Origin of the sequence: Blautia sp. 2227st1_G12_2227SCRN_220401, from assembly GCF_039062885.1 — a bacterium.
Taxonomy (GTDB): domain Bacteria; phylum Bacillota; class Clostridia; order Lachnospirales; family Lachnospiraceae; genus Blautia_A; species Blautia_A fusiformis.
In genome coordinates, this window is record NZ_JBCLNI010000022.1 from 1 (window position 1) to 54,940 (window position 54,940).

Genomic DNA, 54,940 nt, shown 5'->3' on the forward strand with positions numbered 1-54,940 from the left:
GACCTATCCTCACAGAATAATGATACGTCCGCATGGTGCGGTTCTGCCCACAAGAATGGGAATAGTTGAGATACTAATGGAGCTTTCCAAAGCCGTCTGCCTGCTTGTAAAAAACGACACACAGTAAAGGGGGGTGCATAGATTATGAACAATACTGATGTGCCTATTTGGGAAAAATATACGCTGACGGTTGAAGAAGCGTCCAAATACTTCCGCATTGGCGAAAAGAAATTGCGTAAATTAGCCGAAGAAAATCTTGACGCTGGCTGGGTTATCGTGAACGGCAACCGTATTCAGATTAAGCGAAAACAATTTGAAAAAATCATAGATACATTGGACGAAATCTAATGTCATTGAGCCGTAGATATGGTATAATAAATATAGCGTATCACGGCTCGTTCCATGACGGAAAGGAGCTTTACACTATGTCTAATGTAAAACGAAAAGACAGTAAAAATCGCAATTTGCGTAATGGAGAGAGCCAGCGAAAAGACGGAAGATACGTTTATAAATATACCGATATATACGGAAAGCCACAATTTATCTATTCTTGGAAACTTGTACCGACAGACAAGACACCTGCTGGAAAGCGTGATGATATATCGTTGAGGGAAAAAGAAACACAGATTAAAAAAGACCTTAACGACGGTATCGATACAGCAGGCGGTAAAATGACAGTCTGCCAGCTCTACGACAAGAAGAACAGCCAAAGAAAGAACATCAAGAGGGCTACTGAAAAAGGACGACAGTATCTTATGAACGCTCTGAAAAATGACCCATTGGGTATGAGGGCGATTGATACTGTTAAGCAGTCGGACGCTAAAGAATGGGCTATCAGAATGAGCGAAAAAGGATACGCCTATAAAACGATTGATAACTACAAGCGTTCCTTGAAAGCGTCATTTTACATGGCGATACAAGACGACTGTATCAGAAAGAACCCGTTTGAATTTAAGCTAAGTGATGTTCTGGAAGATGATACGGAGCAGAAAGTTATCCTTACACCAGAGCAGGAAGAACGCCTGCTTGCCTTTATGGAAAAGGATAAGATTTACAGCAAGTATTATGATGAGGTTGTGCTTCTGCTGGAAACGGGACTTCGTATTTCTGAATTTTGCGGACTAACGACGCATATTGATATGCAGAACAGAATACTCAATATAGACCACCAGTTATTGAAAGACAGCGAAATCGGCTACTATATTGAAACGCCAAAGACCAAAAACGGAAAACGAGAACTTCCATTGACAGAACGGGCTTATCAAGCAATCCAAAGAATACTAAAGAACAGAGGAAAGGCACAACCGTTGATTGTAGGTGGTTATAGCAATTTCCTATTCTTGAACCGTGAGGGCTTACCTAAAGTTGCAGGAAACTATGAGGGCATGGTGCGAGGACTAATTAAGAAGTATAACAAGTATCACACGGACAAGTTACCGAACATCACACCACATTCATTCCGACATACTTACTGTACGAATATGGCAAACAGAGGAATGAACCCAAACACCCTGCAATATCTTATGGGACACGCTAACATAACCATGACACTTGGCTATTATGCACACGGTACATTTCAATCTGCAAAAGCAGAACTGGAAAGACTGGCTTGTTAATATCGGAGCTTATATTTACTACTCATTTACTACTTTTGGTTGCATTTTCATGCTGGTAAATGCCAGCTTATGCAAGGTATCTTCCAAAAAGAAAATACCGATAAAGCCCTAAAATACGGGATATATCGGCATTTACCAACTTATGAAAAGATAATCAGAAATTTAGTAAGTTTTTCATTATAAAATCCATAAAAAAGTCTTTCTAATGTAATAAGCTGCCATCCCTCAGGCAAAAAATTTTCACTTTTACATCCCAGATATTTTCTTCTCTTATAACTAATCTCTTCTGTTTTATATAAAACATACTCTTCCTGTTTCAGTGAAGATTTTTCCAACAAACGTGAAACAACATATTCCACCAATCCCTCATATCCCATATAATCAGCTTTATACCATACATTGTTCCTGCACCATTTCAATTGGTTTCCTTTTGACGATTGTCTGTCATTTGTTTTGATATCCTGTTCAAAAAGCTGTACCATCTTTACCTCTCAATCCTGATCCAGAAATCATCCTCTGCCATTCTTCCTTCGGTCTTTTCTATGATCATAAACGGATCATAAAATGGCAGATTCAAATCTTCTAATACCAATTTTATTTTGTCTCGTTGTCTCGGGAAACAACGAGATTCCAGAAATTCCTCGTATTCTTCAAAGGTTGGTTTTTCATTTCGGCCAAATGCTTTTTTAATAAAATTGTTTGTATAATTATATATTTTTACTTTTCTGCCTCTCTCATCCACATCAATAATCGTACATATTTCACTCTTAAACATGTACCATAAGCGTATCGGATATTCTTTTTCCGGCACGCGGAGGTTTTCCTCTATCTGAGGATACTCGTTTAAAATATGAACTAATGTCGTAACCGGTCCTGTAATATCCCGATTTTCACTTTCCCATCTTTCTATTGTTTTCTGAGATACATTTACTAACTTTGCAAAATCTTTTTGTGTAAGCTTCAATTTCTTCCTTAAAATTCGTATATCTTCTGCCCGTATCGAATGTTTCACAGCATATCCTGTCATTTTAGATTCCCCCTTTTTTATTAATATACCCTTATTTTAAGGGTATAACAAGCTATTTTATTCCTTATTTTAAGGGTTTTCTATATTTATAAAAAACCCGGCAGCTGCACATGTGAAAACTCTCCATGTTTCATCTGCCGGGCTTCTGTTTTTATTTTCTTTTGTATTCTTTCACTGTTATGGCGATTTTACGTACGCCTGCTTCATCGTTACTTCACCGTTATCTTACAGTTCAGTTTTTTCGCTCCGCTCTGCACGGTGATCAAGGCCGTCCCTTTTCGGATTCCCTTTACAACACCTTTGGAATTTACCGTAGCGATCCTGCGATCCGAGGAACGGAAAAGAATCTTTTCGTCGCTGTAATACGGCACGGTCACTGCCTGGATCGTGTATGTTTTTCCACGAAGTATGGTTTTTGTTTTGGGCACGCCGGTCATCTTTGCAGTCCTTACTGCGGCAGTATTGTTCAAAAAACGGAACCCATTTTTCTTTGCGTAAGTCTGCGCAGTAGAACCCTTTTTTCCGGCAATGACAAAAGTTTTATTTTTTCCACTATTGAAATTATAGCCGATCGCTTCTTTTTCTATCACTGTTTTACTGTTGAGGATCGTAATCTTTTTCATTGCCAAGCAATCATAAAAAGCATGGCTTCTGATCTTTTTCACACTGGCAGGTACTGTAATATTCCCCAGTTTTCGACAATTACTGAATACACCGTTCCCGATCTCTGTAAGCTTCTTCGGCAACGACACCTTTCTGAGATCTGTACAAAAAGAAAACGCACCTTCCCCAATAACCGTAACACTGTCCGGAAAGCTTACTCCTGTCAAACCGCAATGCCGAAAGGCCGCTCTTTCTATCCTGGAAACGCCCTGTCCAAGCGCAACCTTTTTCAGTTTCATATCTGCCTCAAATAACGATTCCGGTAATATTTTCACACTTCCCGGAATGCTGACAGATTCCAGACTGTTACAGTAACTGAAAGCATATTCATCAATTTTTGTTACAGTTTTCGGTACATCCAGGCTCATAAGCTTACTCTGGTAAAAAGCATATGCACCAATGCTTTTCAGTCCATCAGGAAGCTTGATCCTGGTGATCGCAGTATCTCCAAATGCTCTTACTCCAATACTCCGCAGAGTTCCCGGCAACGAAATCCTCTTCATATTTCTGCAGTCTGAAAAGGTTCTGTCACCGATTCCCGTGATCCCAGATGCAACGGTTACTGTTTTTATCATTGCTGATCTGTATGAAAAATCATCGGTAACCTTAACCTCCCCTTTTCCCTGTATCTGCAGGTTTCCATTGGAGTACAACCGGTAAACAGCTTTGCTTCCACAGGAGCCCTTCGCAACAAGCTTTGCAGTGCTCTGCACACCTGCTGCCGATGCTTCCTGCGCATATTCAGCCGCATAACCAGTCTGTGCATGTACAGCCACAGAAGATACACAGGACCCTGTCAGGATCATTGCCGTTGATAACAGTATTGCGATTTTTTTCCCAAACATAAAAGCTCCCTCCCTGAGAATCGATCGGATATCCACGATCTTCTCCCATGCAGCAACAAAAGGACCGACATACATCCGGTTCTCCTGTTCATCATTTAGAATCTGTTGGTTAATCCAACCACATACATATCTTCTTTATATTCCGGGATCTTCACAAGAAGTCCTTCTGCAGTATCTTCAGTTTCTACCTTCACTGCCGGATCAAATGGTCTCAGCGCTCCGTGATAGCCCTTGATCAGGAATTCATTGGCACCTTCCTTCAGATGATCTGCAAACACATTCAGATTTCCGTCTTTCTGTGTATAATGGAGCTCGATTCCACTCTCAAGCAGCTCAGATTCACGGTCACTGCAGCGTGTTCCGTAAATACCGTCATGGTTTACCTTCAGCCATGCACCCAGGATCTTCAGTCTTCTTACCTGCTCCTCCGGGATAGTTCCATCTGCCTTCGGGCCGATGTTCAGGAGAAGATTTCCGTTATTTGCCACTGTTCCCACAAGAAGTGAGATCAGATCCGGAACAGAGATCAGCTTGTCATCGCCTTCGTTGGCATTATAACCGAAGGATAAGCCCATTCCACGGCACATCTCCCATTTCTCATTTCTGTTTACAGAACCGGATTTATATTCCTTAGTAAGGAAATCGTGATAACGTCCGTTGAAACGGTCATTTACCACACCCTCCGGAACCTTATTGTAATAATGTGCTAAGAAATACGGCATCATCTCTTCACTCTGTGTCGGCCATCCGATATCATTCCAGAACACACTCGGTGCATAATCATCTACAAGCTCTTTCATCTGATTATAGGAATAATCTGCATATGCAAATGTCGGGCTAGCTGTTCCAAACAGATCATCATCCTCAAAAATAGGATCATTTGCATACTGCCAGTCAATCAGTCCTGAATAATACAGCCCCATACGGATACCTGCATCCCGGACAGCCTCTGTCAGCTCACCGGTGATATTTCTCTTCGGTCCCATTTCCACAGAGTTAAAGTGTGTATACTTACTCGGGAACAGGCAGAATCCATCATGATGCTTGGTTGTCAGAACAACATACTCTGCACCTGCTTCTTTAAAAATCTCTGCCCACTGTTTCGGATCCCAGTTTTCAGCTTTCCACATAGGAATAAAATCTTCATATTTGAAATCTTTTCCGTATTTTTCCATATGATGCTCATATGTCGGGCCTTTTCCTATGTTCAGAGAATTATAATACCACTCTGCGTAAGGATTATCCGCAAACCACTCTTTGGAATCAACTTCTCCCAGTTCCCATGTATGTGGCGCAAAAGCCGGTACAGAATAAATTCCCCAGTGAATAAAAATTCCGAATTTACAGTCCTCATACCATTTTGGAACGGTATGTGTATTTACAGAGTTCCAGTTTCCTGTGTATCTTTTGTTTCCCATAGTGTAATCCCCATAACCTTTCTGTTATACATAAGTTTTTGCTGATTTTCCTGTATTTTTCTGCCGGAACAGTTCCGACAGTATCCCCCGTTTATTCTCCGATAATTTACTCTATCGTGATCTTCAGTACCACCGGCATATCCCCTGCATCAACCGCTCCTCTTCCGCAGGAAATATCCAGTTCTTTGTTTCTTGCATATGACGGATGCAGATCTGTTCCAAGAATCTCAATATCCCTGATCGTAGATTTCAAAAGTTTCATATCATTTCCAAGAGATTTGATATGGATCTCTCCGTCTTCCGGCCAGTGAAGTACCGTTGCGTAAATATGGTTGCTCTTGCTTGTGAAACGGATATCCTCAGAAGTAAAATGCTTGTCATAAGTATCTGTGAAATGGCCTTCCGGAACCACCGTCGGACCCTCTCCAAATACTTTCCAGTATCTGGTTCCGTAAATTGCCTCTCCGTTTACTTTCAGCCATTTTCCCATTTCTCTCAGGATATGTGCATCTTCTTCCGGAATCGTGCCATCCGGCTTCGGTCCGATATTGAGAAGAAGTGCGCCATTTTTGCTGACTACATCGATCAGATCCAGAACTACATCTGAAGGTTTCTTGTAATCATTTCCGATGGTATAGCCCCAGGAATTCTTCGCTACAGAAGTATCGTTCTGCCAGAGATCCGGTGTGATATGGTCTAACTGACCTCTCTCCAGATCATTGACCGCACTGCCGTAAACATATGCGTCAAATTTTGCATCAATAGCAGTTTCTTTTCCCCACTGAGCAGAACGGTTGTAATAATATGCTGCAAATTTACGAAGATGCGGTTTCCATGCATACTGCTGGATCCACCAGTCAAAATACACGATGGATGGCTGATATTTATCCACGATCTCGCAGGTGCGGACAAGCCAGTCCTGCATATGCTCCTCTGTCGGAGGATTGTCATAAATATCACTCATATCTCTGGTGATTCCTGCTGCCGGCCCATAAAGATCCGCATATTCCGGATCATTGACATCAGCCTCCGGGATCTGACGACCTCCATTAAAGAACCAGTAATGCTCTGCTCTGTGAGAAGAAGCACCGAGAACCATTCCCTCTTTCTCAACCTCTGTCTTCAGCTCTCCGAGAATATCTCTTTTCGGTCCCATCTCAGCAGCATTCCAGCGACAAAGGTCACTGGCATACATCTGAAATCCATCGTGATGCTCCGCTACCGGAACTACGAATTTCGCCCCCGCCTCTTTAAATAAGGCCGCCCATTCCTTCGGATCAAACTTCTCAGCCTTAAACTGAGGAATAAAATCCTTGTAGCCGAATTTATCCAGAGTTCCGTATTTCTCTGTATGATGCAGGTTCTCCTTAGAGCCTTTCACATACATATTTCTGGGATACCATTCGTTTCCGAAAGCCGGAACACTGTAAACACCCCAGTGGATAAAAATTCCGAATTTATCTCTCGCATACCACTTCGGCGTAGGATGCTCACAGAGAGAATCCCAGGTATCCGTGTACGGTCCCCGTGCGATCACCTCATCGATCCGAGAAAGGTATTCTTCTTTTTTCATCTGTTCGTCCTCTTTACATCTTTTTATTTATATTGTATGGATGTCTCTATGTTATCATCAAATCTTTTGGTTGTATATGTCCAACAATTCACAAATAAAACGTTTCGTTTTTATACAAAACATACAACAAAAAAAAAGACCTTGATGATGTTTTTGTTCCAACTTCATCAAAGTCTTTTCTTTTTTACATAATATTCTCTTCGATCACCTTTTCGATCCGTCTCTTCACTTCTTCTGCGAGCTCTGTGGTATGCATATCTTTGTATTCCTCATAATACATCGGAGGAAGGATATGCACCTGTACGGTGATCCTCTCTGTAGAGCCGGTATCAAAAGCCTTAAAGGAATCGATCAGTGCAACCGGAACGATCGGGCATTTCGTCTTGGTGGCAGTCTTGAAGCTGCCGCCCTTGAACGGCCCCGGATGATTTCCGTTTTTACTTCTGGTTCCCTCCGGAAAGATCAGATAATTACGACCAGCCTTCACTTCCCGTATTACATTGACAATGACCTGCATGGACTGCTTCAGGTCTTCCCTGTCAATGATAAAGGCCTTCATACAGGCAAAAACCTGCTTCAGAAAAGGAATCTCTCCAACTTCCTTCTTGGCAACTACCGAAAAAGGAACCGGGCATGCCCGGATGATCGCCAACACATCAAACAGTCCCTGGTGATTCGGAAAAAACATAAACCCCTTTTCTTTTGGGATATTTTCAGCTCCATGCACATCAATATGGATATTTCCGCCTTCAATGGCATGCTCATCTACCAGTCTCAGGAATGCGTATTTCTTCTCTTCCGGATAATCATCTGTATGTGCTGCATACCAGCAAAGCTTGATCCACCAGTAAGGAACAAAGACTATATTTCTGAGCACCATCAGCAAAATCCTCTTCATTCTTACATCCTCCCGCCTCTGCTTTATCCGTTCAGTTTCCCTGCGATCTTATCCTCGTATCCCGGATTCTTTTTCAGAAAAACCTCATAAGCTTTTGTATAATCTGTATAGGTTTTCGTAGTCATAAATTTCTGATAATCCTTGGCAGCCTGCTGGCTGATCTTATCTGAAATCTCAGAAGGCGCATACAGATAATACTTTTTGTCCTGGATCTTTACAAGATAGGTACTGATACATGGATATTCCTGCTCGTTCTCCAGAACAAGATTATAGCGGATATAAACATAAGAATAATTTTTGTTTTCAGAAATGGAGCCACAGCTGTCGATATTTACATCCTTTACTCCATGGGCCTGAAAATATTTTATCGTGGAGGAAATCTCTGTTTTCGCCTCATCCGATAACTTATCCGCACTGTAACAGCTCTGCATCTTTTTATTCTTGCCTGCTGCTGCCGCTTTGATGTAGCCTTCCACAACCCCCTCCGGAGTTCTGTGGCTGATCTTTCCGCAACCCCTGGCCGCCAGAACGATCACCAGCAGGATCAGAATGATCCCCGCCAGTGTCGCAATGTGGACAAAATTCAGTTTTTTATTAGAGTATTTCAGCTTCTTTACTGATTTTTTTCTGCGTTTTTTCTTTGTCGTCGTCATGACTTATCCTCGACCTTATTCCTCTTCACTGCCTGTGACAGCTTCCTCTGCAGAGCCTTCTTCGTTATCGCCGGTTTCTCCGTCAGCTTTTTCGGTAGTTGTATCTGCTTCCGGATCTTTATCTCTTACCTTGGCGATACTTGCAACGGTTACGCCTTCTGTAAGATTGATCATCTTCACACCGGAGGTGATCCTTCCAAGAACAGAGATATCTGCACACTGCAGACGGATAATGATACCCTCTGTAGTAATCATCATGATCTCGTTCTCTTCGTTGACAGCCTTGGCGCCGACAACATTTCCGGTCTTCTCGGTGATCTTGTAGCACTTCACACCCTTACCGCCACGGTTCTGGACAACGAACTCACTCATAGCTGTACGTTTGCCCATTCCGTTCTCGGAAACTACAAGCAGATAATCTCCCTGAGTGTTCAGCTGCATGGCAACAACTTCATCACCGTCAGTAAGATTCATACCTCTTACTCCCATGGACGCACGGCCTGTGCTGCGGACATCCGTTTCCTTAAAGCGGATACACTGTCCGTCCCTGGTCACAAGAATAATATCTTTGTTATTATCAGTAGCCTTAACCTCGATCAGCTCGTCATCATCACGGAGAACGATTGCTGTAAGACCTGTCTTACGGACATTCTCGTAATCCTTGATCGGAGTTTTCTTCACAAGGCCTTTCTTGGTGGCCATCATCAGATAATGACCCTCTTCATATTTACGAAGCGGGATCACAGCTGTGATCTTTTCTCCCGGTGCAAGCTGCAGAAGATTGATGATCGCAGTTCCTCTGGCTGTACGACCGGCCTCCGGGATCTCATATGCCTTCAGTCTGTATACACGTCCTGTATTAGTAAAGAACATGAGATAATGGTGCGTTGTCGTCATCAGAAGCTCTTCGATATAGTCATCCTCAATCGTCTGCATACCCTTGATTCCTCTGCCGCCACGGTTCTGGCTGCGGAAGTTGTCAACGGTCATACGCTTGATATAACCAAGCTTTGTCATTGCGATCACTGTATTTTCTCTCGGGATCAGATCCTCTGTAGAGATATCATATACATCGTATCCGATGGAAGTCTTTCTGTCATCGCCGTATTTCTCTGCAATGGCAAGGATCTCCTCACGGATCACTCGGAGAAGGAGCTTGCGGTCAGCAAGGATTGCCTGGAACTTGCGGATCTTCTCCATAAGCTCTGCATACTCAGCCTCCAACTTCTCTCTTTCCAGACCTGTCAGTGCACGGAGACGCATATCCACGATCGCCTGTGCCTGCACATCTGTCAGCTCAAAACGGTCGATCAGCTCCTGCTTGGCGATCTGTACGTTGCGGGAACCACGGATGATGCGGATCACTTCGTCAATATTATCAAGTGCCTTCAGAAGACCCTCCAAAATATGGGCTCTCTCCTGTGCCTTATTAAGATCATACTGTGTTCTTCTGCGAACTACATTCTCCTGATGCTCCAGATAGTACTCCAGCATCTCTTTCAGGTTCAGAACCTTCGGTTCCATACTTCCATGATTTGGAACAAGAGAAAGCATGATCACACCAAAAGTATCCTGCAGCTGTGTATGCTTGTAAAGCAGATTCAGGATCACGTTGGCATTGGCATCCTTACGAAGATCAATACAGATTCGCATACCCTCACGGCTGGAATGGTCGTTCAGGTCTGTGATCCCGTCGATCTTTTTGTCACGGACAAGCTCTGCGATCTTCTCGATCAGACGTGCCTTGTTTACAAGGTACGGGAGCTCGGTAACCACGATACGGGATTTACCGTTTGGCAAAGTCTCGATATTCGTCACCGCACGGACACGGATCTTGCCACGTCCGGTACGGTAAGCTTCCTCGATTCCTCTCGTTCCGAGGATGGTCGCTCCTGTAGGGAAGTCCGGTCCCTTTACGATCTCAAGAAGCTCCTCCATAGCTGTTTCTCTGTCTTCTTCTACAATGTTGTCAATGATCTTAACAACTGCATTGATAGTTTCACGAAGGTTATGCGGCGGAATATTGGTTGCCATACCTACCGCAATACCTGTAGTACCGTTTACCAAAAGGTTCGGAAAACGTGCCGGAAGCACAATCGGCTCACGCTCTGTTTCATCAAAGTTCGGCTGAAAATCAACCGTATCCTTGTTGATGTCAGCAAGCATCTCCATGGATATCTTGCTGAGACGTGCCTCTGTATATCGCATGGCAGCAGCACCGTCACCATCCACGGAACCAAAGTTTCCATGTCCGTCAACCAGCGGATATCTTGTGGACCATTCCTGAGCCATATTGACCAGCGCACCATAGATGGAGCTGTCACCGTGCGGATGATATTTACCCATGGTATCACCGACAATACGCGCACATTTTCTGTGTGGCTTGTCAGGACCATTATTCAGCTCGATCATAGAGTACAGAACTCGACGCTGTACCGGCTTCAGACCGTCTCTTACATCAGGCAAAGCTCGTGAGGCGATAACACTCATGGCATAGTCGATGTAAGATTCCTTCATCGTTTTTTCCAGATCCACTTCGTGGACTTTGTCAAAAATATTATCTTCCATTCTTCTTTATTCTCCTAGATATCAAGATTCTTAACGAATCTTGCATTTTCTTCGATAAATTCACGTCTTGGCTCTACCTTGTCTCCCATAAGAGTGGTAAATGTCAGATCGATCTCAGATGTGGCAGCTTCGTCCATGGTCACACGGAGAAGGATTCTCTTCTCAGGGTCCATAGTAGTCTCCCAGAGCTGCTCGGCATCCATCTCACCCAGACCTTTATAACGCTGGATCTTATTGTTTCCGTCACGTCCGATCTCGGTAAGGATATTATTCAGCTCATCATCGTCATATGCATACCATACCTTTTTGTTCTTCTCCACTTTATAGAGAGGAGGCTGCGCCAGATATACATATCCCTGCTTGATCAGCTCCGGCATGAAACGATACAGGAAGGTCAAAAGCAGTGTTGCGATATGCGCACCGTCAACATCGGCATCGGTCATAATGATGATCTTGTGATAACGAAGCTTGGAAATATCAAAATCCTCATGGATTCCGGTTCCGAAGGCAGTGATCATTGCCTTGATCTCTTTGTTTCCGTAAATCTTATCCAGACGTGCCTTCTCAACATTCAGGATCTTACCACGCAGTGGAAGGATTGCCTGTGTGGCACGGTTTCTCGCTGTCTTGGCAGAACCGCCCGCGGAATCTCCCTCTACGATATAGATCTCACAGTTCTCCGGATTCTTGTCAGAACAGTCTGCAAGCTTTCCCGGAAGAGACATGCTGTCCAGTGCGGATTTTCTTCTTGTAAGGTCACGTGCCTTTCTGGCTGCCTCTCTGGCTCTCTGTGCAAGAACAGATTTCTCAACGGTAGCCTTGGCAACTGCAGGATTCTGCTCCAGGAAAATCTCCAGCTGTTTACTTACAACACTGTCTACCGCACCTCTTGCCTCACTGTTTCCAAGCTTCTGCTTGGTCTGACCCTCAAACTGCGGATTCTCGATCTTAACACTGACGATCGCAGTCAGGCCCTCACGGATATCATCACCGCTTAAGTTCGGCTCACTGTCCTTGAGAAGCTTGTTCTTACGTGCATAATCATTAAATGTATTGGTGATTGCATTACGGAAACCGGTAATGTGTGTACCGCCCTCCGGTGTATTGATATTGTTTACAAAGCCATAGGTGTTCTCTGTATAGGAATCATTATGCTGCAGCGCAACCTCTACAGACACGCCGTCCTTCTCACCCTCACAGTAAATGATCTCCGGGTAAAGAGCCTCCTTGCTTCTGTTCAGGTAGCTTACAAACTCACGGATACCACCCTCATAGTGGAATACCTTCTCGCGCTCCTGACCCTCTCTCTTATCCTCCAGAACGATACGAAGACCCTTAGTCAGGAAAGCCATCTCACGAAGTCTCTGTTTCAGGATATCATAATCATAAACAGTCTCCTCAAAGATCTCCTTGTCCGGAAGGAAATAAACCTTCGTTCCTGAAAGCCCCGGATCACAGTCACCTACCACCTTCAGCGGGTACATAGTTTTGCCACGCTCATATCTCTGTTTGTATTCCTTACCCTCTCGGTAGATGGTAACCTCCAGCCATTCGGAAAGTGCATTTACAACAGATGCACCAACACCGTGAAGACCACCGGAAACCTTATATCCTCCACCGCCGAACTTACCGCCTGCGTGAAGAATGGTAAATACAACCTCAACTGCCGGAATACCTGCCTTATGATTGATACCAACCGGAATACCACGACCATTATCTGTAACTGTAATGGAATTATCCGGATTGATATCTACATGGATCTCTGTACAAAAACCAGCCAGTGCTTCATCGACTGCGTTATCCACGATCTCATATACGAGATGATGAAGTCCACGGCTGGAGGTACTTCCGATATACATTCCAGGCCTCTTACGTACGGCTTCCAGTCCTTCCAGGATCTGGATCTGATCCGCGCCGTATTCTGTATTCTCTGCGCCCATGTCATTCCTCCTGTTCTTGTCGTCCGGACGTGTTTGAAAATTCATTTCTGCAGAACCATAGCAGCTTCAGAAATCATTACATCAAATCCTGAACAAGATAAACTGATCTTTTAATTTCAGGAAATACTGTATTTTCATTTTGCAGAAAGCAATTCTCAAACCCGCTCCGGAAGTGTCATTTATACCTGTAAAATAAATATTTTTTACATACGAATACAGAGTTTATTATAGCACAAAAAAGCCTGTATTTCCACGCAAAATCATAGGAAATACAGGCAAAAAAGTATCTTATTAAATGCAATCCCAAAACACAGCACAATATGCTCTTAAAACATATGGAATATTCAGCTACTCCGGCAAAAGCCCAAATTCCTTTAACAATTTCTTCTGGTATTCCGGATCTGCTGCCGATCTTATAATATCAGACGTCCTCCCCAGCTCAGCAAGGCAGAGGATCAAACTGTTAATACTATGTTCTCCCTGCTGCATTCCCTGTTGCATTCCCTGCTGTATTCCCTGCTGCATTCCCTGCTGCATTCCCTGCTGCATTCCATCCTTTATTCCCTCCTGCATTCCTATTCCATACCCTTCATCATAGCCAGCCTGTAAACTTTTTCTTATCTTTTCCTCGATCTGATCCTGTATGATCCGATTTAATGCTTCACACATACAATCCGCCTCCCTGAATTTTTCTTCATTAGCCCTTACGATCATCTGCATAACTGATTCGTACAAAGGATTTTTCTGCTTTTCTCTGTATTCATTGAGAAGTCGTTTCATATCTTCCTTATCTTTTATTCTATCAGTCAGACTTCTCAGCCACAGATTTTTCTTCTTCGACAACTGCTCTGTTACAATGACCTGGATTGGGATCTTAGATCCTGTTACGTAATAAATTCCTTCTTCCATCTTTTTTACCCGGCATTTCCAAAACTCCCTCAAATGACGGAGCATCTTCCGGGGATATGCCCTGCTTACCAAAGAGATCGTAATCTCCTCAATTGGGATTTCATCCTCAGTTACCGTATCCGCTTTATAAAAAAATGCATATCCACACACCTTATAAAAATCATTGATGCTTATATAATCCGTCGGACTCTTATACTCAATGATATTATATTTTCGGAAGATCCTTCCTATGTTTTTATTAATTGGGATATCTGATTTCTTTTTGATCACAAGCGCATCGATCTCCATTGGTTTCGTCCCAAGCTGATGCTCATTCTCAAAAATCAGATTCTCCCTTTCTGCCTCCAGTTCTATCTGGATATCAGCAAAAAATGCAGGATGCCACTGCCGCAGGTTAGAGCTGTTTGTTCTGTTATTGTTTACGATCATACACGACTCCTCTGTTTTGATCTCAAGGAGCCTCATCTGAAAACTCCTGCTGAAAAATGGAAAAAAGCATGAATTTTCTGAGATGACAGGCAATCTGCCTGATATATGAAATGTAATAGAAAAATAAGATTATTTTTAGAAAATATGCTTTTACAGCATTTCCATAGAATCCCGGAACTGCTTTTTATTTTTGATAAGATCAGCTTACCACAATATGGTCTATACTGCAAGCAAATCATTTCGACAAAATCCGCACAGTACTTTTTATGTTACTGTTCACTGGCAATATTCCGCGAGGTGTTTTTTGTGAGCGAAGGTCACAGAAAACCCGAGACATACCGCGCGGATTTATGCGATTAGCATAAATTCTGTGCATCGCGAAGCGTGTTGCTGAGAACGGAGTGAACAGTAACCTTTTTATTACCACAATAAAAAAAGCCACATACGCTCCCAAAAATCCTTGGTCACAGTATGCAGCTTATTCAATCATCCACGATCACGTTACCTACGATCCGTACCACAATTACACCTGATCATTCAGCAGAACCTTCTCCATCCAGAAGCGCCTTATAAATATCCCGCTTGGAAACACCACGATCCTTGGCAGCAAGCTTCATGGCATCCTTCCTGGAATTCCCCTGCTGCTCATACATCGCCACATGCTCCGCAATGGAAATCTCCTCCCAGGAAGCACGCTTCTCCGCCTCCATCTCACTGCGGCTCCTGCCCTCGATCACAAGAACACACTCACCCAGCGGCTTCTCATCTTTATAAAAATCCATCAGATCATCGATCGTAGTCCGGAATGCCGTCTCATGCTTCTTGGTCAGCTCTCTGCAAAGAGTCATCCGACGGTTGCCAAGCGCCTCTCTGAGCTCACCAAGAGTCCGTACAAGCCTGTGAGGTGCCTCATACAGGATAATAGTCCTGGTTTCACAGGAAAGCTCCTCCAGGATCGTTTTTCGTTCTTTCTTATCCGCCGGAAGAAAAGCCTCGAAAGCAAAACGCCTAGTATGCAGGCCTGACAAAGTCAGAGCAGTGATACAGGCAGCAGGACCCGGAAGTGAAGTCACTTCAATTCCGGCTTCATAACACATGGCGGCAAGCTCCTCCCCGGGGTCTGAGATACCCGGACTACCTGCATCTGTGATCAACGCAATGTTTGTACCCGCCAGCAGCTTTTCCACGAGGACATGGCCCTTATCGATCTTATTGTATTCGTGGTAGCTGGTCATGGGGGTTTTTATATCAAAATGATTCAGAAGTTTTATGCTGTTGCGGGTATCCTCCGCAGCGATTAAGTCCACTTCCCGAAGGGTTCTTAGTACTCGAAGGGTGATGTCTTCGAGATTTCCTATGGGGGTGGCGCATAAGTATAGTTTTCCGTTTTGTTTCATAATTTGCCTCTTTTCTCGCTTGACCGCGGGGAGTTGTTTTCCACTTGGCCGTGGGGGAGTTGTTTTGCTTAACCGCGGGGGATATTCCACTTAACCGTGGGGGATATTCCGCTTAACCGCGGGGGATATTCCGCTTAACCGCGGGGGATATTTCGCTTGACCGCGGGGGTTTGTTTAAGTTTGGGAACTTTGAAAACCGCAAAGGGGCCGCAAAGCCGCGCCCCCTCTGCACACCCCTTGGGCTTTTTTTAAGTAGTGCAAGGGATTCGTTGTTCTTATTTGTTGACTTGTGTCTGTATGCTTCGGTATTCAGCGCACTACGCTGTGCCGATGTTGTTTTATTTCTTCACTTTCTCTGTAGTTCACTTCCGGCAAGGCGTCTGTATGCTTCGCTACTCAGCGCGCTACGCTGTGCCGATGTTGTTTTATTTCTTCACTTTCTCTGTGGTTCACTTCTGGCAAGGTGTCTGTATGCTTCGATACTCAGTGCGCCATGCTGTGCCGATGTTGTTTTATTTCTTCACTTTCTCAGTGGTTCGCTTCTGGCAAAGTGCCCGTATGCTTCGATATTCAATGTGCTACTCTGTGCCGATGTTGTTTTATTTCTTCACTTTCTCAGTGGTTCACTTCCGGCAAGGTGCCCGTATGCTTCGATATTCAATGTGCTACGCTATGCCGATATTATTTCATTTCTTCACTTTCTCAGTGATTCACTTCTGGCAAGGTGCCTGTATTCTTCGATATTCAGCGCACTATGCGTTGCGATCTCTCGCTTTGAATCTCAGGCGAGGGGAGGCAGGCTGCTGGTGGTGACGTTAGCGGAGCCCCCGTCAGCGAGGTGAGGATAGCTGCTGCCACCGAGCGCACTGTTTGAGCGAAGCGAGTTTGCGCGAATGGCAGCAAACCGGCGCCGCAGCCGAGCAGGGGGCGCAGCGTGTCACCACCAGCAGCCTGCCTCCCCTCGCCGTCCCTTCACCAACCGAAGTATCACAGCCACCACTACCTCCCAGCCATCCAGCGCAGCGCCGATGGCCCAAAACCTCCCGAGCAGCCACCCCAATCTCTCACAACCGGGGCAGCCACCCTAAGCCACAACATCACAGCATTCACACCATCCGATACAACTCCAAAACATCCTCCGTATAAACCCCAGGCCGCTCATAAACCACCAGCGGCCGCTCAACCCGGATCCTGGAATTCCCGCCCTTACAAGCCTCGATCAACACCATATTCGGCTCCTTATCAATAAAAGGATACACCAGCTGCATCCTCTTAGGCTCCAGCTTATACTTCGTCAAAGTCGCCATCAGCTCCACAAGCCGAAACGGCCTGTGCACCAGAAAAAACCGCCCCCGGTCCTTCAGGACCCGGGCAGCCTGACAAGCCACATCATCAAACGAACACAAAATCTCATGCCTCGCGATCGCCTTCGGAAGATGCGGATTCGTCAACCCATGCTGCCCGATCATATACGGCGGATTACACGTCACCACATCAAAAGAAGCCGCCCCAAAAATCCCGGCAGCCTCCCTGATATCACCCTCAACGATCCGAACCCTGTCCTCAAGACCATTATACCTCACACTACGGTCAGCCATCTCCGCACACTCATGCTGGATCTCCAGCCCCGTGAAATGCTCCCCATCCGTACGATCAGAAAGCAAAATCGGAATGATCCCCGTACCAGTCCCCATATCCAGAGCAACCTCACCCCTCTTCACCCGGGCAAAACCAGACAACAGAACCGCATCCATCCCAAAGCAAAACTTCTTCGGATCCTGGATCACAAACAACCCATTCTGAAGATCATCCACACGCTCACCGCAATAAACCAGATCACTTCTCATTCGGCTTCGAATCTCCCTTTTTAACCTCTTTCTCCTCGTGATCAGCAGAACCACCCTTACCCTTTTTTCTCTTAGGGCGGAACCTCAGATCACGGACCGGAAACTCCTGGATCTCCTTCTCGTCATTCACCTCAACCACGATCTTAACCATCTGCCGGAGAACATTCACACTCTGGACCGTACCCGAAACACCCTGCGGCGTCGTTACCATATCACCGATACCCGGAAGATTCCGGTTCAGCTCCTCATAAGTCTCCTGCTCATTCTTCAGACAGCACATCAGACGACCACAGACACCGGAAATCTTCGTCTGGTTCAGAGAAAGATTCTGCTCCTTCGCCATCTTGATGGAAACCGGTGCAAACTCCGAAAGATACGTATGACAGCAAAGCGTCCTTCCACAGATACCAATACCGCCAAGGATCTTCGTCTCATCACGGACACCGATCTGACGAAGCTCAATCCTGGTCTTAAACACAGACGCCAGATCCTTAACCAGCTGCCGGAAATCAATACGGCCATCCGCTGTAAAATAAAACAGCACCTTGTTATTATCAAAGGTATACTCCGCATCGATCAGCTTCATATCAAGCTCATGCTCACGGATCTTCTTCTTACAGATCTTAAAAGCCTCTTTCTCCTTCTGGCGGTTCTCAGCCTCATGATCCTCGTCCTCCTTCGTTGCAACACGGAGAACCTCCTTCAGCGGATGGACCACCTCGTCCTCCTTCACGCTGCGCGGCTCCAGGACAACACGGCCATACTCCACACCACGGGCAGTCTCCACGATCACATGATCGCCGACCTTCACCTTATAATTCTTAGGATTAAAATAATAAATCTTACCAACGTTACGAAATCTGACTCCAACTACCTTTTCCATTCTATTTCTCCCTAATTGTCAGGAACAGGAGCTCCAGGGCAAGTTCGAGATTAACATTGGCACGGAGACGCACCTTCGTCTTCTCCAGTGCCTCAAGGATTTTTTCGATATTCTCATAAGAACGCTCGCTGGCCTGCTCTCTGATAAAATTAATCTCCTGTTTAAAAACCAGGTTGTCAATTTCCCTTGTTGCCTTAAACATCAGAACATCGCGGAACCAGAACTGGAAAATATCCAGATAATCATTGACATTATTCTTATCAGCAGTCAAAGTCTTGATCGCCTCTGTCAGCTCATAAACCTCCATGGAATTGGCATATTTCAAAATCTTCAGGGCATTGGCAGTCATATCCGCAAACTCCTGAGAAGTCGCAGCCTCCTTCGCCTTGCCGATACTGCCCTGCGCATAAGACGCATCGATCTCAGCCTGATAATCCGGCACCTGAAGATGCTCCATCAGATATTCCTTCACAAGACTGTCATCCACCACCTTCAGATCCAGACGCACACATCTGGAACGGATCGTAGGAAGAAGACTGTCGATATTGCTTGTCAGCAGCATGATCACCGCATATTCCGGCGGTTCCTCGATAGTTTTCAAAATGGCATTCTGCGCCTGCACCGTCATCATCTCCGCATCTGGAATGATATAGATCTTATACGGACTGCAGTACGGCTTGATATCCACATCACGCACAACCTGGTCACGCACCTCGTCAATGCTGATGCTTCCAGGCTTCTCATGAGTTACTGTAATGATATCCGGATGATTCTTGCCGATCACCTTCTTACAGGAATCACAAGTCATACACGGTTCAGACTCTCCCGATTCACACTGCAGCGCTGCCGCAAAAGTCCCCGCAAGAAGCTTCTTGCCGGATCCCGGTTCCCCTGTAAAAATATAAGAGTGGGATACCTTCCCTGTCTCTATCGCATTCTTCAAATGCCTGATTATATCGTCATGGCCGATGATGTCATGAAATCCTGCCATAAGAATCACCTCTTTCTGCCTTTTGTGCCCTCCGTTATACCCGGCGGACATCTTTCAACTAATTATAACATAATCTTCTGTATAAAAAAAACTATTTTTCCTTATTGTACAGATTTTATATAATTTACGATCTCCTTCACACATTCATCCAGATTATGATTCTCAAAACGCTTCCATATACCTGCTTTAAGAATATTTTCCTCGGAAAAATCATTCTGGTCTGCAAGAAAACGCCTGCACATCTCCTCGTACTTCGGCACCTCCTGGGTCTTCTCCCTGGCAAGCGCACGCTCCAGACGCTCTCCGTCTTCCACCTCTATATAAATAGGCCACATCACTTCATTGCCGTAATACTCCCGGAGCCTCACAAAAGACTCCAGTGTACCGATTCCCAGATAGCTGTCATTACCCACAGACACCTGCCCGTCATCCGCAGTAAAATATGTCCACGGCCCGTAAACCGTCTGATAAGTACGCGCCTCGATCAGCTTCCCGTTTCTTCGGAACTCCTTCAGTTTATTCTCATCTGCAAAAAAATATTCTCTTCCGTTCTCCTCTCCATCCCGGATCGGACGGGTAGTATAGATCACAAGCCGCTTAAGCCCCAGCTCCTGATTCCCCTCCAGCTGTCTGTAAATACTGTCCTTACCGGAAGAGCTTTTTCCCATAATGTAAAAAATCTTTCCCATATGTCTCCTCTGTTACATCTCATTTCTCACAACGCACACCGTCTCACTGGTCTGGTCGCTCAGGCCCTGGACCTCAAAGCCCTGTTCCAGGTATCTTCTCACATTTTTTACGAAATGTCCAGAAATCTGTTCCCCCGGAACGATCAGCGGGATCCCCGGCGGATAAAGATACGCAAACTCCCCGGACGTACGTCCGATACACTCATCCAGCGGACACCGCTCACTCTCCGCATCCATAGCCTGGGAGATCCGCATGATCTGCTTCATTTTTCCGTTTTTCAAAGGCTCCTTCTCCACAGCCTCTTCTCTATATTTTAACGATTCACGGCGGTCGATCTCTTCAATAGCATCACAAAGCCGCTCAAAACCCTCCGCCGTATCACCCACAGCCGCCAGCGCCAGCACATAATTCTCCGCCTCCATCTCCATTTCCAGATGAAACTCCCTCCGGAGGATCTGGTGCAGCTCCCGGCCGTTCAGCGAACTGTTCACAGTAGAAAGCAATATCTTGGATCTGTCAAAATCAAAAACCCTCTGGCACTCACAGGCCTGTGGCGTTACCAGCCGGATATACTTACACTCGGAAAGACGCCTGCGTGCTTTTTCCAGATTCTCCGTAAACACACGGAACATCTCATCCCCCTCACGCTCCAGCTTATCCATGCACGCATCAATGCTGCTCATAAGAATATAAGAAGGACTGCTGCTCTGATAGATTCCCAGAAAACGCTTCAGTTTTTCCCGGCTCACACGATCACTGCACAGGTGGATCACCCCCGTCTGGGTCAGACAGGGCAGCGTCTTATGCACACTGTTGATCACCACATCCGCACCAAGCTGCGCCGCAGACACCGGAAAATAATCCGAAAACCGAAAATGCGCCCCGTGAGCCTCATCCACGATCAGCGGCACACCATAGTGATGCGCGATCTCCGCGATCCTAGCCACATCCGACACGATGCCGTCATAAGTCGGTGAAGTGATCAGCACCGCCTGGATCTCCGGATTTTCCGCCAGATACATTTCCACACGGCCGGGTGAAATTCCTCTGTTTATCCCCAATTTCGGATCCTCTTGTGGATAAATATACGTGGCACTCAGCTCCCGCAGATAAATCGCATGGTAAACCGCCTTATGGCAGTTCCTTGCCACCAGGATCTGTCCCCCCTTATCCACAGCCGCAGACACCGCCGCCAGGATCGCCCCGGAGCTTCCATTGATACTGTAAAAACTCTCCGGCACACCATAAAGCCGTGCAACATCCTCCTGCGCCCTTTTCAAAATATCCTCAGCATGATGCAGGTTATCAAACCCGTCAATCTCCGTAATATCCCTCTCCACCGGAAAATCCCCATCCACAGCCAGCGGATTCCTCTTATGCCCCGGCATATGAAACGGATAAAAATCACTCTTACCGTACGCTTCCAGTTTCTTGTATAATCTGTCTTCCATAGTTCGTCCTTTCAAAAAATCCACCTCTGTTACTTTCCCCATATCAATATCATAGTTAGTTTCATTATACCTGAAACGAATTTTTCTGTCACTGACGATTATCCATATTTCAGATTTTTGCATCTAAGTCGGATGTATACCGTGGTAAATTTTCGCAGTAAACAGGTTGACAAAATATCATCTCGCACATATAATAATTTCAGAATCAAAAAACACTTTGTGTTTTTGTAAGGACGGCGTTGCGACGGCGTTCTATTTTTTTGCCAAAAAACAAGGAGGGGCTATCACCAGACGATATTCCCCTCCATTTTTATCACATCTCAGCAAAATCGATCCTCAGCTCCTCATAGATTCCCACCTTGATCGAATCCTGAAATGTATACTGCTCCGTATCCTCATTTTCAAAATCATACACCATTACCAGCTTCTTCACAGGATCCACGATCCAGTACTCTCTCACACCGGCAGTCCTGTATTTAAACAGCTTGGTATAATAATCCATACGCCTGCTCGCCGGAGAAACGATCTCGATGATCCAGTCCGGAGCCCCCTTACATCCCCTGTCATCCAGCTTATCCGGATCACAGATAACAGAAACATCCGGTTCCACATAAGTATTCGTCTTCTCATCCAGATACACCGCAAACGGTGCGGCAAACACCTCACATTTGCCCTTGTTAGAATCTATATAGTTACCTATCTTTCTGGACAAAATACTTGAAATCCTCTGATGCATCGTATTCGGCGGCGCCATATAATAAATATGTCCATCGATCAGTTCCGCTCTTTCACCCTCCGGCAAAGCATAAATATCCTCTATCGTATAAATTCTTTCCCTCAACAGCGGCATATCTCCACTCCTCTCAAAAGCACCCGGCAGATCATACACCATCATTCCGATCTGCACTCATACACCTGCAGCAGCTCCATCCGAAGCCTTCCCCACAGGCTCACACCTTAAACCGGTACCCCACACCCCAGATCGTCTCAATATACTGAGGCTTGGCCGTATTAAACTCGATCTTTTCACGGATCTTCTTGATATGCACCGTAACCGTAGCGATATCACCCACAGACTCCATATCCCAGATCTCCCGGAAAAGCTCCTCCTTTGTAAAAACCCTGTTCGGATTCTCAGCCAGAAAAGTCAAAAGATCAAACTCCTTGGTAGTAAACGTCGTCTCCTCACCATTGACCCACACACGCCTGGCCGTCTTATCGATCTTAATACCACGGATCTCAATCACATCATTCTTATGCACATTGGAACCAACCAGCCGGTTATAACGCTCCATATGCGCCTTCACACGTGCAACCAGCTCACTTGGGCTGAACGGCTTGGTCATATAATCATCCGCGCCAAGACCCAGTCCCCGGATCTTATCGATATCATCCTTCTTGGCCGAAACCATAATGATCGGCGTATTCTTCTCCTCACGGACCTGCCGGCAGATATCAAAGCCATCCACCTCCGGAAGCATCAGATCCAGGATGATCAGATCAAACTCCTCCTTCATAGCACGTACAAGCCCCGTATCACCACGGTTCTCGATCTCCACTTCAAAACCCGAAAGCTCCAGATAATCCTTCTCCAGATCCGCGATCGCTTCCTCATCCTCTATGATCAAAATCCTACTCATTCATCGGTACCTCCTGATATTTTCTGAGAACAAAATACATGATCGTTCCGATCCCCAGCCGGCTTGTGGCCCAGACCTTTCCACCATGATCCTCCATGATCTTCTTTACGATGGAAAGTCCAATACCGCTTCCTCCCTTGGAAGAATTTCTGGAAACATCGGTACGGTAAAAACGGTCAAAAATATACGGCAGATCCTTGGCGGCAATACCCTTGCCGTTATCCTCGATCTCCACCTGGATAAAATCACCCACATCCTTCACCCGAAGCTGGATGATCCCCCTTGGCTTCTCCATATACTTAATGGCATTACTCACGATATTATGGATCACACGGCGGATCTGCTCACCATCCGCAATAACCTGCACACCCTTCTCCACATAATTGGCATACACAAGCTCGATCCCCCTGGTCTCCATCTCAAGCCCAAGCTCCTCCGCACAATCCGAAAAATAATCCTCCACATTCAGCTTGCTGAACGTATACGGAATACGGTTGGTATCGATCTTGGAATAAAAGGTCAGCTCATTGATCAGATGATCCATCTCATTGGTCTTATTATAAATGGTACGCACATACCGGTCCATCTTCTCCGGCGTATCCGCCACACCATCCATGATTCCCTCCACATAACCCTTCACCGCAGTGATCGGCGTCTTCAGATCATGGGAAATATTGCTGATCAGCTCCTTATTCTCCTTATCCATCAGGATCTTCTCTTCCGTGGACTCCTTCAGACGCTTACGCATCTCCTCAAAATCCTGGCAAAGCTGGGAAAATTCATCATTCCCCTCAACCTCCAGCACAAAATCCAGATTCCCCTCCTTGATGTTCTTGGTAGCCTTCTTAAGCTTCACCAGCGGAACCGCAATGCTCCGATAGATCCACAGCCCTACGGACAACGCAGTAAAAACAAGGATGATCGTTGCGGTCAGGATCATATCCTTGGCCATCAGCTTCACCTGGCTGCTGGAAGACTGCGGCAGCGAAATATCATAGACCATCTGGCTGGAATCCGAAGCCTGGCTGCTGCTCTCCTGCACATGCTTCGCCTGCGTCTGGCTGAACCCGTACAGACTTGCGGAAAAAAGAAGCAGCGGCAGCAGGATGATCGCAACGAAGCCCACAATAATACGTGTTTTTAACTTCATCTGTATCTCCGTCCTTTATAAATTCACACATTCACATACACGTATTATAACATAAACTATATTCCCTATCTCTAAATTTTCTATAAAAAACCCCATCTCACCATGCAAGAAGCCCCCGGTACTGGCACTACCGGGGGCTTCACTCTTTATTCTTCTGAAACGATTATTCGTAGCTGTTGCAAAGATACTTCTTCAGAGTCTCAACCTTGTCCAGATGCTCCCATGGAAGATCAACATCTGTACGGCCGAAATGACCATAAGCAGCAGTCTGCTTGTAGATCGGACGGCGAAGGTCAAGCATCTTGATGATACCAGCCGGACGAAGATCAAAATTCTCACGAACGATCTCAACAAGCTTAGTCTCAGAAAGCTTACCTGTTCCGAAGGTATTCACACTGACAGAAGTCGGATGCGCAACACCGATCGCATAGGAAAGCTGGATCTCACACTTGTCAGCAAGACCGGCTGCAACAATGTTCTTTGCAACATAACGTGCAGCATAAGCAGCAGAACGGTCAACCTTTGTGCAATCCTTACCGGAAAAAGCACCGCCGCCGTGACGTCCTGTTCCGCCGTAGGTATCAACGATGATCTTACGACCTGTCAGACCACTGTCACCGTGAGGTCCGCCGATAACAAAACGACCTGTCGGATTGATGAAATACTTCGTATCCGCATCAACCATATCAGCCGGAATGATCGCATCAAAAACATACTTCTTAATATCCTCATGGATCTGCTCCTGAGTAACATCCGGATCATGCTGTGTAGAGCATACAACAGCATCGATTCTCTTCGGCTTGCCGGCTTCATCATACTCAACAGTAACCTGAGTCTTTCCATCCGGTCTTAAATATTTCAGAGTGCCGTCCTTACGAACCTTTGTCAGCTGCTGAGCAAGCTTGTGAGCCATGTTGATGGCATATGGCATATACTCCTCAGTCTCATTGGAAGCATAACCAAACTGAAGACCCTGGTCACCGGCACCGATGGAATCCAGCTCGTCCTCATTCATATCGTCCTCTTTCTGCTCAAGAGCCTTGTCAACACCCATAGCGATATCTGTGGACTGCTTGTCAAGTGATGTGATAACCGCACAGGTATCTGCATCAAAGCCATAATCCGCATTGTCATATCCGATCTCACGGATAGTATCGCGAACGATCTTCTGGATATCAACATTAGCCTTGGTTGTGATCTCGCCCATAACAAGTACAAGACCTGTTGTAGTAGCAGTCTCACATGCAACACGGCTCATCGGATCCTGTGCCATCATAGCATCAAGGATCGCATCGGAAATAGAGTCGCAGACCTTGTCAGGATGACCCTCAGTTACAGATTCAGATGTAAATAAAATTTTCTCCATGATCTTCTCCTTTTGTAATAAAACAATGGTTATATACATAAAAAACAGCCCGTACAATCCGGACTGTTTAAGTTCTGTAAACAATCCTCTTATTGTTCGATTGCTCGCTCAGGTTGGCACCTTCCTGGATTCTCCGGGGTTGCCGTGGCTTCACAGATCCTTTGTATCTCCACCACTCTGAATAAAAGGCTATCTTTTATGAAATTTACTGCAACACATACAATATACTTATCATACCAAAATGTCAAGAGCAATTTTCGATAAAAAATATCACCCGCTGCTTTTTCATCCCCAATACACAAATATTCCCAAAAAAGAACCGGGCATCCACATCGCCCGGTTCTTCCATCGATCATCCTTCAGAATGATCCGTTATTTATTTTTTCTTCTTTCTCTTAACTCCATAAGCTGCACCACCGCCAACAATGATCGCTGCTGCAAGGATTCCAACCCATACGCCGATCGGTGTATCATCGCCGGTCTTTACAGAACGTCTTGCTGTACCGCTGGTATCGTTCGGAGCAGTTCCGCCCGCTGTACCATTATTCGGGATCGGAGTGATCCGATCATTTCCACCATGATTTGCTCCAGGTGTAGCAGTCGGAATCGGTGTCGGCTCGGAAGAAAGACTGTTAGTGATCTCCTTTGTTACAGTATATCGGTTATCATTATTCAGTGTAACCTCACCCTGACCGGTAACTGTATACTTAAAGGTATCATCATCAACCGGATTTCCATCCTTATCCGTCTCCAGAACAGTATAAGTAACACTGTTGATCTCCTGATCTGTTGGAAGATCCACCATTACCTGAACACTATCATTCTGTTTCAGAGTCACTACCTTCTCAAGCGTCAGCTCACCGTTACTTTCAGTGGAGAACAAACCTGCATAGAACGTATCATCCACAGTAGAAGCAACACCATCGATCATCACATTCTTCTTAATGTTGATATATCCGTTACGGCTGAATATATCGGAAATCTTTGTATAATAGTTATTTACATAAGCCGCTGCCTCAGTAGCACCACTATCTCCACCGATCACAACCTGATTGGACTTCTCTTCACTCTCACCATTCGGCTTCGTTACATTGTAGTAGTAAAGATTCTCATCATCCACCTTGATCTTCGTATTCTGCTGAAGAGGATTTCCATCCTCATCCAGCTCAAATACATAATAGGTGCCATCCGGAACATCCGTCCATGTAGCTGTACCACTGGAAGCATTCTGGATATGGATTTTCTGCATTTCTCCGTAAGGGGCATTTCCATCCGGATCAAGGTAAAGCCCAACATTATAAGTTACATCCTCTTTCGTTTCCAGAGGAATCACATTCCCGTTATCATCAACATTATAGATCCTCTTCGTAACCTGGATCTGTGTATGCTTCGGCGGATTACTTACAGACTTCGGATAAGCCTGTACATCGTACATCCAGCCCTGCTCCTGATCTGCAAAAGGAACGGAAATCAGCATCGGTGAAACCATAACACTGCTGTTTCCATCTGTCTGCACCACCAGGTACATACCCTCAGCCAGATCAGCGAAAGTCATATTCCCCTCTGCATCAGAGGACTTGGACATACCCCACACATCCACGCTTCCGCTGACGATCATAGCCGCCAGCTTCTCTGCCGCTTCATACCAGCCGTCAGCCGTCGTGATGGAATCAAAATCGATTGCTGCGGCAGCCAGTGCCTCATCCAACACGAAATGCACATTGCCATCAAAATTCACACTGCCAACCTTGTAGATCGTCAGCCCTACATCCGGCAGCGGAGTCTGGTTTCCCTCCTCATCCGCCTGCTGAACCGTCAACGTCAGATTACCTGTTTTTCCAGCTTCATAATCCCCGGCGAAAACCGGCTGCAAAACACTCGTGACCAGCATAGCCGTCAGCATCAGAACAGCCAGAAGGCTCCGGAATATTTTCCCTTGCTTTCTTCTATTTTTCATCGCTCTCTGCCTCCTCTTTCCTTTCTGAAAGCTGCTTCTTTTTCCGTTTTTTGTCCCTATGACGGACGATCAGATAAATCAGCAGGATCAGAACAACAAGCACTGCAGCGCCGCCGGCCAGAACCCTCTTCGGATCCACAACAGCAAGCTTCTGCGGTATCGTTTCGTCATTCTTTGTATCTTCCACCACATATTTCGTCCGCACTCCCCGGACAAGAAGCCTGTGGGTGTTAACTCCATAAGGGGTACACGTGATCAGAGTCACATGATCTTCACCCTCGATAATATCCAGGTCACTGGTCTCATCCGGAAGCACCGTCTTGATCTGATCCACCTTGTAGGCCAGATGCTTGCCAAGAATGTGCAGAATAAAAATATCTCCCTTTTCCATCTGATCCAGATCTGTAAAAAGCTTTGCGTTAGGAAGACCTCGATGCGCCGCCAGAACCGCATGGGTGCTCTTGCCTCCGATCGGAAGGCTGGTACCCTCCACATGACCGACACCCTTTTCCAGGACCGTTTTGCTCAGTCCATGATAGATCGCCAGTCTGGCTTTGATCTTCGGGATCTCGATACTCCCCATCAGACCATCACCGTTCGGATCCAGAACCCTGTCATAAGGATGACTCAGCTCATAAGTATCCTCTTCCTCAAAAGCATCTACAATGGCATTCACCGGATGCTCGGCATTATACTCCTTCGCCTCTTTCCACAGCCTGTCATAGTCGTTGTCCGAAAGCTCTGTTACCGCTTCCTCGTACTTACTGACCAGCTGGGCATTTCGATACTGGTTCCACATATCACTGATCGTAGGATAAAGGAACACTCCCGCTCCCGCCAGAAACACCAGGGCGATAAAAATGTTCAGGACAACATTACTCTTTTTCTTTTTTTTCTTTTTAGCCATAAATCATTTCCTGCGTCGTTTTTTGTTCTGAACAGAATTGATACCGGCAACCAGGATCACCGCGATCACAATTCCGATCACAACACAGAGAGCAAGCATCGGAAGCGTCGGATTGGTGATTCCGGTAACCTTCTTCTCTGTTTTCTGAACCGCCTTCGCAGCCTTCATCGGAACTCTGTGTCCCCTCACCAGAAGTCTGTGCGTATTCACCGCATAAGGCGTACACGTAACCAGCGTTACATAATCATCCCCATCCGTGATACCCAGAGACTCTGTCTGCTCCGGAAGAACGGTAAGAATCTGATCCACCTCGTAGGCAAGAGTCTTACCCAGCACATGCAGGTAAAAAACATCTCCCTCTTCCACAAGATTCAGATCTGTAAAAAGTTTCGCACTTGGAAGTCCTCTGTGTGCCGACAAAATACAATGGGTACTCTTGCCGCCAACCGGAAGACTGCTGCCGAACAAATGACCGGCGCCCTTCTCCAGAGACTCATCTGTCGTGTAATGATAGATTGGAATGCTCACATCGATCACAGGAATCTCCACATACCCCATCATTCCATCACCATTCAGGTTCAGAAGAGACTCATATGTACTGTCCGTCTGGCCATCCCTCACGGAAAAAGCATCCGGCACACTTTCCTGCTTGATCTGTTCGTTATACTCCTGAGCTGCCTTCCACATACTGTCAATCTTCTCCGAATTATCATCCGAAGAAACACTGCTGCTATAATTACTGATCAGCAGGCTGTCCCTGTACCGGTTCCAGGCATCACTGACCATTGGATACAGCAGTATGGACAACCCTATCAGAAACAGCAAACCAAGTCCAATATAATTTTTCTTCTTATTCTTTCTCATAGGTTTCTCCATACTGTTGTATTTACCACTCCCGGCCCCCGAAAGGGCCGGGCGGTAAAAGATTTACTACTTTATTTTAATACTTGCTTTGTCGTTGCTTATAAATAATTTTTGAATTGAATCGATCCGGCAATCAAACGATTACTCCTCAGATCCTTTTCTGCGGCTGATGAAGAAAGCACCAGCAGCGCCAGCCATAACTACAACACCGATGATAGTGAAGAGGTATGTTCCCATGCCACCTGTGGATGGAAGGGAGGAAAGTTTGGTATTGACAAAGTTACCTGCATCAACAGTTACTTCATCCGTCTCATCTGCTGTAATTGTAAATGCTTTATTCTCAGAATTTACTTTATAACCTGTCGGTGCTTTTGTCTCTTTGAATTCATAGCTGCCTTCATCAAGACCTGTAACTTTTAATGTACCGTTTGTTGCTACTAATGTAGTTGTAGCATTCTGTTCTTCATCCAGAGCAACCTTGTACTCACCATTTGTTACTTTCACAACACTAATTGGTGTTTTTGTTGCCTCAGCACCTTCTTTTTCAGCAGGAGTTACCTTTAATAACTGGAACTCTGCGCCATTCAGTGTAGTTCCTTTTGTATCAACTTTCTTTAAAGTAACATTTCCCATAAAACCATTTACTCTACTCGGAGTATACTCAACAGTCTCTGCACTTGCTGTAGCACAGTTGTTATATGTGTGATCATTTTCTACTATAGCACTATATTTTACTTCAATTGTTGCACCAGCTTCTGTAGTTGAAATAAAATCACTTAAATCTACAGTATATGTTACAGTTCCATCTTCATTAGAAACAGCAGTTGCTTTTGATTTATCTACAGTTACAGGGTTTCCAGCAATTTTAACACTATCAAGAACAAAGGTGTCTGCCTTCAGACCTGTTGAAGTATCTATTACTTTGAAAGTTGTTAAATTCTCATTAGCAGCATTTGTTTTTGGTGCCATCTGTGTAGTTACTGTAAAGTTTACACGCTGTCCTCTGTGAACAAACTTATCCCCTGTCTCTTTTGTAACCTTATATTCTGACATTTTAGCAACTACATCAGCTGATTCACTAGCCATATAAGTATCATTATCTTTGTAAGTATTTGCTACCATAAGACTATAAGTACCTTTGGTATCAAATGCACGAATAACATATGCACCGATTGGAAGTCCAGAAAATACATGACTTGTTCCATGTTCTGTTGCTGTAAAATCTACAATTTGCTGTGCATCTGCTGCATTTCTTAATCCATCAGAATCAGTAATCTGGAATGCACCGGTGGCAGCATCTTCTGAGACATAAGGATCAGCCCAATCAACGACCTTCCATGTCTGATTTCCACCCGTCACATCAAGATAAATAATATTATACACTTTCAATGTAGTATCTACATCAGCTGCTAAATTTTTAACGGTAATAGCATTTGTGTATTCATTTTCTACCTTGGCTGCAAATACCGCTGTGCACATAGACAGTACCATAACCGCTGCCACTAATAATGCACCAATCTTTTTAAATAAATTTTTCATAAGGTTTGCTCCTTTCTTTCTCTGCATTTTTCTTTTTCGCCCTTCATCGGCCATTTACAATTAATGTGTTACGATCTCTTTGCTTCTTCCTCCCTTCGTTTATTATTTATAAACAACAGGAGTGCAGTTGCAAGAATCGCTACACCACTGATTGTAAATCCATAGGTTCCCGGACCACCGGATTCTGGTAAGGAATAAAGTTTAGCATTGGTAAGCTGGTAAATCTTTTCATTACCATTTGGACTAACAGTATCCTCACCATGTGTTACCGTTATATTTCTGTCGCTTCCTACTATGATTTTCCATGGTTTTGCAGATAACTGATATCCAGCTGGTGCTTTTCTTTCAACCAATACATAATTTCCAATTGGAAGGTTCTCTATAGAAACCTTTCCATTTCTGCCAGATTCATACTGCTTAATCGGATCACCTGTTTGTTCTCCATCCGTATTAGCTTTATATAAATCAAATTCAGCACCTGACAACTTCTTTGTATTGGTCTCAGCATCAACTTTCTCAAAATCAATATTCACAACTGTTTTTTTATTAGTGAATTCGGCAATTCCAACTCGTCCGTCTGTTGTATTTCCATTCTGTGGAACCTTATTTTGCTTTTTGTCTGTTCCCATAGTGAATGTAATACCATTTGACAAATCTTCAGCAATTGCACTGTCACAATTGGTTCCTTCACCTGTTACAATACTCTGTAATTCATAACTAGTGTTGTCTGAAGACTCTTTAACTACATAATCACCTCGGGACAGTTCACTTAATTTCTTATTATCAAGTTCAAGTTTTGCGTTGGCTTCACCTACAAGCTCAAATACTGCAGTTGCTTCATTTCCGCCTTTTGCAATCTTTGCAGTTGCAGTTGCAACATCTCCATTTTTGTCTGTAATTGTGAATCTAAATGTTTCTTCCTTCTCAGCTTGTGCATCCAGTTTTTTAACGATCTGCAATTCACCAGCAATCACCTTCACAGTATAAGTGCCTGTTGATGCTACACTTGAATCAACACTAATTCCACCCTTTGGTTGTTCAACTAAATCAGGTTTTGGAGCATTTTCAGCTGTATATACTTCTTCATCCGGCTCCTTAATCTTAGCTAGTTTTTGTTTTCTTACTTCTTTTGAATATGGATGATAAGTAACCGTTAACTGATACTCCTCCACCTTTTCTCCAACTGAATTAGCAAGGTGCTCATCAGCATTTCCCCTAACTATTTTATAAGTATAAGTGAAATATCCTACTGCATCCTTAGAACCAGGATATATATACTGATATCGTCCTTCACTGCCAATGGTTAACTCTTTATCCGTATTTAATTTCTTAATATCAGCATCTTCCAAATCAGGTAATTTAACACTATTCTTACCAGCATCCATAGGCTCCACAGCCGTTAAAGTTTCCTTTTTATTGAGCTGTACAACTTTTATCGTTTCAGCAAGTTCATTTCCAAAATTCTTTGCCGTTATTGGATCACCTTTGAATACTGTTATTTTTTTACTGCCGATATTTAAATTAAGAAGCTTAACATTAACAGATGGTTGCTCAAACTCTTTAATACCACCGCCATTCAGATAAATACCTGAATCTGCACCATTAGTAGGAATCATGTTTCCACCAATGAAGTCGTCTTTCGCCTGAATCCGGAAACTTGCATTCCAACCTTTGTCATTCTCGTTCTCTGTGGCTGCATTTCCAATTCTGGCCGCCTGTTCTTTCCAGGTAATTTTAGTTGTACCGTCACCCCGTTCAACAATCGTAACTTTTCCCACTACCGAACCTGTAGTACTATCTGTCCAGATAATTTCCTTCGATCCGTCGTTATTGGTTTTAATTTTTCCTGTTCCCAGCCTACTGTTAGTTGCCAAATCATTTAACCCATCATCCGTAAGCTTAAATCTTGCATCAATCACATCTACGATTTCTTTAGGCTGCACTGTAAACAAATCACCAATACTACCAGCAATAACATTAAATGTGTTTACTAAGTCGTTTAGACCACTAGTATCATACGCATACTTCTTAGTACCATCGCTAGATTTAGTTGCTATATATTGGCTCAGAAATTCGCTTCCGGTTATTGATTTATGACGGTAGTATTCGTATTTGTATCCGTGTCCGCTGTTACTTGATGTAGAAGAATGTCCTAATTTCCAGTTAAAACTACCCGCATCATTAAGCCCAACACCAACCGTATACAAAGTTGCCTGTTCTTTTATAGAATTCGCATTATTAACTGCATTATTGGCAACCATACAATTCCAGTTATCATTATTATTATGTCCTGGCAAACCATCTGTCATAAACACTACATACTTATTTTTTTCGTGCTTTGCACTTGATAACTGATTTCTAGCAGTCGCCAATGCAACTCCCATTGGTGTTCCACCGGAAGCATCCTTGTTATCAATTGTACGCTTTAAACTTGACACATCTTCATTGTTGTTTAATTGCTTAAATTTCGAATTCGTTATTGAAGTATTACCTCCCTCACTTCCACTATACCAGATTATTGCTATTTCACTCTCCGGTGATTTAGACTTTAAGGTATCTATAAAAGTGTTCGCTGCATTTTGTAATGCTACAAGCTTGCTAGTATTAGTATTAGCTATGCTATCATTCATAGAATCACTAGCATCCAATACCATTACTACACTCGCACCTTGTGCCTCCACATCTCCTTCGCGTCCAGTTGTTTCTGCATTCAGATTAATCTTATAAATTCTATTCTCATAATCAACAACTTTGGCTGTTTTGCTACTGGTAAGATTATTTTCGGCTTCTTCCTTCTCAGTGTAGTTAATGATCTGTTTGTTCTCAATTTCATTCGTACCATCTGCTTTATAAAGCTTAGCAGTTGCCTTATTATTTTCAACTGATACTTTTACTTTATAACTCTCTGTAGATTTAACATAGCCAGACGGTGCCTCTGTTTCTGTCAATGTATAAGTTCCGACTGAAAGATTTTCAAACTTCAAAAGACCATTTTCATCAGATGTTACATTATACGTTTTCGCTGAATCACCATCCAATGTAAGAGTAAATTTTGCTCCAGGTAATGACTGATTGCTTGTATTTACCTTTGTAATTTCGAGACTGGCTACATTGTTGCGTGTATTAGTAACCGTTACCTTCGCATCACTACCTAACTCAATTTTTCCTGATGCTTTATCAGTTGTATTAACATCCTCTGCCGCCTCAATACTGTACTCAGGATTTCCATAATCCGTTGGATTAAGATTGATCTCGTTAACCTCAAAGCTTGTTCCAGCTAAAATTTGTTCAAGAACTACTGTGTATCCTGCAGGAACTGAAGAAACAACACCATTAACTGCACTTCCACACACAGTCTTATTTTTTGCCTTCTTTAATGGTCCATTTTCACTTGTATAATAATTTCCTTCAGAATCTTGCAGATAATAATTTCCTGTATACTTCTGACCATTCAACTTTATCTCAAAATCAAATTTATCATTTACAGGAATATCCCCTTTAATCTTTTTGGTAATACACAGCTTACGACTATTTTTCTCACTACACTTGTTAGTAAAAATTACCCATGGTCTACTGCCAACTGTAGCTTCGTTAGAAATAACATTTCCATCCTGACTTGTTGTCACTTCATCATTGATGAAAACCTTATCATATTCGTTCTTTGATACACCAAGTTCTTTAATCCTATATTTCGTATTTGCCTTAAGTCCAGAAAAAGTTGCGTACTGACCAGGTTTCAATGTAAATACCTTATCCTCACTGAATTCAACTTTTCTACCATCGTCTAAAATACCATTAGGAGTTGATGGAACATAATTTTCTTTTTCATCCTTAACAAGTAACTGAAATTTAAACTTTACATCTGCATACTTCTCTTTATCTGTATTACTCAACTGTTTCTGAACCTTAACAGACCCATCCGGAACTGTTGGAAGATTGAACTTAAGCTTACAGTTGGAATCACCCTTACCTCTTTCGAGATAATAGAAATTAATTGTATGCACTGTGTAATCTTTGAAAATATCCTTTCTGCTAACAAAATCTCCTTCTTTTTCTGCTCCTGCCTCTTTAAATAAATTTTTTAAAGTATAATTGTTACTACCAACTTTAACTGTACCCTCAGCAAAATCAATAGAACCAGACACTGAATTATGAATACCACCAATATCCAACACCAAAACGCCATCGATGTAAACCCATACATCATCATCTCCAGAAAACTCAAATACCATATTATTACCATTAATTTTTCCGTCTTTTGGCTGAATGAATTTAGCTGACATTGTCATACCAAAATGGAAATCTGGAGATTTTTCTGAAATTTGAGGAATACCCCAGTATTTTTGATCACCTAATGTATTGAATGGAAAGAAACTTCCATGTTTCGAACCTTGTTGTAGGTCTATTGGATCTTTACTACTTCCTGGTACCTTATATACAGTAAACTCTTTTGTATTTTTATTAAACTGTGCAAAATTTTTAGTACTATCATATTCATAGTAACCATCTGCATCTTGTTTAAATAAGTAATTTGCATCAGAATAAAACTCCTTGCCCGTACCTTCCTTCGTTGAGAATAAATACGAACTACTCTCTTTTTTACCCTTATCTACTATCGGATATGAATCTTCTCCCAATCTCTTTTGCATAATGCCAAGAGAGAGATCAGATGGCCCTCTATACTTATTATAATCCTCGTTTCCTCCATCACTTCCATTACTAAACTTCAAAGAATGACCTTCATTTATTCCAGCAGTATCGTAATTAAACATATTGATAGTAATACCTCTTTTAGCACTATCAACAGTTTCCTCCACACCATAACTACTAGTTGTCTGTACAGAAGTGAAATCATCTGCCAACCATACAACTGAGAAAGTAGAAAAACTCTCTGTTTCAAAGTTTGCACTTTCAATCTCTCCATTGTCGGTTGTACTTACTTCAGCCTGTCCATCGTTGCTCATATTAACAACTTCTGTGACATTACCATTTGCATCCTCCACAAAATGTACCAGAGATACATTCATGTTTTCCTGTGCTGTATCTGTTTCAGCTACATCTTCTGGGATTTCTGCTTCTTTGTAGGCTATAGATACCCTGACACTTCCGTTCTGCGCTTCGATCTTAGTTCCATCGTCATTCAGAAAACTAATATCGTATGCAAGAAAACCTGCTACTGTATAACTCTCATTTTCTGCACCCTCGTGAAGCTGTTTCTCGATATCTGCATACTGGTCAGAACCTTTCTCGATCGGAGTCACAACAAACTGTGCACCTTCCGGAATAACGCCCTTCGCTGCTGTTGCAGTTACAACTACATTACCAACTTCCTGGGAATAAGAAACTTCTTCGCTTTCCAGAACATCCTCAGGCTCTTCTGCCTCATCACTGCTGTCAACAACCTGTGCCATATCACTTCTTATGTAAGCCTCGGTTCCTTCCCAGGAAACCTTGTACCAGGTTGCTCCGTCCTCTGCTGTTACGGTATCCAGAAGTGTGAACTGTGTTCCTGCGTTTACAGTTGCCAGAACCTCTGCCTCGATAGATGGGCTGACGCGAAGATTCGTATCGTCTCCCAGAACCTCGATCAGGCTTGTCTCACCATTCTCATCTGCTGCCGGAACCTCCTCCGGGCTCGCAATATCCTCTGCCGGTTCTTCCACCACATCCGGATCCTCTGCCGGCGCTTCGGTAGGTTCAGCATCCGGATTCTCTGCTGCCGGTGTCTCAGCTGCATCCTGCTCAGGCTCGTCCGAAATATCCATTCCGTCCGTAAGCTCCTCTGATGCGATAGACGCCTCGTCCTCATTACCGGAAACAGCTTCCGCCTCGACATCTGCTGTCTCAGGAGAATCCCACATAACGGCAAAAACAGCTGCGTTGCCAGTCTCAACCTGAAGTGTCTGGATCTGTTTGCCCTCGTTGACATTCAGAACCTTCAGATCCTCGTTGGCCTGTAAGGTGTTAACATCAGTATCACCGGTACTGCTGTTATAATGAAGCTTCTCAACGGTTACACTCGTGCTGGCTGCATCGGTAAGCTCCGGTGCTGCCGGTGTCTTGTACTCAAAAGTTACTCTGACTCTGCCGTTCGGCTCGACTCTGTTTCCGTCGCCATCAGCAAAATACACATCATACGCAAAAAAACCTCTCAGGCTGCTGCCCTTGTCTGTAGCTGCTGCTGAAAGCTTCTGAGAAACTGTATCATAAGATACGGATGAATTCTCGTTTACGCCGTCAGCCTTCAATGCTGTATTCTGCGGAAGAGCTCCGTCCTCCAGTGCCTCTGCTGTTACTTTAACAGAATCATTTTCATATGTAAGCGTCGATTGCTGCGCCTGTTCCGTTTCCTCCTGGTCAGCGCTGCTTACATCCGGTGTCGATTCTTCGGCCGCTGGTTCAGATGTAATTTCGCCATCTGTAAATATATCCTCCGTTCCATCTCCGAACGCCTCACTCGCGGAGATTGTATATGCACTTGGCATACAGGATACCATCAACGCCAAAGCCACCATAAATGCCAGGAGTTTTCTGATCTTATTATTCCTTAATTTTTTCATACCTTTCCCGCTTTCCTATGTGTGCATTAACGTGTACTGTATTTCTTATTACTTTACTTCTGTTTATATTCCTTTCTCTTAAAAAAGCTTCATGTTTTTAGCCGGTGAGTAAACAGGTTACACCTTTTCAATATTTTACCCTTATGTGATTGTAATATCAATATACCAGGCATTTTTGGTAAGGATATTGACATTATCAGATGCTATCGAAAATCAGTCTTCAACTCCTCCTTCTTAACTTACTCGTTTACTGGTTCTTTTCGCCTGATTTCTCCGATAAAATCTGACTATTCGTGATATTTATTATACAACACTACCAGTTGTTTTGTAAGGCCCGTTTTTTCAAAAAAAAGTGCCTCTGTCACTATTTTAACATGAATTTTTTCAGCTCATCCCGCTTCTTGACATTCAGCTTGCAAAAGATATCCGTAAGGTAATGCTTGACAGTATTAATGGAAATCCCCAGATGCTCTCCGATCTCCTTATTGGTCCATCCCCCACTTGCCAGCATGGCAATAGAAAACTCCATCGTCGACAGCTCCCCCGTAACCTTTCTCCGGTTTTCCGGATTATGAAGCGCCATCCAGCCCCTGCTGAAAGAAATCACACCCTCCGTGATCCGCTGATACGCCTCCGGATCCCGGTTCCGGATACAAGCCTCGATCAGCCCCCGCAAAAGCCCATGATGCTCAATAAAAGGCTCCAGAAACCCATCCATCTTCGCCAGCTCCCAGCTCCGGAGCATCTCCTCCTGCGCCTCCTGCTTATGCTTTCGGTTGATCGCACACACCGCCATCATACAATGGATATACGTCATACTGATCGGATACGGCCTCTCCGCCATAAACAAAGCAGCCTTACCCATCCCATAAGCACTCCATATCTCCCCGTTAAGATAAGTATGGTGAGCCATCACATACGTGGCAAAAAGCCTCAGCCCCTCAGGAAGCATCCTGCTGTACTCCCCAAAAGCAGGCATCCCATCCGTAGGCAGATGAAGCAAAACCGCCCCCACATACCCCGCCAGAAGACAGGACGCATAAACATCCGCAGGAACCTTTTTCTTCATAGCCAGCTTCAAACAGGACTGGATTCCCTCCATCCCCCGCTTAGCCGCCGCCACATTCCCCAGCGTCAGATTAGAATACCCATACAAAATACACGCCGAAAGCCGCAGCTCAATAACCCTGCTGGACAGATACCCCCTCGTGATCTCACAACACTCCTCAGCCCGCGCAATATTCCTCAAATCCACATCCACAAACCCCTCAACAACCTCCCGAGCCCTCCCAGGCTCAAAAGACGAATTCAAAAGCGGCAAAACCATATAATCACACAAACAACCCACTCCCCTTCCAAAACCCAGGCAGCCCCCAAAAAGACCACCCTCAAAACCAGACCAACAAACCTCCGAAGCCCTTCACCCAAGCCACATCAACACACATCCGAAGCCCATCACACAACCCTCATCAACACACATCCGAAGCTCTTCTCTCAAGTCACATCAGCGTACATCCGAAGCTCTTCTCTCAAGCCACATCAGCACACATCCGAAGCTCTTCTCTCAAGTCCCACAAAACAGTCACCAAAACTCCGGATATCAATCAACCAGTCAATCAGTCAACCTCAACCAATCAGGCCAACCATCTTTTTCCATAATTATAATCCAAAATACTCCAAAAATAAATTTAAATATTACACAAAAACACCACACCCTATCCAAAACAGCCTCTATCCCCAATCCCCTCACGACAAACCGCAAAAAAACTCACCCCACCCACATCCAGCGCAGCGCCGATGCCACACCCCGCTGGTAGACTGTCTGTCTGTCCGTTCGTCCCTCCCTCCATTCATCCCACAAAAAAAGAGCCCCCAGGCCCAAACACCCGGGAACTCTCCCAAAACCAAACAACATCATCTCCCCCTCCGCAGCTTCCTCAGCTCCCTCTCCAACCGATCCGCTCGCGCCTTCTCCCTCAACGTATTCACCCTCTCTTCACTCCGCCCCTGTTCAATCCCTTGAGTGATTCCCTGGCTGATTCCTTGGCTAATTCCCTGTTCAATCCCTTGGGCGATTCCTTGACTAATCCCCTGTTCAATCCCCTTATTAATCCACATCTGCTCAATCTCAAAACTCTTCATATACGCCACCGTAACCTTTCCATCCTCTTTAACAACCCTGACCATCTCCAGCAACTCCCTCAAAACATCATTTACCGCATTCACCTCCCTGGTATCCTCCAAAAAATGAAGCAGCGCCACCAGCTCCTCAGGCACACCCGCACCATCCCCCTTCGTATTCAAAAAAACCGTCCTCAGCCCATCATCATACTCCATCTCCGGAATCTCCTCACACATATTCCGGATCGTATACACCATCCTACCCCGATCAAACGGATCATACGAACAGACAAAAATAACAAAAACCCTCTTAAGCTTCCCGAAACCCTCACCCTTCTTCAAACACCGGCTATCAATGATCGCATGGTAAAACCGCACCCGCTTCGGCAGATCCTTCAGACTCACAACATCACCATTATTATCCGGCTCAATATCAAAAACAGAAGGATCCGCCAAAACATCCATCAGCTCCTCCTCAGCCAGAACATCAAGCCGCGCCCCGCGAAAACCCTCATCCCGGCCACCAAAAGCCCTCTGCGCAACAACCTGCAGCCTCCCGATCTCACGCCCCAGCACCACCTGCAGCAGCAACCTGCAAAACCTCTCACCAATACCAGGAAACGTCATCACCGCGTTAAACAAAAAATCATCCAGAAGATTCATATCCTCAAGCCGCTTCCTCTGCATAAGACTCCTCCTTTCACTATGATGGCAAAAGAAAAAACCTCACACAACCAACCGGCTCCTCCCCGCCATATTTATACAACCAACCATATGGGGATCAGATAGCCGAACGGCCCAGAATGTTCCCAGATATGTACCTTCAGTATAACCACCCCACCAGCAAAAGTCAACAAAAACCCTTCGACAAAAACCGCCAAAACCTCATTCCACTGCATCCACCACAACGCCGATGCCACACTCCCCCCACAACGCATCCACCACAGCGCCGATGCCCCTCCCCTCCCGGCACACCACAAGGAAACTCAGCCCCTGCAGCCATCCAGCGCAGCGCTGATGGCCCACCACCTCCCGGCAAACCACCACACCTCACACCCCCAAAAACAGAACGGACAGTCTGCCAGCGGGGCGGCTGCATGGTCGGGACCCGGTGCGTCGGAGTAAGCCGCTGGTCATACTTGGCGCCTGAGGCACCTGGCGGGAAGGTACTCTGCGGCCACAAGCCGCAGAGTAAGCCCCATCTGTCTGAGCCAGGTACGCATCAGCGTACATGGCGAGTTATGGGGCGCCCTGCACGACAGGCGCCTCAGACGCCTAGTATGACCCGGCGAAACGACCGCACCAGGCACGACCATGCAGCCGCCCCGCTGGCAGACTGTCCGTTCGTCCCTCCATTCATCCCTCCCTCCCCCACACAAAAAAAGAGCCCCCAGGTCCAAACACCCAGGGACTCTCCCAAAACTCAAATATCCAATTATCATCAATCGTTACCAGTCATTACCAGTTGTCACCAACCATCACCCAACGCGCAGCCGAAACTTCTGAATCTCCTTCTCACTGGAAACCCTCTCAATCTCAGCCCCAAGACTCCTGAGCTTCTCCTCAAAATTCTCATACCCACGCTGGATATAAACAATATCATCAACAACCGTAACACCCTCAGCAGCCAACCCCGCAATAACAAGCGCAGCCCCCGCACGAAGATCCGGCGCACTCACACGCGCCCCCGTAAGCTTCCTCACACCATCAATAATAGCAGAGTTCCCCTCCACCTTAATATTGGCACCCATCCGGGAAAGCTCATCCGCATACTTAAACCGATTCTCAAAAATACTCTCAGTAACAATACTCGTACCCTCAGCCAAAGCCAAAGTAACCGCGATCTGCGGCTGCATATCCGTAGGATAACCAGGATAAGGCAACGTCTTCACATGCGTACGATGAAGCACATGCGGCGCACGGACACGAACCGCATCATCAAACTCCTCAACCTCACACCCGATCTCCTCAAGCTTAGCAGTAGTAGCCTCAAGATGCTTAGGAATAACATTACGAACAGTAACATCACCACGAGTAGCCGCAGCAGCAAACATAAACGTACCAGCCTCGATCTGGTCCGGAATGATCGAATACTCCGTACGATGAAGCGTCTCAACACCACGGATACGGATCACATCCGTACCGGCACCCTTGATATTCGCCCCCATACTGTTCAGGAAATTCGCCACATCAACAACATGCGGCTCCCTCGCAGCATTCTCAATGATCGTACGGCCAGTCGCCATAGAAGCAGCCATCATAATATTAATAGTAGCACCAACAGAAACCACATCCAGGAAAATATGGCTACCATGCAGATTCTCCGCCTTGGCAACAATAGCACCATGACAGATATCAACATCCGCACCAAGAGCACGGAAACCCTTCAGATGCTGGTCGATCGGCCTGCTGCCGATATTACATCCACCCGGAAGCGGAACCTCCGCATGCTTATACTTACCAAGCAAAGCACCCAGAAGATAATAAGAAGCACGGATCTTCTTGATAAACTCATAATCCACGCTGAGATTGCCGATAGTAGAACCGTTGATCTTTACAGTAGACTTATCAATACGCTCAACCTGAGCCCCGATCTCGGAGATCGCCTCAAGCAGAACATTGATGTCCCTAACATCTGGCAGATTCTCGATCAATATAGTTTCATCAGTCATAATGGCTGCTGACAATATCGCAAGCGCCGCATTCTTCGCACCCGCAATATCCACTTCTCCAACCAGAGGATTGCCGCCTTTAATCACATACTGTTCCATAACACACCTCTATTATTTACTCCTCTATGAGCAGAAACTTTCTCTGAATTTACTGCAGGAACAAACGTTCCGCAATACCGTTTTTTAGGTCAGTTGTATATTATAACACATATTTCAGATTTGTAAACAATTTATGACGAAAACCTGTCACAACCCATGACCCGAAACACTCCAGCAAACCGTTTCCACAAGCCAACAGTTACGCCTTATCTCCCCTGTTCTTCAGTGCCTCAAGCACAACCTGGAGACTCCCCTCCAGATCCTTATCCTCTTCATCCACCACAATGTCCGCATATTTCTCATACAAAGGAACACGCTCATCATAAAGACTCGCCAGCGTCTGCCCCTCCTTGAGCACAACACCACGCCCCTTAAGATTACCAAGACGCCTGGAAAGAAGCTCCAGCGAGATCTTAAGATACACCACAACACCCTCAGACTTCAGATGCTGCATAGCCTCATCGCAGTAAACCACACTTCCACCGGTAGCGATCACCGTATTCTCCACCTGGATCGAAGCATTCACACGATTCTCGATCGCCTTGAAGCCCTCCGTACCCTCATCTGCAATAATCTTACTCAAAGTCCTCTTCTCCGCCTTCTGGATCAGAAGATCTGAGTCAATAAACTGGTACCCAAGTACCTTCGCAAGTACGACACCGATGCTGCTCTTCCCCGCACCAGGCATTCCTATCAGTGTAATATTATTCATACTGTATCCTTTCATTTTAGCATAACAGCTGCCAAACCTCAACAAACGTTACGGCTCCGCAGAACCTACCGTTTCTCTCTCCCTGCCTTCCCCGACGTCTTTAATTTCCCTGACATCCCTGGCTTTCCTGACATCTTCAACTTCCCTGACATCCCTGGCTTTCCCGACGTCTTCAACTTCCCTGACATCCCTGGCTTTCCTGACATCTTCAACTTCCCTGACATCCCTGGCTTCCCCGACGTCTTCAACTTCCCTGACATCCCTGGCTTTCCTGACGTCTTCAACTTCCCCGCCATCTCTGCCATCTCTGATTCCCTGTCTGCTTCCCTGTCTGATTTCTTATCCAACTTCTTCTGCTGCTTCTTCTTTACGCTGTAGCCGAAGGTTCCCACCTTCCGGCCACCCGCCAGATACTCCCCATGGGAATAAACCAGAAGACCCGCATCATTAAGACGAAACCTGTTGTTTTTATCCATATAAGCTTCATCCGCATGGACCGCAAGCACATCCGCAAGAAACATATCATGAGACCCCAGCTCCTTCACCTCACGCACCCTGCACTCGATTGAAACCGGAGCCTCCCCGATCATCGGTGCAGAAACAAACTGCGCTTTCTCTTTCGTAAGGTTCAGCTTCCGGAACTTGTCCACATCACGTCCCGAACGGACCCCGCAGAAATCCGTTGCAAACGCCAGCTTCTCCGTTGTCAGATTGATCACAAATTCACCCGTTTTCCGGATCATATCATAGGAATAACGGGAAGGTCGGACAGAAATATAAGCCATCGCCGGATTGGTACACACCGTACCCGTCCACGCAACCGTTATGATATTATCATGCCCCTCACCATCGGTAACACTCACCATTACAGCCGGCAGCGGATAGATCATGTTCCCCGGCTTCCATAACTGTTTCGCCATTTTCCGTCACCTCTTATGCATAATCGCTGTTCATCAGCTGAGCAGCCTCCATCATAGCCGGGATCAGCTGCTTCTTTCTGGAAACCACACCCGGCAGACTGAAAGTATCTCCATCCGGTTTCCGCTCAAAAGCGATCTCCGCCATCTGCTGGCTGCCCTCCCCGTAAAACAGAAGCTCTGTAGACTCCTCCAGGATATTCGTCAGCATAAAATAAACTCTCGTGATATCATGACGGCCACACTCACTCACCATAAACGGCATCAGCTTCTCCTTGATCTCCTTAAGCTCCTCGCTGTCCATGGAACTGATCTGACCCACACCAAAGGAAACATTACCCTCACCGATAAACTTCTTGTAATCCTGATAAAAAATCTCCTCCGGAGACTTATCCTTCAGATTACTTCCCGCAGAAAACATCTCTCGGGCAAACTCCTCGATCTTGATCCCCGCGATCAGCGCAAGAGCACTGGCAGCGATCTTATCCGTCTGCGTACAGGTCGGTGAACGGAACATCAATGTATCCGAAATAATAGCCGCACAGAGAAGCCCCGCGATCTTTTCCGGGATCTCCAGTCTCTGCTCTCCGTAGATCTCATAAAGGATCGTCCCCGTACATCCCACCGGCTCATTACGAAAAGCAACCGGCGTCATAGTCTGCAAGGTACCCAGCTTATGATGATCGATGATCTCAAGGATCTCCGCCTTCTCGATATTATCAACAGCCTGATCCACCTCATTATGATCCACAAGAACCACTTTCTTTTTATGCATATCCAGAAAATTACGTCTGGAGATCGTACCGATACACTTACCATGAGGATTGATCACCGGAAACGCCCTGTGACGGTTTTTGATCATAACATCCTGGATATCATCCGTAAAATCCTCGGTATTAAACGTAACCATGTTATCCCGCTTCATAACAAAGCTGACCGGAATACTCTGGTTGATCAGACGCGCAATATTAAACGTATCATACGGAGACCGGATGATCACGATATTCTTCTCATGAGCAAGCTTTATAACCTTCTCGGAAACCACGATATTCAGCCCCACGATGATACAGCTGACATTCTGGCTGATCGCCTGAAGATGATCCTCCTCACGGTCACCCATGATGATCATATCATCCTCCTCAACGTAGCCCTCCAGCATCTTCGGGTTGGCAGTACCGACAAGCACACGCCCCTTCACAAAATATCCGTGTCCGTTACCTTCCACCACTTCACCGCCAACAGTCTCGGCAATTCTCTGATACTGCGTCCTCGCATTGGAAAGAAGATAACTGTCTGTAGTATCCATATAGGTCTTTGCGATATCACCAATCGTCACAAGCCCCTCCAGACACCCATCCTTATCACGGATCGGAAGAGAAACGATCCCGTTCTCCTGCATCAGATCCCAGGTATTCTTCAGCGACATATTCTTATCCGCCTGCGGACTGGTCCGGATATCCATATCCTTGACCTGCGTACCGATATTTCCCAGATAAGCCGGCGGCTGTACGCCAAAACGGTTCAGCACATACCTGGTCTCCTCATTGATCTGCCCCGCTCTCTTCGGGATATATTTTTTATTCTGCGTAGTTCTGTTCTTAATATCCGCATAAGCAATAGCCGAACAGATGGAATCCGTATCCGGATTCTTATGTCCGATTACAAATATTCTCTCCGGTTTTTTCATACACATCCATCCTTTTTCATCCAAAATAATCATAATTTAATATTTGCAAACAAAGCACCCAGGGAAGTAGTAGCCTCTTCCCCCGACTCCGGAAGCTCAAAAGACTCCTCCTCAACCTCCTTAGCCATCAGATCCGATGCCTCTTTAATACTCAGGCTCAGCTTACCATCCTTGATCGCGATAACCTTCACCTTAACCTTATCCCCAACACTCAAAACCTCAGAAGGCTTCCGTATCCTCTTCTCACAGATCTGAGAAATATGCACCAGCCCAGAAACCCCGTTCCCAAGCTCCACAAAAGCACCATACGGCTGCAAACTCTCAACCGTACCCTCCGTCACAAAACCAACCTGGATATTGGAAATCTTATTCCGTTTCTCCACTTCAGCCCTCTCACGAAGAATCTCCCTCGCCGAAAGCACCAGCCTCTTCTTCGCCTTATCAACCTCGATCACCCGCACCTGGATCGGCTTATTCAGAAACACCTCAGTATCCTCAACAAACTCCAAAGCAAGCCTCGACGCCGGAATAAAACCACGGACACCCTCAACATAAGCAATGGCACCCCCGTTAACGATCCCCTTCACAACAACATCCAGCACCTCACCCGAATCCTGAAGCTCCTTCAGCCTGTCCCAGGCAAGCACATCCGCAGCATCCGCTCTGGAAAGAAGAATATTCCCCTGACCATCATCCCTGCGAAGAACCATCGCCTGAACCTCATCCCCCGGCTGAACAGCCTCTTTAATATTAAACCCCGGCACCCGGGAAAACTCCTCCACCGGAATAAAACCCTCAGCATAAAACTTAAGGTCAAGAACAACCCCCGACTCATCCACACTCACAACAGTCCCTGAGATAATATCACCCTCATCGATCCTCTTAAAAGAAGCCTCCAGCTCCCTCTCAAAATCCTTCATAGACTCCGCCATATCCAGACCTCCCATTCAAACAAAAAACAAACCACCGCCGCCCCCAAAACAGCCACAGCACTATAATCCTAATCATTATAGCATGCACACCCCACCCGCGCTATATTTTTTTCCACAAGCCCCAGACCTCACAGGCATCCAGCACGCGCCGATGCCACACATACATCACTCACCTCCAGCACACCTCACAGGCATCCAGCGCAGCGCCGATGCCACACATCCCCCCGTCAGACCACAAGGAAACTCAGCCCTTGCAGCCATCCAGCGCAGCGCTGATGGCCCACCACCTCCCGTCAGACCACTCAATCCCCACACATCCAAAAAAATCCCTCACTCAAAACACCCCCTCAGCAGAAAATACTCCCCTCAATACTACAAATATCCCTAACAAAGGATACAGTTTATACATCCAACATAAATTACCCACCCAATCACCACACAAACTTATCACTCCCACAACCAACGCACAGGACGGACTGCCGGAGGGACGGCTGCATGGTCGGGACCCGGTGCGTCGGAGTAAGCCGCTGGTCATACTTAGCGCCTGAGGCTTCTGACGGGAAGGTACTCTGCGGCCACAAGCCGCAGAGTAAGCCCCATCTGTCTGAGCCAGGTACGCATCAGCGTACATGGCGAGTTATGGGGCGCCCTGCACGGCAGAATACTCAGACGCTTAGTATGACCCGGCGAAACGACCGCACCAGGCACGACCATGCAGCCGCCCCTCCGGCAGTCCGTCCGTCCCTCCCCACCCATAAAAAAAAGAGCCCCAAAAAGGCCCAAAAACGAGGAGTGCCCCGGTAGTGGCTTACCGGGGCGATTATTATGAAAAAAATTGTATGTGTAATGATACAGATACACACCATTACAGCGTCTTTCGTAACGTTCTTTCGAACTATCCCTATACTACCAGACAAATATGAACAAACAATGAACATCCCGTAAACAATTAGCGCATTTGCACAATTTTTCCCAAAACACCCTCCCCCAATTTATAAAAACACCACATTCACAAGCAAAACCAAAACCCTAAACATTGTACATATTGTACATCTCAACCAAACAAACCAACAACAACCCCAACAAAAGAGCCACAACCCTCACCCTCTAACTCAAACTCCATCTAAAACATCATCAAAAACAACAGCCATCACAAACCATCACCGCCGTGAAAGCATCCCCTTAATAAACTCAACCGCCTTCTCAAAAATATTCTTCACATCAGACTTCGTAACACCCATATCCTTCAAAGTACTATAAGCATCACTCACATACCCCTTGATCTGATCATCACTCATCTCGATTCCACGGAACTTACTGATAATATTAACCAGCGAACTCTTATCATCCTCATTAAGACTCACCCCAAAATGATCCGCAGCCTCATCGATCCCCTGAGAAATCTCATCATCCGTGATCTGGTTAGAATCAAAAAGCCCCTTCACATAAACAATGATATCCCCAACCTTATCCGGATCAGAAGCAAGAGACCCAACCTCATTATCCTTCAGGATCTCCTCCGCCTGACTCATAACAGAACCGGAATCAGACGCCATAACCATCATCGGAGATGTACATGAAATAACACCCGCAATAACCAAAGCTGTAACCTTGTTCAATCTTCTCATAATATTCAACCTCCATACGGGCACCAGCCCTTATTAAAAATTGCCTTTTACTATTTTTAACTATCTTTTACTGCCTTTTTATTACCTCATCATTACCTTTTCGACGCCCCTCAGTATACCACACACCCCCACCCCTCTGTAAACCTCAATTTTCCCCATTCCCACCCACACCATTCAGACTTTATGTATATCGCCAAAAATATATTCACAATATTTTCATATTTTAAACAAACTTTCCTAACATCTCATCAGTAAAATAAAAAATGTAAATTTTTCATTACTTACTTATGTCTGACGCTTCAGACATAACCTCCTTTCTATAACAAATATATAGGTCCGGACAGGAAACCTCTCCAACATTCCCGTCCGGAAACGCAAAAAGAACCCGGAACAGCTGCCCGGGCTCTTTTTGCGTTTATCATATATTAATTTTTCTCATCATAAATACAGTTGGCAAGCATCGCAAACTGCTCCAGTGTCAGCGCCTCACCCCTGATATTCAGCGGAAGATCACACCTGTTGAACACATCCTCGATCTCCTCCTTACTCAGGGAAAAATCTCCGGAATTTCTGATCCCGTTCACAAGCGTCTTTCTCCTCTGGTTAAAAGATGCACGGATCAGACGGAACATAAGCCCCTCATCCTTCACATCCACCGGCGGCTTCTCATAACGCGTCAGCTTGATCACCGCACTTCCAACCTTCGGCCGCGGCATAAAACAGTTCGGCGGTACATTCGCAACGATCTCCGGCTTCGCATAATACTGCACAGCCAGGGAAAGCGCACCGTAATCCTTGGTACCGGGACCAACCTGCATACGGTCTGCAACCTCCTTCTGCACCATGACAGTGATCGAATCCACAGGAACATTCTTCTCAAAAAGCCCCATGATGATCGGAGTCGTAATGTAATACGGCAGATTCGCAACCACCTTCACAGGCTTACCGCCGTTTTTCTCATCTGCGATCTTTTTGATATCCGTTTTCAGGATATCGTTATTGATCACGGAAACATTATCCCAGTCCTTCAACGTATCCTTAAGGATCGGGATCAGCGAACTGTCGATCTCCACAGCAGCCACCTCTCTGGCAGCCTCCGCAAGATACTGGGTCATAGTTCCGATACCCGGACCGATCTCCAGTATAAAATCATCCTTCGTGATACCCGAAGACTCAATGATCTTTTCCAGAACATGCTCGTCGATCAGAAAATTCTGACCAAACCTTTTCTGGAAAACAAAATGATACTTTTGAAGGACTTCAATGGTATATTTCGGGTTACCAAGATAAGGTCTGGCCATATTTTTTACCTCTGCTTTTTCTTATTTTCAGCTGAAATCCTTTTCAAAAAGTACCGTGTAGCCATCACGGTCCACACGCTTCTTGGAATGCTTGAACAATCCGCTCTGAGCTCTCTCCATAGCCTTATCCAGCATGGTCTTCACAGTACCGATGCACATCGGCTGATCCTCCTTCTGGTTGATCCCGATCAGATTATACAGAGCAAGCATGCCCATCTGGTCGATACGGAATCCATTCTCCATGGTATAGACCTTGGCGAAATTAACAAGTTCATCGTTTGTAAATACAGGAATGTTGATCATGGATGTAAACTTCTTCGCAAGCTTCGGATATCTTGCGATCAGCTTACGCATACCGATCTTTTCATCCTCCAGGATCACGATCATTCCCTTTGTGTTTCCGGTCATAGCTTCCTCAAGCTCATCTGCTGTTTCCTGGGAAAGCTGGTTTGCATCTTCGATAACAAGGAAACCGCCGGCAAGCTTGGATACGATCTCCGGAATATCCTTTCCGTTGAGATCATCCGCAAATATATAGGCAACCTTGGAAGCCTCGATATTCAGCTCTTTACAGATTGCCGGGATCAGACTTGAGATCAGTCTCGTCTTACCTGTTTCTCTGCCGCCCATAACGATCACATTTCCGGTCTGGGAAGTCTTGTCTGCTGCGCCCATCTGTACATCGCAGAGTACATCAAGCAGCTGTTCCTTCATTCCGGGAACTGTAACAAAATAGGTGAAAAGCTGTTTCTCTTCATCTGTGAGCTCTTTCTTTCTGGAAACGATCTTTGTAGGATCCTTTTCCGGATGGATCGTAGCGATAAATTTCTCAAGCTGCTCTTCCTCGCTGAGCTCCTCTTCCTCATCGTCCTCTTCCATGGCTTCATCAGAATCATCACCGATGAGACTGCTGATAAAATCATCCTCATCCTGGAAGTCGAAGGCGTCATCACTGTATTCTTCTTCCTCATCAAGAAGATTTTCCTCTTCCGCTGAAGCCACCGGTTCCTCATGATGAAGCTTCGTTGAAGGCTCTGCTGCCGCCTTCTGCACCGGCTCCTCATCTTCATCAAATACGATATCCGGAAGTCTGGTATCGGAAGTCTCCGTTACCTCTTCCTCCTGCTGAGCGGAGATCTGCGCCATGATATCCTCGATATCTGCCGCATCCGGCTCCTCCGGAACAAATTCATCAGCCGCAATATCCAGATCCTCAATACCTTCCGGCTCTTCCGTTACGTCGGACTGCTGGACATCCGGAGATTTCTCTTCCTCCGGGATATCGATTCCCTGCTGTGTAGCTGCTGCCAGAATAGTATCCTCCAGGTTGAAGTCCTTATCTTTATCCTTCTCGGACCTGTCACCTACAGATGCCGCAATATCCTCGATATTTCCGAAAATTCCGGACGCGTCCGGGATCTCTGCGGAACTGCTTGCATTCTCCGGGTCCACATTGATCATGGACTTCGGGATCTTCAGCTCCGGCATACGGATCGTTGCGGAAAAATCAGGCTTGCCTTCCTCATTGAGCGGAACCCCTGCAGGCTTCTCCTCACTTTCCTCATTTCCTGCAGCCTTCTCCTTCATGATCTCTGCAACACTCTGGGACAAAGACATCTCTGTAGCTTTCTCAGCCTCAGCTTCTTCCGCTTCCTGATAAGTCTCTTCTTCCTCTTTATCCTGCTGTTCCTGAGCCTGCAGCTTCATACTTCCGGATGACAGGTTCTCAACACCGGATGCCAGCGGGATCTCATCCGCTTCCTGTCCGGAAAACTCTTCCTGCTCTTCAGAAGGCTCATCCGAAGCTTCCTCACTTCCTTCTGCTGCTTCGATCTCCTCAGAATCTGTAAACTCCTCCGACGGTTCTGCTGCCGCAGCAGTCTCAGCCTCCGGCGCTTCCGCCTGTTCCGTCACATCCTCAGAGTCTGTGGAAACCTCATCCTGCTCTTCATCCTGCGCAGCTTCTTTTTCCTCCATATCCTCTTCCGCAGATTTCTTATGTCCGCCAAAGATATCACGGAATCCCTTGGAAAGCTTCTCCTGGAATGTCTCCGCACTGTTCAGATCCCGCTCATCATCTACCTGGATAGTATCTGTGACCGGTTTTGCCTCCTCATACTCGCCGGATGCTTCCTTGCTCTCCCTGATCTCCTGCGCCTTTTCCGGCGGGATCAGCTTCGGGATAAAACGCTGTTCGTATTTCTCTTTCTCTTCGCCAGTGAGAACACCCATCCGCTGTTTCAGGTCAAGGGCCTTCATCACATAAGTTCCGTCATTGAACCAAAGGATCATCTCATTGCAGAGATCCAGGCACTTCTGCTTGTCTCCTGCCTTGTAATAGAGCTTGGCCAGCTCATAGGACCAGCGCTCCGTAAATTCCTTCTCCTTATATTCCTCAAGAATACGGATCTGTTCATTCAGAGATGCATTCTTCGCTCTGGCGATCTTATATTTCAGTATATACTGGCTGTTATCATTACCTGCCACTTCTCTGTATTCATCAAAGAATTCTGTGGCTTCACTGATCTGTCCCATTTTCAGGGAAACCTCGATCAGACGGTAAAGTATGTTCTTGCCGATCGGCGCTCTGTGGTAGGCAAGAAGAAAAATTTCCTTGCTCTCTTCATAGCGCTTGTTGGCCGCGTAGATCTCGCCCACTACACAAAGGGTACGGACGTTTTTCACACGACGCCAGTCAATGCTGTCCACAATCTGCATGGCGCCTTTGTAATCCTGGGTCTCGACCAGCTTATTGATCTGTCCCAGCTTAACGCGAAACTCCTCTTTATCCAAAATATTCACCAACTTTCCATAATCAGAATCAGTTTACCATATGCATACGGGCTTGTCAAAACCCTTTAGGCATATAAACATGCCCCTTTACCACCTGAAAAACCCTGTTGATCTTGAACTGATGGCTGACAAAATCATCCAGTCCTGTACAGGTGATCAGAGTCTGTATATCGTGGATACTTTCCAGCAGATATGTCTGCCTGCTGCTATCCAGCTCCGAAAGAACATCATCCAGCAGAAGCACCGGTGTATCCCGGATTTTTTTCTTCACCAGATAGATCTCCGAAAGCTTCAGGGAAAGGGCCGCAGTCCTCTGCTGCCCCTGGGAACCATACCTCCGGATGTCGATCCCGTTGACCTTTACGCAGAAATCATCTCTGTGCGGTCCCACGGAGGTCAGCTTCATCCGAAGATCCCGCTCCCGGTTCCTGGAAAGCTTATCCTCAAACTCCGTCGCCGTCACACTTGGCTCGTACAGGATCTCCAGCTCCTCGATCCCGCCGGTAAGGCCTTTATGAAGCCCCCTTGCGATCTCGTTAAGCTCCTCCACAAAGGCTTCCCGCTTCCCGATGATCTTCTTTCCGTAATCAACCATCTGCATATCCCAGACATCCAGGGTACCTTTCAGCCCGGGGTTCATATAACAGTCTTTGAGAAGACGGTTTCTCTGGTTCACGATGTGATTGTAGCCGGCCAGCTCCGTGATATAAACACCATCCAGCTGACAAAGCTCCGAATCCAGAAAACGTCTTCTCTCTCCCGGTCCATTCTTGATAATATTAAGATCCTCCGGAGAAAAAAACACCAGATTCACCACCCCCAGCAGCTCCCTTGCCTTGCGGATCGGCAGCCCGTTGATGGCAACTCCCTTTGCTTTGTTTTTCCGGAGGTGCATGTCTATTTTGTATGAAAGATCGCCCTTCTTCACCATCATTCGGATATGGGATTCCTCATTCTCAAAGCGGATCATCTCCCGGTCCTTGCTTCCCTTGTGGGATTTGCTGGTACCTGCCAGATAAACCGCCTCCAGGATATTGGTCTTTCCCTGGGCATTGTCGCCGTAGAGAATATTGGTGCCCTGATCAAAATTCATCTCCAGCGACTCATAATTCCTGAAATTATTCAGTCTGATGGATTCAATGTACATTCCTTCACCCGATCACATAAATATCTTTTCCATCGTAGGAAATGGTATCTCCAGGATGGATCTTGCGGCCACGGCGGTTCTCCACCTCACCGTTCACCAGTACCAGACCATCATTGATGGCATATTTCGCCTCAACGCCGTCCTCCACAACACCGGCCAGCTTCAGCGCCTGGCCAAGCTTGATAAATTCGTCTTTAATTCTGATCTCCAATTTTTTCTCCTCTTATCTCCGGGGTATTTTCTCCGTCAGATTGGTCTTTTCTGATCTTCTGGCGGTATTTAAAATCCCCCAAAATACAAATTTCACCGGAAGGTGGTAATTTAACTACCCCCTTCCAGCAGTTTACGCATGAAACAATTCTCAGAACACGATCGCATTCCCATGCACAATCGTTCAAAAACGGTCACGCATTTTTGGTGTATCCGTTTATATCAATCCTGATATCTGCCGTCAGGCTGTACGTGCTCTACGGACACTTACATATCCTGACTGCCGAGCTCAATTCTGTTCACAGCTTCAAGCATGTGCGTCTCACACGTACACTCACATTCCCGAAGCTGCTGCGTACATCTCTTGTCCCTTATTCCTTATATTTCCCAGGTTTTATCTGGCCTGATTCTGGTTGATGTTTACAGGAAGGATCAGGTAAGTATAGTTCTCCTCATCGTCACGGATAAAGCATGGTGCCTTCGGATTTACAAGATAGATCGTCACGGTTTCATCATCAATAACACGAAGCGCATCGATCAGGAATTTCGGGTTGAAGCCGATCATGATATCCTTACCCTCTTTTTCAATATCGATCTCTTCATTCATGGAACCCATTGCAGAATCAATGCGCAGCTCCATATCATCGTCTGTGATGTTGATGATGATCGGTTTTTTATCAACCTCACGTACCAGAAGTGTGGCACGGTCGATACAATCCAGGAACTCTTTTTTGTTGATCTTCAGTTTTGTCTCATAATCACTGGAAAGCATCTGGTCAATTCTGAAATATTCTCCCTCGATCAGTCTGGAAACTACCATAGTCTGATCAAATTCAAATAAAATATGGTTTTTTGTAAAGTAAATGCTGACCTGATCATCCACTTCTCCGGAAAGGATCTTGCTGACCTCGCTTAAAGTTTTGCCCGGAACTACCACCTT

Annotated in this window: 38 protein-coding genes, 2 pseudogenes and 1 riboswitch; of the genes and pseudogenes, 2 read left to right on the top strand and 38 right to left on the bottom strand. The window is 45.6% G+C overall.

Annotated features, from left to right (window positions below):
- The first annotated feature begins 144 nt into the window (after positions 1-144).
- Positions 145-348 carry an excisionase gene (locus tag ABCM67_RS11505; RefSeq protein ID WP_002322728.1) on the top strand — a complete coding sequence of 68 codons (204 nt, stop codon included), beginning with the start codon at positions 145-147 and terminating at the stop codon, positions 346-348.
- A gap of 77 nt (positions 349-425) precedes the next feature.
- Positions 426-1,616: a site-specific integrase gene (locus tag ABCM67_RS11510; RefSeq protein WP_003062094.1), complete on the top strand. Its 1,191-nt coding sequence runs from the start codon at positions 426-428 to the stop codon at positions 1,614-1,616.
- Between the two features lie 140 nt (positions 1,617-1,756).
- Here the strand turns inward: ABCM67_RS11510 and ABCM67_RS11515 are convergent, their stop codons facing one another.
- The 38 genes and pseudogenes from ABCM67_RS11515 to ABCM67_RS11700 form a co-directional block, all read right to left on the bottom strand.
- Positions 1,757-2,098: a hypothetical protein gene (locus tag ABCM67_RS11515; protein ID WP_342992876.1), complete on the bottom strand. Its 342-nt coding sequence runs from the start codon at positions 2,096-2,098 to the stop codon at positions 1,757-1,759.
- Positions 2,099-2,100: 2 nt separating this feature from the next.
- On the bottom strand, positions 2,101-2,643 hold the full coding sequence (locus ABCM67_RS11520) for a helix-turn-helix domain-containing protein (protein ID WP_015526587.1): 543 nt from the start codon (positions 2,641-2,643) through the stop codon (positions 2,101-2,103).
- 209 nt (positions 2,644-2,852) lie between these two features.
- Entirely contained in the window at positions 2,853-4,151 is a 1,299-nt protein-coding gene (locus ABCM67_RS11525) for a leucine-rich repeat protein (RefSeq protein ID WP_342992877.1), read from the bottom strand.
- Between the two features lie 95 nt (positions 4,152-4,246).
- Entirely contained in the window at positions 4,247-5,569 is a 1,323-nt protein-coding gene (locus tag ABCM67_RS11530) for an alpha-L-fucosidase (RefSeq protein ID WP_294420284.1), read from the bottom strand.
- 106 nt (positions 5,570-5,675) lie between these two features.
- On the bottom strand, positions 5,676-7,142 hold the full coding sequence (locus ABCM67_RS11535) for an alpha-L-fucosidase (protein WP_342992878.1): 1,467 nt from the start codon (positions 7,140-7,142) through the stop codon (positions 5,676-5,678).
- A gap of 184 nt (positions 7,143-7,326) precedes the next feature.
- Complete coding sequence (locus tag ABCM67_RS11540) at positions 7,327-8,040, bottom strand: lysophospholipid acyltransferase family protein (protein WP_021651689.1); 714 nt, start codon at positions 8,038-8,040, stop codon at positions 7,327-7,329.
- A gap of 23 nt (positions 8,041-8,063) precedes the next feature.
- A complete protein-coding gene (locus ABCM67_RS11545) occupies positions 8,064-8,693 on the bottom strand; it encodes a hypothetical protein (protein WP_022426760.1) in 630 nt (209 codons plus the stop codon).
- Positions 8,694-8,708: 15 nt separating this feature from the next.
- A complete protein-coding gene (gene gyrA / locus ABCM67_RS11550; protein WP_147602777.1) occupies positions 8,709-11,261 on the bottom strand; it encodes a DNA gyrase subunit A in 2,553 nt (850 codons plus the stop codon).
- Between the two features lie 14 nt (positions 11,262-11,275).
- Entirely contained in the window at positions 11,276-13,201 is a 1,926-nt protein-coding gene (gene gyrB, locus ABCM67_RS11555) for a DNA topoisomerase (ATP-hydrolyzing) subunit B (protein ID WP_015526581.1), read from the bottom strand.
- Positions 13,202-13,549: 348 nt separating this feature from the next.
- Positions 13,550-14,539 carry a 3-isopropylmalate dehydrogenase gene (locus ABCM67_RS11560; protein ID WP_147602776.1) on the bottom strand — a complete coding sequence of 330 codons (990 nt, stop codon included), beginning with the start codon at positions 14,537-14,539 and terminating at the stop codon, positions 13,550-13,552.
- A 533-nt stretch (positions 14,540-15,072) separates the two neighbouring features.
- Complete coding sequence (rsmI, locus tag ABCM67_RS11565) at positions 15,073-15,936, bottom strand: 16S rRNA (cytidine(1402)-2'-O)-methyltransferase (protein WP_147602775.1); 864 nt, start codon at positions 15,934-15,936, stop codon at positions 15,073-15,075.
- Between the two features lie 1,106 nt (positions 15,937-17,042).
- The gene (locus ABCM67_RS11570) at positions 17,043-17,783 is read right to left on the bottom strand and encodes a tRNA1(Val) (adenine(37)-N6)-methyltransferase (protein WP_059086497.1); all 741 of its coding nucleotides are present in this window, start codon (positions 17,781-17,783) and stop codon (positions 17,043-17,045) included.
- A complete protein-coding gene (locus ABCM67_RS11575) occupies positions 17,773-18,666 on the bottom strand; it encodes a stage 0 sporulation family protein (RefSeq protein WP_015526579.1) in 894 nt (297 codons plus the stop codon). Before ABCM67_RS11575 ends, ABCM67_RS11570 begins: the two co-directional genes overlap by 11 nt.
- A gap of 1 nt (position 18,667) precedes the next feature.
- Positions 18,668-19,657, bottom strand: coding sequence for a DNA polymerase III subunit delta' (holB, locus tag ABCM67_RS11580; protein WP_342992879.1), 990 nt, complete (start codon positions 19,655-19,657; stop codon positions 18,668-18,670).
- Between the two features lie 101 nt (positions 19,658-19,758).
- A complete protein-coding gene (locus ABCM67_RS11585) occupies positions 19,759-20,346 on the bottom strand; it encodes a hypothetical protein (protein WP_021651241.1) in 588 nt (195 codons plus the stop codon).
- Positions 20,347-20,358: 12 nt separating this feature from the next.
- Positions 20,359-21,798 (bottom strand): aminotransferase class V-fold PLP-dependent enzyme, encoded by a 1,440-nt coding sequence (locus ABCM67_RS11590; RefSeq protein ID WP_342992880.1) that lies wholly within the window; start codon positions 21,796-21,798, stop codon positions 20,359-20,361.
- 313 nt (positions 21,799-22,111) lie between these two features.
- A complete protein-coding gene (locus tag ABCM67_RS11595; protein ID WP_022426158.1) occupies positions 22,112-22,648 on the bottom strand; it encodes a Uma2 family endonuclease in 537 nt (178 codons plus the stop codon).
- 100 nt (positions 22,649-22,748) lie between these two features.
- On the bottom strand, positions 22,749-23,438 hold the full coding sequence (locus ABCM67_RS11600) for a response regulator transcription factor (RefSeq protein WP_015526575.1): 690 nt from the start codon (positions 23,436-23,438) through the stop codon (positions 22,749-22,751).
- Positions 23,431-24,588 (bottom strand): HAMP domain-containing sensor histidine kinase, encoded by a 1,158-nt coding sequence (locus ABCM67_RS11605; RefSeq protein ID WP_059086499.1) that lies wholly within the window; start codon positions 24,586-24,588, stop codon positions 23,431-23,433. The genes ABCM67_RS11600 and ABCM67_RS11605 overlap by 8 nt, the downstream gene beginning before the upstream one ends.
- 163 nt (positions 24,589-24,751) lie before the next feature.
- On the bottom strand, positions 24,752-25,954 hold the full coding sequence (metK, locus tag ABCM67_RS11610) for a methionine adenosyltransferase (RefSeq protein WP_022427323.1): 1,203 nt from the start codon (positions 25,952-25,954) through the stop codon (positions 24,752-24,754).
- 86 nt (positions 25,955-26,040) lie between these two features.
- Positions 26,041-26,142, bottom strand: a riboswitch (SAM riboswitch).
- A gap of 188 nt (positions 26,143-26,330) precedes the next feature.
- Positions 26,331-27,911 (bottom strand): pilin N-terminal domain-containing protein, encoded by a 1,581-nt coding sequence (locus ABCM67_RS11615; RefSeq protein WP_342992881.1) that lies wholly within the window; start codon positions 27,909-27,911, stop codon positions 26,331-26,333.
- A complete protein-coding gene (locus tag ABCM67_RS11620) occupies positions 27,901-28,818 on the bottom strand; it encodes a class C sortase (RefSeq protein ID WP_302465576.1) in 918 nt (305 codons plus the stop codon). The genes ABCM67_RS11615 and ABCM67_RS11620 overlap by 11 nt, the downstream gene beginning before the upstream one ends.
- Positions 28,819-28,821: 3 nt before the next feature.
- Positions 28,822-29,682 (bottom strand): class C sortase, encoded by an 861-nt coding sequence (locus ABCM67_RS11625; protein WP_227752307.1) that lies wholly within the window; start codon positions 29,680-29,682, stop codon positions 28,822-28,824.
- A gap of 141 nt (positions 29,683-29,823) precedes the next feature.
- Positions 29,824-31,221 carry a SpaA isopeptide-forming pilin-related protein gene (locus ABCM67_RS11630; RefSeq protein WP_342992882.1) on the bottom strand — a complete coding sequence of 466 codons (1,398 nt, stop codon included), beginning with the start codon at positions 31,219-31,221 and terminating at the stop codon, positions 29,824-29,826.
- A gap of 68 nt (positions 31,222-31,289) precedes the next feature.
- The gene (locus ABCM67_RS11635; RefSeq protein ID WP_342992883.1) at positions 31,290-37,781 is read right to left on the bottom strand and encodes a SpaA isopeptide-forming pilin-related protein; all 6,492 of its coding nucleotides are present in this window, start codon (positions 37,779-37,781) and stop codon (positions 31,290-31,292) included.
- A 364-nt stretch (positions 37,782-38,145) separates the two neighbouring features.
- Entirely contained in the window at positions 38,146-39,036 is an 891-nt protein-coding gene (locus ABCM67_RS11640) for a helix-turn-helix transcriptional regulator (protein WP_342992884.1), read from the bottom strand.
- A gap of 659 nt (positions 39,037-39,695) precedes the next feature.
- On the bottom strand, positions 39,696-40,589 hold the full coding sequence (locus ABCM67_RS11645; protein WP_022427209.1) for an Rpn family recombination-promoting nuclease/putative transposase: 894 nt from the start codon (positions 40,587-40,589) through the stop codon (positions 39,696-39,698).
- A gap of 791 nt (positions 40,590-41,380) precedes the next feature.
- Positions 41,381-42,673: a UDP-N-acetylglucosamine 1-carboxyvinyltransferase gene (locus tag ABCM67_RS11650; RefSeq protein WP_092073580.1), complete on the bottom strand. Its 1,293-nt coding sequence runs from the start codon at positions 42,671-42,673 to the stop codon at positions 41,381-41,383.
- Positions 42,674-42,872: 199 nt separating this feature from the next.
- Positions 42,873-43,385 carry a shikimate kinase gene (locus tag ABCM67_RS11655; protein ID WP_022426930.1) on the bottom strand — a complete coding sequence of 171 codons (513 nt, stop codon included), beginning with the start codon at positions 43,383-43,385 and terminating at the stop codon, positions 42,873-42,875.
- Positions 43,386-43,720: 335 nt separating this feature from the next.
- Positions 43,721-44,305, bottom strand: a pseudogene (locus ABCM67_RS11660) (flavin reductase family protein); the annotation flags it as partial.
- Between the two features lie 13 nt (positions 44,306-44,318).
- A complete protein-coding gene (locus tag ABCM67_RS11665; protein ID WP_044961512.1) occupies positions 44,319-45,989 on the bottom strand; it encodes a putative manganese-dependent inorganic diphosphatase in 1,671 nt (556 codons plus the stop codon).
- A gap of 29 nt (positions 45,990-46,018) precedes the next feature.
- Complete coding sequence (locus ABCM67_RS11670) at positions 46,019-46,921, bottom strand: S1 RNA-binding domain-containing protein (RefSeq protein ID WP_022426933.1); 903 nt, start codon at positions 46,919-46,921, stop codon at positions 46,019-46,021.
- A gap of 1,160 nt (positions 46,922-48,081) precedes the next feature.
- The gene (locus ABCM67_RS11675; protein ID WP_129975742.1) at positions 48,082-48,549 is read right to left on the bottom strand and encodes a DUF1002 domain-containing protein; all 468 of its coding nucleotides are present in this window, start codon (positions 48,547-48,549) and stop codon (positions 48,082-48,084) included.
- Positions 48,550-48,974: 425 nt separating this feature from the next.
- Positions 48,975-49,850, bottom strand: coding sequence for a 16S rRNA (adenine(1518)-N(6)/adenine(1519)-N(6))-dimethyltransferase RsmA (rsmA, locus tag ABCM67_RS11680; RefSeq protein ID WP_015526558.1), 876 nt, complete (start codon positions 49,848-49,850; stop codon positions 48,975-48,977).
- 27 nt (positions 49,851-49,877) lie between these two features.
- Positions 49,878-52,643: a hypothetical protein gene (locus tag ABCM67_RS11685; RefSeq protein ID WP_342992885.1), complete on the bottom strand. Its 2,766-nt coding sequence runs from the start codon at positions 52,641-52,643 to the stop codon at positions 49,878-49,880.
- A gap of 55 nt (positions 52,644-52,698) precedes the next feature.
- Complete coding sequence (gene recF, locus ABCM67_RS11690; protein WP_215638466.1) at positions 52,699-53,790, bottom strand: DNA replication/repair protein RecF; 1,092 nt, start codon at positions 53,788-53,790, stop codon at positions 52,699-52,701.
- 4 nt (positions 53,791-53,794) lie between these two features.
- The gene (locus ABCM67_RS11695; protein WP_021650164.1) at positions 53,795-54,001 is read right to left on the bottom strand and encodes an RNA-binding S4 domain-containing protein; all 207 of its coding nucleotides are present in this window, start codon (positions 53,999-54,001) and stop codon (positions 53,795-53,797) included.
- A gap of 393 nt (positions 54,002-54,394) precedes the next feature.
- Positions 54,395-54,940, bottom strand: a pseudogene (locus tag ABCM67_RS11700) (DNA polymerase III subunit beta); the annotation flags it as partial.

Coding starts and splice junctions, on each gene's coding strand:
- ABCM67_RS11505 (WP_002322728.1), top strand. CDS start 145: ATGAACAATACTGATGTGCCTATTTGGGAAAAATATACGCTGACGGTT.
- ABCM67_RS11510 (WP_003062094.1), top strand. CDS start 426: ATGTCTAATGTAAAACGAAAAGACAGTAAAAATCGCAATTTGCGTAAT.
- ABCM67_RS11515 (WP_342992876.1), bottom strand. CDS start 2,098: ATGGTACAGCTTTTTGAACAGGATATCAAAACAAATGACAGACAATCG.
- ABCM67_RS11520 (WP_015526587.1), bottom strand. CDS start 2,643: ATGACAGGATATGCTGTGAAACATTCGATACGGGCAGAAGATATACGA.
- ABCM67_RS11525 (WP_342992877.1), bottom strand. CDS start 4,151: ATGTTTGGGAAAAAAATCGCAATACTGTTATCAACGGCAATGATCCTG.
- ABCM67_RS11530 (WP_294420284.1), bottom strand. CDS start 5,569: ATGGGAAACAAAAGATACACAGGAAACTGGAACTCTGTAAATACACAT.
- ABCM67_RS11535 (WP_342992878.1), bottom strand. CDS start 7,142: ATGAAAAAAGAAGAATACCTTTCTCGGATCGATGAGGTGATCGCACGG.
- ABCM67_RS11540 (WP_021651689.1), bottom strand. CDS start 8,040: ATGAAGAGGATTTTGCTGATGGTGCTCAGAAATATAGTCTTTGTTCCT.
- ABCM67_RS11545 (WP_022426760.1), bottom strand. CDS start 8,693: ATGACGACGACAAAGAAAAAACGCAGAAAAAAATCAGTAAAGAAGCTG.
- gyrA (WP_147602777.1), bottom strand. CDS start 11,261: ATGGAAGATAATATTTTTGACAAAGTCCACGAAGTGGATCTGGAAAAA.
- gyrB (WP_015526581.1), bottom strand. CDS start 13,201: ATGGGCGCAGAGAATACAGAATACGGCGCGGATCAGATCCAGATCCTG.
- ABCM67_RS11560 (WP_147602776.1), bottom strand. CDS start 14,539: ATGATCGTAAACAATAACAGAACAAACAGCTCTAACCTGCGGCAGTGG.
- rsmI (WP_147602775.1), bottom strand. CDS start 15,936: ATGAAACAAAACGGAAAACTATACTTATGCGCCACCCCCATAGGAAAT.
- ABCM67_RS11570 (WP_059086497.1), bottom strand. CDS start 17,783: ATGAGAAGTGATCTGGTTTATTGCGGTGAGCGTGTGGATGATCTTCAG.
- ABCM67_RS11575 (WP_015526579.1), bottom strand. CDS start 18,666: ATGGAAAAGGTAGTTGGAGTCAGATTTCGTAACGTTGGTAAGATTTAT.
- holB (WP_342992879.1), bottom strand. CDS start 19,657: ATGGCAGGATTTCATGACATCATCGGCCATGACGATATAATCAGGCAT.
- ABCM67_RS11585 (WP_021651241.1), bottom strand. CDS start 20,346: ATGGGAAAGATTTTTTACATTATGGGAAAAAGCTCTTCCGGTAAGGAC.
- ABCM67_RS11590 (WP_342992880.1), bottom strand. CDS start 21,798: ATGGAAGACAGATTATACAAGAAACTGGAAGCGTACGGTAAGAGTGAT.
- ABCM67_RS11595 (WP_022426158.1), bottom strand. CDS start 22,648: ATGCCGCTGTTGAGGGAAAGAATTTATACGATAGAGGATATTTATGCT.
- ABCM67_RS11600 (WP_015526575.1), bottom strand. CDS start 23,438: ATGAGTAGGATTTTGATCATAGAGGATGAGGAAGCGATCGCGGATCTG.
- ABCM67_RS11605 (WP_059086499.1), bottom strand. CDS start 24,588: ATGAAGTTAAAAACACGTATTATTGTGGGCTTCGTTGCGATCATCCTG.
- metK (WP_022427323.1), bottom strand. CDS start 25,954: ATGGAGAAAATTTTATTTACATCTGAATCTGTAACTGAGGGTCATCCT.
- ABCM67_RS11615 (WP_342992881.1), bottom strand. CDS start 27,911: ATGAAAAATAGAAGAAAGCAAGGGAAAATATTCCGGAGCCTTCTGGCT.
- ABCM67_RS11620 (WP_302465576.1), bottom strand. CDS start 28,818: ATGGCTAAAAAGAAAAAAAAGAAAAAGAGTAATGTTGTCCTGAACATT.
- ABCM67_RS11625 (WP_227752307.1), bottom strand. CDS start 29,682: ATGAGAAAGAATAAGAAGAAAAATTATATTGGACTTGGTTTGCTGTTT.
- ABCM67_RS11630 (WP_342992882.1), bottom strand. CDS start 31,221: ATGAAAAATTTATTTAAAAAGATTGGTGCATTATTAGTGGCAGCGGTT.
- ABCM67_RS11635 (WP_342992883.1), bottom strand. CDS start 37,781: ATGAAAAAATTAAGGAATAATAAGATCAGAAAACTCCTGGCATTTATG.
- ABCM67_RS11645 (WP_022427209.1), bottom strand. CDS start 40,589: ATGCAGAGGAAGCGGCTTGAGGATATGAATCTTCTGGATGATTTTTTG.
- ABCM67_RS11650 (WP_092073580.1), bottom strand. CDS start 42,673: ATGGAACAGTATGTGATTAAAGGCGGCAATCCTCTGGTTGGAGAAGTG.
- ABCM67_RS11655 (WP_022426930.1), bottom strand. CDS start 43,385: ATGAATAATATTACACTGATAGGAATGCCTGGTGCGGGGAAGAGCAGC.
- ABCM67_RS11665 (WP_044961512.1), bottom strand. CDS start 45,989: ATGAAAAAACCGGAGAGAATATTTGTAATCGGACATAAGAATCCGGAT.
- ABCM67_RS11670 (WP_022426933.1), bottom strand. CDS start 46,921: ATGGCGGAGTCTATGAAGGATTTTGAGAGGGAGCTGGAGGCTTCTTTT.
- ABCM67_RS11675 (WP_129975742.1), bottom strand. CDS start 48,549: ATGAGAAGATTGAACAAGGTTACAGCTTTGGTTATTGCGGGTGTTATT.
- rsmA (WP_015526558.1), bottom strand. CDS start 49,850: ATGGCCAGACCTTATCTTGGTAACCCGAAATATACCATTGAAGTCCTT.
- recF (WP_215638466.1), bottom strand. CDS start 53,790: ATGTACATTGAATCCATCAGACTGAATAATTTCAGGAATTATGAGTCG.